Consider the following 57,671-nt stretch of genomic DNA (forward strand, 5'->3'; position numbering starts at 1 on the left):
TTCTCCACCCAGGCTGCGTTGGCGGAAATTCACCGCGTGCTCAAGCCCGACGGGCGTCTGGGGCTGGTGTGGAATGTGCGGGATGAATCGGTGGACTGGGTGGCAGCGATCACCGCGATCATCACGCCTTACGAGGGCGATACGCCGCGCTTTCACAGCGGAAAATGGCGCGAGGCGTTCACCGGCGAGTATTTTTCCGCCCCCGAGATGACCTGTTTTCCCTACAACCACGTCGGCAGTCCGCAGGAAGTGATCATGGATCGCTTCCTCTCCGTCAGCTTTATCGCGGCACTGCCCGCCGCTGAAAAAGCCGAGGTCACCGCGCAATTACGCAACCTGATCGCCACTCACCCGGCGTTGAAAGGCCGCGATACCGTGGCCTTTCCCTATCAGACCCAGGCCTACGTTTGCCAACGACTGACGTAAAAGGCATAAAGTCAGATCATATTGATATAAGTGGTTATAAGAAAAATCGCTATCCTGCGGCCAGAATTTTACAAGGCCGCAGGTAGCTGTGATGGATGTGGGTAACGTTGGTTTCGTAGTTGCAGGCCTGATCGTTGGTTTTATCGTCGGCATGACCGGTGTCGGCGGGGGCTCCTTGATGACCCCGATCCTGCTGTGGTTCGGCATTAACCCGGCCACCGCCGTGGGCACCGACTTGTTGTACGCCGCCATCACCAAGTCCGGTGGGGTGCTGGTGCATGGCAAAAACAAGAATATCGACTGGACCATCACCGGCTGGCTCACCTTGGGCAGCGTGCCCGCGGTGCTGCTGACCCTGTGGTTTCTCGCCAGCCTGCACACCGACCCCAGCGCGATGAACGCGGTGATCAAACAGGCGCTCGGCGTGGTGTTGCTGCTGACCGCCCTGGCGATTCTGTTCAAGCATCGCCTGTTGGCCTTCGCCCAGCGCCATGCCGGCGACGATTACCACATGCACCCGCGCAACCTGAACGCGCTGACGGTGGTCACGGGGGCGGTCCTCGGCACCATGGTGGCACTGACCTCCATCGGCGCCGGAGCCCTCGGCACCGTGGCGCTGTTTATCCTTTACCCATTCCTCGCCACGCGGCGCCTGGTCGGCACCGAGATCGCCCACGCCGTACCCCTGACGCTGGTAGCGGGCCTGGGCCACGCCGGCATGGGCAATATGGATTGGCACCTGCTGGGCTTTTTGCTGATGGGGTCGCTGCCGGGTATCTACATCGGTAGCCACATGGCCGGTAAAGTCCCGGACGGCGTGCTGCGCCCGTGTCTGGCGATCATGTTGATGAGCATCGGTTATAAGCTGGCTTTCTAAGGTACGCGGTCGCGTATTGCCGCTGCTCACCGCCTCGATCAAGCCGGTGGCTTGAACAGCACCACCGCCGCGCGCAATTTGTTGTTGCCGAACCGGCACATGCGCTCGAACTCCGCGTGGCTGACCGGCAGGTGCTGGCAGTCCAGGGGCTGGCGGTGCTGGCTGTGGTCCACATCCGGGTCGTGCAAGTAGACGAAGTCGTCGTCGCAGTCGGTGACCATCACCCAGTGCGGCGACTTGGAGCGGGTCAGCCGATAGCTGCTGATCAGCACCAACGGCTGCCCGCCGTCGCGCAGTACCCTGGGCAGATCCAGCGCGCCGCCGAGCACTTGCTCGACCGTGCTGGTGGCCAACTCTTCCTCGAAGGCGTCATGCACTAAACGCATGACGTCCTTTTTATGTTGATCGCGCACGCCGTCGAGAAACAACGGCCCGCGTACATTCACCTGCATCCGCACACGAAAGCCCCGACGCCAGGCGGCCAGCGCCAGGCCTTGAGGGCTGCAACCGCCATGGCCGGCGGTCATGAACACGGTGGTCGCTTCACGCCAGATTTGCAGTTCTTCGCGGCGTGTGGCGACGCGCTCCGGCACCAACGCGCCCATGGCCATCAGCAGGCAGGCGGCGCCACAGGTGAAGTCGGTGGTTTGCGGGTAATACGGCACACGCTCCACGCGCGCGTCCTGGTGCTGGACGATGCGTTTTTCCAGGCGCAGGGCGGGAGCGTGGTCTTCGTAGTAATCGTTGATCAGCGCAAAGCGCCGGTAGCCGTTGCGTTCATACAGGGCGAGGGCGCCGGGGTTGTCGCTGCGCACTTCGAGGCGCAGGTACGCACAGTCGTGCTCCACCGCGCAGGCCTCGATGCGACTCAGCAACTGCTTGCCCAGGCCGAGGCCGCGCGCGTGTTCGGCGATGGCAATCGAGTACAGCCGCGCCAGGGACGTGCCGCGATGGAACAACACCAGCGCATACCCGAGCAATTGGCCGTCCTGTTCAGCCACCAGCAACTCGCCATGGGCGCGGCTGATCATCCAGTGGAAGCTGCGCGGCGACAGTCGATCGGTGGTGAAACAGTGCTGTTCCAGTGCCACCAATGTCGGCACATCGCTGGGGGTTGCAACGCGAAAGAAAAGAGCCATATGACCGCCGTAAAAGTTGCGTAATGAAACGGGACTTCTCTAAAAGATCGTGCTTAATAGAAAAGGTCGAGTTCTCTAAAGCGGATCAAATATTATGTCGGCGGTACAAAGTCATTGGCGTGAAGTATCCGAGCAAACAGTCGCGGCGACAATAACTTCCAAAGGTTATTTTTCTGCTCCGCCCAGAGGCACGAGCCAAGTGGTGATCATTGTCGAACGCAAGGAAGACTGGGCCTCCTACTTCCCCAGCGAAGACATCGTCACGGCCCAGGAATATCTCGAACAAACCCGTGAAAGCGAGACCGGCAAGCGTGTGCAGGTGATCAACCTGTGTCGCGGCTACAAGTACCTGGGGCACGGTTACTACTGCTCACTGTTGGCCGAGGCTCGCGGGCACAAGGTGATTCCATCGGTGCGGACCATCAGTGAACTGACCAAGAAGTCACTGTACGGGCTGGCCCTGGACGACCTGGATAAAACCCTCGATAAAGCCTTGAGTCATCATCTTTACAGCAATACCGAAGGCTTTACGCTGACACTTTATTTTGGCCGAACCAATATAGAGCCGTTGCAGGAGTTGGCCCGCCAACTGTTTGAAGCGTTCCCGTGCCCGATCTTGTTAGTTGAGTTCAAAAAGAATAACGGCTGGCATATCGAAGGGGTCAAGTCTGGCATCTTGCACAAGTTGCGCGATGACCAGGAAGACCAATTCGCCCACGCCCTCGACAACTTCAGCCGCAAGATCTGGCGTCAGCCGCGCTCACGCCGATTGGCCCGCTATGACCTGGCGATCCTGCATGATCCCCAGGAGCAATTGCCGCCGTCCAACGCCAGGGCCCTGGAAAATTTCATCAGGGTCGGCAAGGGTTTGGGTATCGATGTGGAGCTGATCGAGCGCAAGGACTACGCGCGCCTGGCCGAATACGACGCCTTGTTGATCCGCGAGACCACCAGCGTCGACAACCATACCTACCGTTTCGCCAAGAAAGCCGAAAGCGAAGGCCTGGTGGTGATGGACGACCCCGCGTCGATCCTGCGCTGTACCAACAAGGTCTACCTCACCGACCTGCTCAACAGCCATCAACTGGGCATGCCGGCCACCGAGATTCTCTACAAGGAACGACCGGAAGACTTCGAACGGGTCGGCGAACGCCTCGGCTTCCCCCTGGTGCTGAAAATCCCCGACGGCTGTTTCTCCCGCGGGGTGATCAAGGTCGAAAGCCAGGAAGCGTTGCTCAAGGCCACCGCCGAACTGTTCGAGCATTCGGTGCTGCTGTTGGCCCAGGAGTTTTTCTACACCGAGTACGACTGGCGCATTGGCGTACTCAACCGCAAGCCGATCTTTGCCTGCCAATACTTCATGTCCAAGGGCCATTGGCAGATCTACAACCACAAGGCCATCGGCGCGGACATCAACGGCGAATGCCGCACCCTGGCGGTCCACGAGGCGCCCAAGGCCGTGGTGGAGCTGGCGGTGAAGACCGCCAACCTGATCGGCGACGGCCTCTACGGCGTGGACCTCAAGCAATCGGGGGACAAAGTGGTGGTGATCGAGGTCAACGACAACCCCAACCTGGATGCCGGTATCGAAGATGCCTACTTGCAGGACGACCTGTATGGCCTGGTGCTGGAGGAATTCGTCCGACGCCTGGAGTTGAAGCGTCAGGGCCAGGTCTGGTGAGTCGCGATGATCCAGCGCTTTGAATTGATCGATGGAAAGTTGCGCAGCGGGGACAGTGACGAGGCCCCGATCATGTTGTTCAGCAACCCTGACCATGCCGAGCGCAACTGGCTGCTTGAGCACCACAAACTGGACGAGCATGCCCTGGCCTCGGCGCTCGACCCGGATGAAGTCTCGCGCATCGAATTTCACCCCGACAATCTGTTTCTGATCTGGAAGCGCCCGGAGAACTACTCCGGCGGGGGCACCCTGGTGTTTGAGGTGTCGTCCTGCGGCCTGCTGTTTTCACCTGGCCGGCTGTTGGTGATCGCCACCGATGAAACCCCGCTGTCCGGGCTCGGCGCCCGTCGCCCATTGCACACACCGCTGGATGTGCTGCTCGACCTGCTGCTCAACAACATTCACCACTACCTCGGCCACCTCAAAGTGATCAAGCTGGTCGCGCGGGAGCTGCAGCAACAGTTCAACGCGTCCATGAGCAACCATCATCTGATGCAGATGTTCAACCTCAGCGAAAGCCTGATCTATTACATCAACGCGCTGCACAGCAATGGCGCCGTGCTGTCGCGGCTGCGCAACCACGGCGAGAAGGAGCATTTCAGCGCCGAGATTCTCGGCCTGATCGACGACCTGATCATCGAGAACCACCAGTGCTACAAACAGGCCGAGATCTATTCCAACGTGTTCTCCGGGCTGATCGACGCGCGCGGCAACCTGATGAACAACAGCATGAACAACCTGTTGCGCAAGCTGACGTTGATCAACGTGGTGTTTCTGCCGCTCAACCTGATCGCCAGCATTGGCGGCATGTCGGAGTTCAGCATGATGACGGCGGGTACGCCGTGGTGGGTGTCGTACCCGCTGTTTTTGTTGGCGATGGGCTTGGGCGCGGGGTTGATGGTGCTGGGGCTCAAGCGGATTGCAGGCGGCGCGAATGGGAGGTGACCCCCCATCCCTGGGGGGGCCGGCTCAGGACGTGGCTTGCAGGGTCAGCACCTCGAACCCGTCCGCCGTCACCGCCACGGTGTGTTCCCACTGGGCCGACAGGCTGTTGTCCTTGGTCACCACCGTCCAGCCGTCCTTCAGGCTGCGCACCTTGGCGCTGCCCTGGTTCAGCATTGGCTCGACGGTAAACACCATGCCTTCGCGCAGCTCCAGCCCGGTGCCGGGGCGACCGAAGTGCAGGATCTGGGGGTCTTCATGCATCTGCCGGCCGATGCCGTGGCCGCAGTATTCACGTACCACGCTGTAACCATTGGCCTGCGCATGATGCTGGATCGCATGGCCGATGTCGCCCAGGCGGGCGCCGGGCTTGACCTGGCGGATACCGGCCCACATCGCCTCGAAGGTCATCTCCACCAGGCGGCGTGCCTTCGGCGAGACGGTACCGATCATGTACATCTTGCTGGAGTCGGCGATAAAGCCGCCTTTTTCCAGGGTGATGTCGATGTTGACGATGTCGCCGTCCTTGAGGACTTGCGTGGCGCTGGGCATGCCGTGGCACACCACTTCGTTGACCGAGGTGTTGATGGAGAAGGGGTAGTCGTATTGCCCGAGGCTCGCCGGGCGGGCTTTGAGCTCGTGGCGGATGAAGGCTTCGACGGCGCTGTCCAGCTCCAGGGTGGAGCGTCCGGCGGCGACAAAACCGTCGAGCATGCTGAACACCTGGGCCAGCAGGCGCCCGGATTCGCGCATCACGGCGAGTTGTGCGGCGGTTTTGATCATCAGCTGCGCCCCCGGATCAGGTCCGGCTTGTCCAGCAACAGCTTGTTGATCAGCTCGTTGTAGGGCAAATGCGGGTTGAGTTCGGCGAGCAGGCCGATCTTGATCCAGAACTCGGCCTGGGCGTTGATGGAACGGTCCATGGCCGCACTGGCCAGGCGTAGTTGTTCATGCAGTTGGTCGGTGATCTTGACGATGCCCATGTGCTTCACTGTGTCAGATGAATACACGGATCGTATACGTTTCGTATATCCATCGTAAAGCCCCGTCAGCGAAATGGCCCCTTGCCATTGACTTGACCGGCCACCGCCGGGTAATTTCGTGACATGACATTTCAAACCCTGCGTTGCCAGCCAATTATTATTACCGCCATTCCTCATTTGGCGGGATAGCGCTCGGCTGCACCCAAACCCGCCCTAGAGGCGGGTTTTGTTTTTCCGTCTCCAGGTGCCCTTACCCAAGCCAGGAGACTCCCATGAGCACTTGCCCCGTCCCATCTACCGCTGTCTCGGGACTGCTTGAGCACTACGTCAAAAAGATCCTCGCCGCGCCGGTCTACGATTTGGCCGTGCGAACCCCCTTGCAGGTCGCCCCGGCGCTGTCGCTGTTGCTCGACAACCAGGTGTTGCTCAAGCGCGAAGATCTGCAACCGACCTTTTCCTTCAAGATCCGTGGCGCCTACAACAAGCTGATGCAACTCAGCGCCGAGCAGAAGGCCTGCGGCGTGATCACCGCATCGGCCGGCAACCATGCGCAAGGCGTAGCGCTGGCGGCGCGGGAATTGGGGATCAAGGCCACGATCGTCATGCCGTGCAGCACGCCGGAGTTGAAGGTGCTGGGTGTGCGCTCGCGAGGGGCGCAAGCGGTGCTGCACGGTGAGAGCTTTCCGTTTGCCCTGGCCCACGCGTTGCAACTGGCCGAAGCCTGCGGTTGTACGTTTGTCTCGCCGTTCGACGATCCGGACGTGATCGCCGGCCAAGGCACGGTGGGCATGGAAATCCTGCGCCAGCAGCAGGGCGCGCTGGACGCGATCTTCGTGCCGGTGGGCGGTGGCGGCCTGATCGGCGGGATCGCCGCCTACGTCAAATACTTGCGGCCCGAGGTACGCATCGTCGGCGTCGAAGCCGAAGGCTCGAGTTGCCTGTTGGCAGCCTTGCGCGCCGGTGAACGCGTGGTGCTGCCCAGTGTGGACGGGTTTGCTGATGGCACGGCGGTGGCACAGATCGGCGCCTATGGCTTTGAGATCTGCCGGGATTGGGTGGATGACGTCATCACGGTCAGCAACGATGAACTGTGCAGCGCCATCAAGCTGATCTACGACGATACGCGTTCCATCGTCGAGCCGTCCGGCGCCTTGGCTGTGGCGGGCATTCGCCGTTATGTGGGGCAACACCGCGTGCGCGGGCAGACGCTGGTGGCGGTCAACTCAGGGGCCAATATCAACTTTGATAGTTTGCGACATGTTGCTGAAAGAGCCGCAGCACACAGTGCCGGTTAACGCAAAGCCCAGGGTTAAACGTTTAATCGAAGCTGTTCGGCGATGATGTTCGTCGAGTGAATTTGAGTTGAACAAAGTTATACAAGACTGGGTACTGCTTATGAGGAAAGGTTACAACGAGAACGGATTTTGCCGAGTAGGCTTATTGATTGTAAACGTCTTCCAGGGTTGGCAGGACGTGGCGGGCGAGTGCCTGCAAGACTTATAACAATCGATTGGCCGTCTCAAGAAAGGAGAGGTTGACCATGCTTTCGGAATTAGAACTTCGCAGTATCATTGAAGGCAGTTTCCTGCCTAAACGGTGTGAATGCACCAAAGCTGAAGATGCCTCGTTGACGATCAAGGTCTATGACGATCGCGACCGTGACCGGGTGGATCTGGAAGTCAAAGGCATCAATGCTGACAAACTCGACAGCAGTCGAGCCATTTGCAACCTGATCACCGGGTTGCGCGAAGACCTCAAGCAATCGCAGGGGCCTGCACTGCAAAGAGCAGCAGGGCGCGGCCACTACTAGATAGCGAGCGTTGCTTTCACCGATCTGCGGGCCTGGTAAATACCAGGCCCGATGCTGTTGCTACCCGTCAATCCGTGCTGAACGCCGCAGCCTGTGATCGTTTGTTCACCCCAACTGTTGCCGATAGGGCAGGTCCGGGCCCGTTTTGCCGCAGGTCATGGCGGCCGCACGGATCGCAAAGCCCAGCATCGCGTCGATCTGGGCGCGGGTCAGTTGCTGCAGGCCCTCGACCGAATCCAGTTGCTGCTCGGTCAGCCAGGCAATCAACGCCGCCTGGAAGGTATCCCCGGCACCCACGGTATCGGCCATCACCACCTTCACCGCCGGTTGCGACCAGTGCCCGTGCTGGCGGCTGAACACGCTGGCGCCGTTACCGCCGCGAGTGAGGAAGACCAACTGGCAGCGGTGTTGCAACCAGCCCTCAAGCACGCTTTCCGGCGATTGGTCGGGGTAGAGCAGGTGCAGGTCTTCGTCGCTGACCTTGATCAGGTCGGCGTACTTGACCAGTTCGGCCACGCGCTCGCGCCACAGCTGGATATCCGGTTGCGGGTTGAGCCGCACGTTGGGGTCGAGGCTGATCAAGCGCTTGCCGCTTTCGCGCTGGACCAGGGCCAGCAGGGTGTCGCCAATCGGTTGCACCACCAGGGAGAACGAACCTACATGCAGCCCGCGAACCTCATCGCCCAGGGTTGGCAGGTGTGCGCGCGTCAATTGGCGGTCGGCGCAGCCTTCGCCGCGAAAGCTGTATTGCGGCGAGCCATCGGCGCCCACGGCGACCATCGCCAGGGTGGTCGGCGCGGCGAATTCCACCAGGAACTGCGGGTTGACGCCTTCGTCCCTGAGCACCTGCAACAAGCGCTGCCCGAGGAAGTCGGTGGACACGCCGCCGAACAGCGCGGCCTCGATGCCGAGCCGGCGTAAACCGACAGCGACGTTGAACGGCGAACCACCGGCAATCGCCTTGTAATTGAGTTTGGAGGCTTGCCCGCTGGGATCGTCCTCGCTGAAAAAATCAAACAGCGCTTCACCGCACACCAGATACATAGTCGTTCGCTCTTAAAGGGTTGCCACGTGCTGCTGATAGCGCTCGTAGGCGTGTTGATAGGCGCTGACATTGTCGGCCACCGGCAGGGTCCGGCTGGCCGGGTCGACGCTCACGCATTTTTCGCACAGGCTGGCCAGGGACTCGCCGGACTGGCTCCACGCCGCCTGGATCGCCGCGCCCAGGGCCGCCGCTTCGCTTTGTTCGGTGCAGATCACTTCGGTGTGCATGATATCGGCAACCATCTGCCGCCACACCGGGCTTTTCGAGCCGCCGCCGATCAGGCGGATGCTCTGGCTGTGCAGGCCGGTCTGGCGCAACAGATCAAGGCCGTAACGCAAGCCGAAGGTGGTGCCCTCGACCACCGCGCGACACAGGTTGGCGCGGGTCAGGTTGGTCATGGTCAAGCCATGCAGGCTGCCGGTGGCGTGGGGCAGGGCGGGCACGCGTTCGCCATTGAGGAACGGCAGCATGCTCACGCCGTCGGCACCGATCGGCGCCTGCTCGACCAGGGCGTTGAAGGCGTCGAGGTCGAGGTCGAACAGTTCGCGAATCACCCCGGTCGCGTTGGTCAGGTTCATCGTGCAGATCAACGGCAACCAGCCGCCGCTGGAGGAACAGAAGGTCGCGACCGACGCCTGGGGGCTGACGTTGGGCTGGTCGGCGAAGGCATACACGGTGCCCGATGAACCCAGGCTCATGGTGATCACGCCGGGGGCGATATTGCCGGTGCCGATGGCGCCCATCATGTTGTCGCCGCCGCCGCTGGACACGATGGCGTCGGGGTTGATGCCCAGGCGTTCGGCGATGGCCGGCAGGATCGTGCCGACGGCTTGGTCGGCTTCGATCAGCGTCGGCAAGGCTGCCTGCAGGCGGCCGCTGGGGTCGATGTGCTGGAGCAGCGCCACGTCCCAGGTACGGCTGCGCACGTTGAAGTAGCCGGTGCCCGAGGCATCGCCGTATTCCGCGACGGCGCGGCCGGTGAGCCAGTAGTTGAGGTAGTCGTGGGGCAGCAGGATATGCGCGATGCGCGCGAACACCTCGGGGTGCTGCTCGCGGGTCCACAGCAGTTTGGACACGGTGTAACCCGGCGCGATCGCGACGCCGAGACGCTCCAGCGAAGCGCTTTCGCCCCCCAGGTATTGCAACAGGCGCTCGTTTTCGGCGGCGGTTTCGGTGTCGCACCACAGCTTGGCCGGGCGCAGCACCTGGCCGCTGTCATCGAGCAACACCAGGCCGTGTTGCTGGCCGGACACGCCGATGCCGAGGATATCCTGGCCGTCCACGCCGGCCTGTTGCAGGGCGCGGTGGGTGGCTTCGGTAAAGGCGTCCAGCCACTCCTGGGTGTGCTGCTCGCGCCGGCCGTTGGCGCCGCTGATCAGTGTGTGTGCCGCGGCGCCCAGGCCCAGCACCTTGCCGCTGGAGGCGTCGAGGACGATGGCTTTGGTGCCTTGGGTGCCGCAGTCGATGCCGAGGAACAGGTTTTGCTGGGTCATGAGGGTTTGCTCAGCATTGTTGTTGGATTGTAAATGCGCTTCAAATGTGGGAGGGGGCTTGCCCCTGATGGCGGTGTTTCAGTGTAAATGTTCTTTACTGACCCACCGCTATCGGGGGCAAGCCCCCTCCCACAGGTTTAAACCGGTTTCTTCAGGAGTTGCTGCAGTGTTTTTGTGACGCCGTTGTCGCGCAGGCTCGCATAGCACCGCTCGAACGCTGCCACAAACTCAGCCGACTTGGGAATAGCTGTGCCGAAAATCTCCTCCACGCCGAGCAGGCGCTGACTGATCCGCGCATCGTCACTCACCAGGCCCTGGCAAAACTCGGCACGCGGGTCGGGAATTTTGTAGACCGCGCCAGTCTCGTCGACACCCTTGAGGTACAACGCCCACGCGGCCACCACCAACGCTGCGCGCTCGGTCTCGCGCCCATCGGCTATCAGGCGGTTGATCGTTGGCACGGTGAACTTGGGAAACTTCGACGAGCCATCGGAACACACGCGCTCCAACTGGTCGGCAATCGCCTGGTTGGAGAAGCGATCGACCAGGGTCTGCTTGTACTGCGTGAGGTCGATGCCCGGCACCGGCGCCAGGTTCGGCGTGACGTCCAGGTCCATGTAGGCGCGCATGTACGCGACGAACAACGGGTCATTCATGGTCTCGTGAACGAACCGATACCCCTTGAGAAACCCCAGGTAAGTCAGGGCCAGGTGGCTGCCGTTGAGCAGGCCGATCTTCATTTCTTCATAGGGCGTGACGTCATCGGTGAACTGCACGCCGACTTTTTCCCAGGCCGGGCGGCCGTTGACGAAGCGGTCTTCCAGCACCCATTGCACAAACGGCTCGCACACCACCGGCCAGGCATCGTCGATGCCGTGCTCATCGTGCAATTGCAGGCGATGCGCGGTACTGGTCATCGGCGTGATGCGGTCGACCATGGCGTTGGGGAACGTCACGTTGGCCTGGATCCAGTCATGCAGTTCGGCGTCGTGCAGGGCGGCGAAGGCCAGCAGGGCCTTGCGCGTGACGGCGCCGTTGTGCGGCAGGTTATCGCAGGACATCACGGTAAACGCCGGGGTGCCGGCGGCGCGACGTTGGGTCAGTGCGGCGCAGATAAAGCCGAACACGGTTTTCGGTGCCTGCGGGTGTGCCAGGTCGTGCTGGATCTGCGGCAGGTGGGCCATGAACTCGCCATTGCTGTCGTCGATGCAGTAGCCGCCTTCGGTGATGGTCAGCGAGACGATGCGGATGTGCGGGCTGGCCAGTTTGTCGATCAGCCCCTGGGCGCCGTCCTCGGCCAGCAGCATGTCGCTGATCGAGCCGATCACGCGCACTTCGGTGTCGTCGCTGTCGCCCAGTTCATACAGGGTGAACAGGTAGTCCTGGCCGGCCAGGTCGTCGCGGGCCTTGCGGTCCTCGCTGCGCAGGCCGATGCCGCAAATGCTCCAGTCCAGGCCCTCGCCGGTATTCATCAGCGCATCGGTGTAATACGCCTGGTGCGCGCGGTGGAAACCGCCGACGCCGATATGGGCGATGCCCTGGCGGGTATCGGCAATGGCGTAGGTCGGGATTTTCACTTCCGGCGCCAATTGGGTGAGGTTGTGTTTATTCAGTTTCATCATAACTCTCGCGGAATCAGGCGGCGGCGCGCAGTGGTCGGGTGACGGCCACGCCGTCGGTGTCGAACAGATGGCAGTGCGCCGGGTCCAGGTGCAGGTGCAGCGTCTCGCCATACTGGCTGGCCATGTCGCCGCGAATCCGCATGGTCAGCGGCTCGCCGTTGGCGGTGATGACGTGGCAGAAGGTGTCGCTGCCCAGGCGCTCGCCGACGTCGGCGGTGACGGTCAGGCCGGCCTGGCCCGGTGCGGCGATCTCCAGGTGTTCCGGGCGAATGCCCAGGGTCACCGCGCTGCCCACGCTCAAGGTGGCGCCGCTCAGCGGCAGGCTGATCAGGCTGCCGGCGTCCAGTTGCACGTCGCAGCCCTGGCCCTCGACCCGCGTGACCTTGCCCTTGAGGAAGCCCATTTTCGGCGTGCCGAGAAAGCCCGCGACAAACAGGTTGGCCGGCTGGTGATACAGCTCCAGTGGCGAGCCGACCTGCTCGATGCGGCCGCTGTTGAGCACCACCACTTTGTCGGCCAGGGTCATGGCTTCGACCTGATCGTGGGTCACATAGATCATGGTCGCTTGCAGTTCTTTATGCAGGCGCGCCAGTTCCAGGCGCATCTGCACGCGCAGCGCGGCGTCGAGGTTGGACAGCGGTTCGTCGAACAGGAAGATCTTCGGGTTGCGCACAATCGCCCGGCCGATCGCCACGCGCTGGCGTTGGCCGCCGGACAGCTGCTTGGGCTTGCGCTCCAGCAGTGGGCCCAGTTCGAGGATGCGCGCCGCTTCGCTGACTTTGCTCTCTACCAGCTTTTTGTCGACGCCGGCCAGGTCGAGGGCAAACGACATGTTCTTGCGCACGCTCATGTGCGGGTACAGCGCGTAGGTCTGGAACACCATCGCCAGGTCGCGCTTGGCCGGGGTGACTTCGGTGATGTCGCGGCCATCGAGCTCAATGGTGCCTTCGCTGACTTCTTCCAGGCCGGCGATCAGCCGCAGCAGCGTGGATTTACCGCAACCCGACGGGCCGACGAAGACCACGAACTCCTTGTCGTTCACTTCCAGGTCGATGCCCTTGATGATGGAAAAGCCTTCGAAGCCTTTTTGCAGATTCTTGATTTTCAGGTTGGCCATGGGATGGGCCTCCGCTTCTGAATTCGTTTTTGTTAGAGAGAAGCCGTTATTTCACGGCGCCGAAGGACAACCCGCGCACCAGCTGTTTCTGGCTGATCCAGCCAAAAATCAGGATCGGCGCGCAGGCCAGGGTCGACACGGCCGACAATTTGGCCCAGAACAAGCCTTCGGGGCTGGAGTAGGAGGCGATCAGCGCGGTCAGCGGCGCGGCAGTCGACGAGGTCAGGTTCAGCGACCAGAACGCCTCGTTCCAGCACAGGATCAGCGACAGCAGCACCGTGGACGCCAGCCCGCCCTTGGCGATCGGCAGCAGCACGCGGACCATCTCCTGCCACAGGGTGGCGCCGTCCAGGCGGGCGGCTTCGAGGATGTCTTTGGGGATGTCCTTGAAGTAGGTGTAAACCATCCACACCACGATCGGCAGGTTGATCAGGGTGTAGATGATGATCAGCGCGATACGCGTATCCAGCAGGCCAAAGCTCTTGGCCAGTAGGTAGATCGGCATCAGCACGCCCACCGGTGGCAGCATCTTGGTCGACAGCATCCACAGCAGGGTGCCCTTGGTGCGTTGGGTCTCGTAGAACGCCATGGAGTAGGCCGCCGGCACCGAGATCAGCAGGCACAAGGCGGTGGCGCTGAACGAAATCAGCACCGAGTTCCACGCGTAGCTGAAGTAGTTGCTGCGTTCGTTGATGTGCAGGTAGTTCTCCAGCGTCGGCGTGAAGATGAACTGCGGCGGCGTGGCGAACGCGTCGATCTCGGTCTTGAAGCTGGTCAGCACCATCCAGAAGATCGGGAAGAAGATCAGGATCGCGATGGCCCAGGCCAGGGTGCCGAGCAGCAGGCTTTGCAGGCGGCGGGATTGTTGAAGCGTCATGGCGCGGCCCTCAAGGCTTGTCAGTCAGGTTTTTGCCGATCATCCGCACCAGGATGATCGCCGCGATGTTGGCGATGACCACGGCAATCAAGCCGCCGGCCGAGGCCATGCCCACGTCGAACTGCACCAGCGCCTGGTTGTAGATCAGGTAGGCGAGGTTGGTCGAGGCGTAGCCGGGGCCGCCGTTGGTGGTGGTGAAGATTTCGGCGAACACCGAGAGCAGGAAGATCGTTTCGATCATCACCACCACGGCAATCGGCCGCGCCAGGTGCGGTAGGGTCAGGTGCCAGAAGATCGCGATGGCGCCGGCGCCGTCCAGGCGTGCGGCTTCCTTTTGTTCCTGGTCGAGGGACTGCATGGCGGTCATCAGCAGCAGGATCGCGAAGGGCAGCCATTGCCACGAGACGATGATGATGATCGACAGCAGTGGGTAATGCGCCAGCCAATCCACCGGCTGCGCGCCGAACAGCTTCCACACGGCGGCGAGAATCCCCGACACCGGGTGGAAAATCAGGTTCTTCCAGATCAGCGCACCGACGGTGGGCATGATGAAGAACGGCGAGATCAACAACACCCGCACCAGGCCGCGGCCGAAGAACTCACTGGCCTCCAGCAGGGCGCTGATCAATACGCCGAACACCACGCTGATCAGCAGCACGCTGCCCACCAGCAACAGGGTATTGGTGGCGCCGGGCAGGAAGCCCGAATCGGTGATGAAGTAGGTGAAGTTCTCCAGCCCCACGAACTGGTTTTCGCCGGGGTAGAGCAGGTTGTAGCGGATCAGCGAAAAGTACAGGGTCATGCCCAGCGGCACGATCATCCACAGTAGCAACAAGGCTACCGAGGGGCTGACGAGAAACCAGCCGGGGTTGGCCAGGCGGCTTTTGCGTGTTGTATTCATGGTGATCAAGACCGATTAGAGGCAGGTGCGCAAAACTCCTGTAGGAGCGAGCTTGCTCGCGAAAAAGGTACATCCGACGCCGACATGCGCCTGAAATACCTTCGCGAGCAAGCTCGCTCCTACAGAATCGGGGGTTACTTGGGATAACCGGCCCGCTTCATTTCACGCTCGGTGGTGGTCTGCGCGGCGCTCAAGGCTTGATCCACGGTTTGCTGACCGGTCAGCGCACCCGAGAAGAACTTGCCGACCTGGGTACCGATCGCCTGGAACTCAGGAATGGTCACCAGTTGGATACCGATATACGGCACCGGCTTGAGCGTCGGTTGGGTCGGGTCGGCGACTTTCAGCGATTCTAGGGTGACCTTGGCGAACGGCGCGGCCTGCATGTACGCGTCGCTGTAGGTCGACTTGCGCGTCCCTGGTGGGACGTTGGCGATGCCGTCGGTCTTGGCAACCAGGGCGCCGTATTCCTTGGAAGTCGCCCAACTGGTGAACAGCTTGGCGGCGTCCTTGGCTTTGGAGCTGGTCGGGATCGCCAGGCTCCAGGAGTACAGCCACGAGGTGCCTTTGTCGGTCTTCTCGTGGGGGGCGAAGGTGAAGCCGACATGGTCCGCCACCTTGCTTTGGGTCTTGTCGGTGACGAACGAGCCGGCCACGCTGGCGTCGACCCAGATCGCGCACTTGCCGCTGTTGAACAGGGCGAGGTTTTCGTTGAAACCGTTGCTCGAAGCGCCCGGCGGGCCGGATTTCTTCATGTTGTCGACGTAGAAGTTCAGCGCGTCCTTCCATTCGGGGCCATTGAATTCAGGCTGCCATTTTTCGTCGAACCAGCGCGCGCCATAGCCGTTGGCCAGGGTGGTGATCAGCGCCATGTTTTCACCCCAACCGGCTTTGCCACGCAGGCACAGGCCGTATTGTTCTTTGGTTTTGTCGGTGAGCTTTGCCGCGTATTCACCGATCTGCGTCCAGGTCGGATGCTCGGGCATGCTCAGCCCCGCGTCCTTGAACAGGTCGGTGCGGTAATAGGTGATCGAACTTTCGGCATAGAACGGTAGGGCGTACAGCGAACCCTTGACGGACAAACCGTCACGCACGGAAGGGAACACATCGTCGAGGTCGTAGGACGCCGGTAGGTCCTTCATCGGTTCCAGCCAGCCCTTGGCGCCCCAGAGTGCGGCTTCGTACATGCCGATGGTCAACACGTCGAACTGCCCGCCCTGGGTGGCGATGTCGGTGGTCAAGCGTTGGCGCAGGACGTTTTCTTCGAGCACCACCCAATTCAACTTGATGTCCGGGTGCTCGGCCTCGAAGGTCTTCGAGAGCTTTTGCATGCGGATCATGTCGCTGTTGTTGACGGTGGCAATGGTCAGGGTTTGCGCGCCAAGGCTGACGGCGCTGAGGGTCATGCATGCCGTCATGCAAGAACAGGCAAGCAGTGTTTTTGCTGTGAACTTCATCGCGCACTCCTTTTCTGCGCCCAGGGGCTGCAGAAGGACAGTTATTGTTGTTGTGTCTTCCCACGCGGAGCCAGGAAGAGTGTGCGTTGATTACAGCCCTCAAATGGGGGGTGTGACAAATCCTTGGGCGCACTGGGACTGATACTTTTTTGTACTCGCTCACCAAAAGCCGAAACGATTAAGCCAGGTTCTGTTCGGTGAGCCGCTGCACCGCCAGGCGCCGGTAGTGGGAAGGCGTCATGCCTTTAAGTTGCTGGAAGCGGCGATTGAAGTTGGAAATGTTGTTGAACCCCGACTCGAAGCACACATCGGTGACGGCCTTGTCGCCATCGGCCAGCAGTTCGCAGGACTTGCTGATGCGCAGGCGATTGACGAATTCGATAAACGTGCGCCCGGTGGCCTGCTTGAACACCCGCGAGAAATACGTCGGTTTCATCCCCAGGTAGTCGGCCACTTCCTCCAGTGACAACTCCCGTGCGTAATGCGCAAAGATGTAGTCCACCGCCCGGTTGGTGCGGTCGATGCTGTGTTCGTCGGCCAGTTGCGGCGTGGTCACGCCGGACAGCAGTTGGTAATCCTCACACGCGCTCAACACGTCCAGCAGGATAAAGAAGTGCCCCAGGCGCGCCATGCCCTGGGCGTCCTCGATGCGTTGCATGAGCGTCATGGCCTGGGCGATGGTCTTCTTGCAGCGAAACTCGATGCCGGACTGCGCCCGCTCCAGTAGCGGCGCGAGGGTCTTGAGCTCAGTAAAAATGTGACTGCCGTTCTCAAGCAGCTCATCGGTGAAATTCACCAGCATGTCGCGCTTGGGCACCACTTCGTCTTCCTCGACCTGGCTGATCCAGTTGTGAGGCAGGTTGGGGCCGGTAAGGAACAGGCTTTCCGGGTAGAAGTTGCCGATGTAGTCGCCGATGAACACCTTGCCGGAACTGGCGACGATCAGGTGCAACTCGTATTCCTTATGGAAATGCCAGCGCACCAACGGGCAAGGGAAACCGTGCTGGCGATAGATGATGGACAGACCGTTGTGATCGTCCATCAGCTCGTAGGAAGGGTCGGTGATTCGCGTTGCTCGGGTCATGCTGCCGTCGCTTTATTGTGGTTGTGCTTCGCAATAATGCCCCCTTGTGTGCTGTCGCTGCCAGCGGCAAGTTGGTTGGAGCATCCCTGAAGGCCGTTTTGGGTTATCGGCGACTTAATATATTTCACTGGCCTGTGCTATTAACAAAAGCGTTTACGAGCAGGCGTCGTGCTAATCGAGAGGGCATGGTCGCTAGGAGCAAAGAAGCGTTTTATCTGAAACAGAACACGAACAAGGAGTTGGTTATGATTCGTGATGCACTGCCCAAGGACGCGAAGAGCATTGCTGATGTTCATGTCAGTAGCTGGCAACACGCTTATGCGAATCTGATGCCGGCTGATTTTTTGGCCTCGCTGACTGCGACATTGCCAAAAAGGGAGGCTTATTGGGCTCAGGCAATCGAAAGCAAAGACTCTGACGTTTTAGTTTCAGAGGTGGATGGAAACGTTGTCGGTTGGATTTCAGTGGGCCGTTGCCGTGATGAAGACAAGCCCGCAGCGGAGTCGGGAGAGGTCATGGCTATCTATATTTTGGCAGAGTATTGGGGTAAAGGAATCGGTGCCAAATTGTGGGAGTCAGGTTTAAACCGTTTGTTTGATCAAGGTTATAAAAATATTACCTTATGGGTTTTATCTGCAAACGAAAGAGCTGTTCGCTTTTATCAGGGGCTCGGCGGAAGAGAAGAGCCTGGCAGCCGTCGCACGCTGGTCCGTGGTGGCGTGTCGCTGGATGAGGTGAGGTATGTTTGGGGCCGTTAAGGTTTAGGGCTGCCCCGAGTGGCGTGCCGCGCAGCGGCGGCACGTCGAAGTTACGATATTCACGCTTCCTGATGCACTAAAGGTTACGGTTTTTTGCCTCGATCCACTGCGACATGTATTGCGTACTTTTGTGGGCATGGTGGCGCAGCATGCCGCCGGTGAAATTATTTCGGCGGTGGGCGGCGAGGTCGTTGCGGCACTGCTCCAGGCATTCCACCAACGCGGGGCCGTGGATGTTTTGGTCATACCGGCGGGCCAGGAGTTGGCGCCCGTGCTCCTGGGCCTGGGTCCAGCGTTCGCGGTCTTGGTAAAGGCTCACGGCGGCATCGGCCAACGCCATGGCGCTGTGGGCGATTGCCCCCGGCCACGGTTGCTCGTCGCCCATGGCTTCGGCGCCGACCGGTGTGGTGATATTCGGCGTGCCGCAGAGCATGGCATCCACCAGCTTGCCCTTGATCCCCGCACCGAAGCGCAACGGGGCCAGGCAGATGCGCGCCGCTGTCATCACTTGCAGGGCATCCTCGGCCCAGTTCATCACATGAAACCCCTGGGCCGCGTTGTGTAGGGCCGTCGCCTTGGGCGGGGTGTAGGCACCATAGATATGCAACTGGGCACCTGGTAGTTGCTGGCGGATCAACGGCCACACACTGTTCTTCATCCAGAGCACGGCATCCCAGTTCGGCGCGTGACGGAAGTTGCCGATGCTGAGGAAGTGCGCGCGCTCGTCGAAGGGGGCGAATGCTTCGGTTGGCGGCTCGAGCATCAATGGGCACCAGTGGAGCAGGGCGGCGGGCACCTTGAAGTGCTCGGTGAGCAGGCGGATTTCCACGTCGGAGATCATCAGGCTGATGTCGCAGCGATAGATGGCCGCGATCTCGCGCTTGGTCAGGTCGGTGTCGGCCATGCGCTGGAACTCGTCTTCCAGGCCCGGTGCGAACAAGGCGCTGAAGTCATCGTTGCCCGGTTGCGCCTTGAGGTCGTCCTTGAGCCGCTGCTGGCGTGCGTCGCGCAGGCTTTGCAGGTCGGAGGTTTCCAGCACCCGCAACGCTGCGGGGCAGTGCTTCTCGACGCGCCAGCCGAACTGTTCTTCCATCATGAAGCGGTCGAACAGCACGATGTCCGGGGCCAGTTCGCGGATAAAGTCGTCGAAACTGCTGTTATTGAGTTCGATGGCGCACTCGGTGATACCGAGTGCCGGCAGGTCGGCTTTGTGCTCGCCGATGGTCGCTGGGCTGCTGAAGGTAATATCCCAACCTTGTGTAAGAAAAGTTTCGAGAATCTGCATCATATGCCCGCCGGCAGCCGAGGAGCGCGGTTCCGGCCAGACATAACCAATGACCAGGACTTTGGTGGCGGGCTGATTCATCAACAACAGATTCCTTGAGCGGGGACGAAAACCGCGCAATTAAACCACAACCGCCCGCGTGCCCGGCGAGACATGACAATTTGTGTCTGGCGGTAGGTCGCCACGGCACTTTGTGGTTAACTTCCGCCTCTCGAATTCGTTTAACCAAACCCAGCATAAGGATTCCGTTCATGGCTCAAGTCACCCTTCGTGGTAACCCCGTCCAAGTTGAAGGCGAACTGCCGCAAACCGGCTCCAAGGCGCCAGACTTCACCCTGACCGCCGGCGATCTGTCGGACGTGACCCTGGCCACCTTCGCCGGCAAGCGCAAAGTGCTGAACATCTTCCCAAGCGTCGACACCCCGACCTGTGCCACGTCGGTACGCACGTTCAACGCCCAGGCCGACAAAGTGGCCAACACCGTGGTGCTGTGCATCTCCTCTGACCTGCCGTTTGCCCAGAAGCGTTTTTGCGGCACCGAAGGCCTGGACAACGTGCAGAGCCTGTCGGACTTCCGCAACGCTGATTTCGCCGTTGACTACGGCGTTTCGATTGCTGACGGCCCGCTCCGGGCTCTGACCGCCCGTGCCGTCGTTGTGCTGGATGAAAACGACAATGTGCTGCACAGCGAACTGGTCCCTGAAATCGGCCAAGAGCCAAACTACGAAGCAGCCCTGGCTGTTTTGAAGTAACTGTTTCTGCGCATTACTGTCGTTATGCAGTAACACTGCGCGGTACATAATTGCGGCCTGGCCTAGTCCAGGCCGTTTTTATTTGCTGGTCAGATGTTTAGCGAAATAGCCGGTGGACTAAGCTCAAAAGTTAAAAGTTGTAAGCCCAAGGTAAATAGCCGGTAAAGGCGCTTTTCTTAACGCGCCCCAGTGCTTATCTTTCAGCCTCCCAAAGAAGAAGCCCTCGCGCCCAATGGTTGATCACTCCATGCAATCCTCCCCCCGCAACTCCCGTCGCTGGCTGTTCGGCCTGCTCGTGCTGCTGGTTATCGCCGGCCTGTGCTGGAAATTCTGGCCCACCGGCGCGCCCCATCCAGAAGCGCCAGCCGGCCGCACCGGTAAAACGGGCATGGCGCGCCCTGGTTTCGGCGGCTCCACCGGCCCGGTGCCGGTGCGCGTGGCGCCGGCGGTGCTGGGGGAGTTCCCGGTGTACTACAAGGCATTGGGGACGGTCACCGCGCTCAACACTATTAATGTACGCAGCCGGGTGGGCGGCGAGTTGGTGAAGATCGCCTTTGAAGAAGGGCAGATGGTCAAGGCCGGCGACCTGCTGGCGGAAATCGACCCGCGCAGTTACCAGAACGCCTTGCTCCAGGCCCAGGGCACGCTGATGCAGAACCAGGCCCAGTTGAAAAACGCCCAGGTCGATGTCGAGCGTTATCGCGGCTTGTATGCCCAGGACAGTATCGCCAAGCAAACCCTGGACACCGCCGAAGCGCTGGTCCTGCAATACCAGGGCACGGTCAAGACCAACCAGGGCGCGGTCGACGACGCCAAGCTCAACCTCGAATTCACCAAGATCCGCGCGCCGATCACCGGGCGCGTCGGCCTGCGTCAGCTCGACGTCGGTAACCTGGTGGCCGCCAACGACACCACGGCGCTGGCGGTGATCACTCAGACCCAGCCGATCAGCGTGGCCTTCACTCTGCCGGAGAACAGCCTGGAAACCGTGCTCGCCCGTTACCACGCCGGCAACAAGCTGCCGGTGGAAGCCTGGGACCGCGGCGACGCCAAGCGCCAAGCCACCGGCGTGCTGCAGAGCCTGGATAACCAGATCGACGTCACCACCGGCACCTTGAAGTTCAAGGCGCGCTTCGATAACAAAGACCAGGCGCTGTTCCCCAATCAGTTCGTCAACGTGCATCTGCTCGCCGACACCCTGCACAACGTCGTACTGGCACCGTCCGCCGCCATCCAGTTCGGCAACGCCGGCACCTTTGTCTACAAGCTCGACGGCGACAAGAAGGTCAAGGTCCAGCCCCTGGTGGTCGGCGATAGCGACGGCGACAATACCGTGATCAAGCAAGGCCTGGTCGCCGGCGATCGCGTGGTGCTGGAAGGCACCGACCGCCTGAAGGACGGCAGTGAAGTCGAAGTGGTCAACGACAGCAGCCAAGTCCCGACCACGCCGACCGAGCACCTGCAAGGCAAGCCCGCGGCCAAAGGGGAGACCGGCGCTGACGCCGGCAAGGCGCAAAAGGTCGCTTCATGAACCTGTCGCGGCTGTTTATCCTTCGCCCGGTCGCTACCACGCTGAGCATGCTGGCGATTGTCCTGGCAGGGATCATCTCGTACCGCTTGTTGCCGGTCTCGGCCTTGCCCCAGGTGGACTACCCGACCATCCGGGTGATGACCCTGTACCCTGGCGCCAGCCCGGATGTGATGACCAGCGCAGTCACCGCGCCCCTGGAGCGCCAGTTCGGGCAAATGCCCGGCTTGACCCAGATGGCCTCCACCAGCTCCGGCGGGGCCTCGGTGCTGACCCTGCGCTTCAACCTCGACATCAATATGGATGTCGCCGAGCAACAGGTGCAGGCCGCGATCAACGCCGCGACCAACCTGCTGCCCAAGGACTTGCCGGCGCCGCCGGTGTACAACAAGGTCAACCCGGCGGATACCCCGGTGCTGACCCTGGCGATTACCTCCAAGACCATGCTGCTGCCCAAGCTCAATGACCTGGTCGACACGCGCATGGCGCAAAAGATCGCGCAGATCAGCGGCGTCGGCATGGTCAGCATTGCCGGTGGCCAGCGCCAGGCCGTGCGTATCAAGGTCAACCCCGAGGCCCTGGCGGCCAACGGCTTGAACCTGTCGGATGTACGCACGCTGATTACCGCGTCCAACGTCAACCAGCCCAAGGGCAACTTCGACGGGCCGACCCGCGTGTCGATGCTCGACGCCAACGACCAACTGGTGTCGCCGCAGCAATACGCCGAACTGATCCTGGCCTACAAAAATGGCGCGCCGCTGCGTCTGAAGGACGTCGCGCAGATCGTCGACGGCGCCGAAAACGAACGCCTCGCCGCCTGGGCCAACGAAAACCAGGCCGTGCTGCTGAATATCCAGCGCCAGCCCGGTGCCAACGTGATCGAGGTAGTCGACCGTATCAAGGCCCTGCTGCCGAGCATCACCGATAACCTGCCGGCCGGCCTGGATGTGACGGTGCTGACCGACCGTACCCAGACCATCCGCGCCTCGGTCACCGACGTGCAGCACGAATTGCTGATCGCGATTGCCCTGGTGGTGATGGTGACCTTCCTGTTCCTGCGCCGCGTCAGCGCGACGATCATCCCGTCGATCGCCGTGCCACTGTCACTGGTGGGCACCTTTGGCGTGATGTACCTGGCGGGTTTCTCGATCAACAACCTGACGCTGATGGCCCTGACCATCGCCACTGGCTTCGTGGTCGACGATGCGATCGTGATGCTGGAGAACATCTCGCGTTATATCGAGGAAGGTGAAACCCCGCTGGCCGCCGCGCTCAAGGGCGCCAAACAGATCGGCTTCACCCTGATTTCCCTGACCCTGTCGCTGATCGCCGTATTGATTCCGTTGCTGTTCATGGGCGATGTGGTCGGGCGCCTGTTCCGCGAGTTCGCCATCACCCTGGCGGTGGCGATCCTGATTTCCCTGGTGGTGTCCCTGACCCTGACGCCGATGATGTGCGCGCGCCTGCTCAAGCGTGAGCCCGAGGAAGCAGAACAGAGCCGTTTCTACAAGGCCAGCGGCGCCTGGATCGATTGGTTGATCGCGGCCTACGGGCGCAAGTTGCAGTGGGTGCTCAAGCACCAGCCGCTGACGTTGCTGGTGGCCATCGCCACCCTGGGCCTCACCGTGGTGCTGTACCTGGTGGTGCCCAAGGGCTTTTTCCCGGTGCAGGACACCGGGGTGATCCAGGGCATTTCCGAGGCGCCGCAGTCGATTTCCTTCGCGGCCATGAGCCAGCGCCAGCAGGAGCTGGCGAAGATCATCCTGGCCGACCCGGCGGTGGAAAGCCTGTCGTCCTACATCGGTGTGGATGGCGACAACGCCACCCTCAACAGCGGTCGCTTGCTGATCAACCTCAAGGCCCATGGGCAGCGGAACTTGAGCGCGGCCCAGGTGATCACCCGCCTGCAGCCTGAAATCGACAAACTGGTGGGCATCCGCCTGTACATGCAGCCGGTGCAGGATCTGACCATCGAAGACCGCGTCAGCCGCACCCAGTACCAGTTCAGCATGTCGTCACCCGATGCCGAACTGCTGGCGTTGTGGAGCGAAAAGCTGGTCCATGCCTTGAGCCAGTTGCCGCAGCTCACCGACGTCGCCAGCGACCTGCAGGACAAGGGCCTGCAGGTGTACCTGGTGATCGACCGCGATGCGGCCTCGCGCCTGGGCGTCAACGTGTCGACCATCACCGATGCGCTGTACGACGCCTTCGGTCAGCGGCAGATTTCCACCATCTACACCCAGGCCAGCCAATATCGCGTGGTGTTGCAGGCCCAGTCGGGCGAGACCCTGGGGCCGGATGCGCTGAACCAGATCCACGTCAAGACCACCGACGGCGGCCAGGTGCGGCTGTCGAGCCTGGCCCATGTGGAACAGCGCCAGGCGCAGTTGGCGATTGCGCATATCGGCCAGTTCCCGGCGGTGATGATGTCGTTCAACCTGGCCCCTGGCGTCGCGCTGGGCAAGGGCGTGGAGTTGATCAACCAGACCCAGAAAGACATCGGCATGCCGGTCGGCGTGCAGACCCAGTTCCAGGGCGCGGCCCAGGCGTTCGAAGCCTCGCTGTCGAGCACCTTGCTGCTGATCCTGGCGGCGGTGGTCACCATGTACATCGTGCTCGGCGTGCTCTACGAGAGCTACATCCACCCGGTCACCATCCTCTCGACCCTGCCTTCGGCGGCGGTGGGGGCGTTGCTGGCGTTGCTGCTCAGCGGCAATGACCTGGGCATGATCGCGATCATCGGCATCATTTTGCTGATCGGTATCGTCAAGAAGAACGCGATCATGATGATCGACTTCGCCCTCGACGCCGAACGCAACCAGGGCCTTGACCCGCAGACCGCGATCTACCAGGCGGCGCTGTTGCGCTTCCGGCCGATCCTGATGACCACCCTGGCCGCGCTGTTCGGCGCGGTGCCGTTGATGCTGGCCACCGGTTCCGGTGCTGAGCTGCGTCAACCGCTGGGCCTGGTGATGGTCGGCGGTTTGCTGGTGAGCCAGGTATTGACCCTGTTCACCACGCCGGTGATCTACCTGTACTTCGATCGCCTGGGGCGGCGCTGGCGCAAAGAGCCGCAACGCCTGGAGCCGGTTGAGTCATGAACCTGTCCGGACCTTTCATTCGCCGCCCGGTCGCGACCATGCTGTTGAGCCTGGCGATCATGTTGCTGGGCGGTGTCAGCTTCAATCTGCTGCCGGTGTCGCCGCTGCCGCAGATCGACTTCCCGGTGATCGTGGTGTCGGCCAGCCTGCCCGGCGCCAGCCCCGAGGTGATGGCGTCCACTGTGGCCACGCCGCTGGAGCGCTCGTTCGGCGCGATTGCCGGTATTACCACCATGAGCAGTTCGTCGAGCCAGGGTTCGACGCGGGTGATCCTGGCGTTCGATTCCGACCGTGATATCAACGGCGCGGCGCGGGAAGTGCAGGCGGCGATCAACGCTTCGCGCAACCTGCTGCCCAGCGGTATGCGCAGCATGCCGACCTACAAGAAGATCAACCCGTCGCAGGCGCCGATCATGGTGCTGTCGCTGACCTCGGACGTATTGCAGAAGGGCCAGCTGTACGACCTGGCGTCGACCATCCTGTCGCAAAGCCTGTCCCAGGTGCCGGGCGTGGGTGAAGTGCAGATCGGCGGCAGTTCCCTGCCGGCGGTGCGGATCGAACTCGAACCCAAGGCCCTCGACCAGTACGGCGTGGCCCTCGACGATGTGCGCAACACCATCGCCAACGCCAACCAGCGTCGGCCCAAGGGTTCCCTGGAAGACGCCGAGCGCAACTGGCAGATCCAGGCCAACGACCAGCTGGAAAAAGCCAAGGACTATGAACCGCTGCTGATCCGCTACCAGAACGGCGCGGCCCTGCGCCTGGGCGATGTGGCGAAGATCAGCGACGGTGTGGAAGACCGCTACAACAGCGGCTTCTTCAACAACGATTCGGCGGTGCTGCTGGTGATCAACCGCCAGTCCGGAGCCAACATCATCGAGACCGTCCGGCAGATCAAGGCGCAGTTGCCGGCATTGCAGGCGGTGCTGCCGTCCAGCGTCAAGCTGAGCCTGGCGATGGATCGCTCGCCGGTGATCACCGCCACCCTGCACGAGGCCGAGATGACCTTGCTGATTGCCGTAGGGCTGGTGATCCTGGTGGTCTACCTGTTCCTCGGTAACTTCCGTGCGTCGCTGATTCCAACCCTGGCGGTGCCGGTGTCGCTGGTCGGCACCTTCGCGGTGATGTATCTGTTCGGTTTCTCGCTGAACAACTTCTCGCTGATGGCGCTGATCCTCGCCACCGGCCTGGTGGTGGACGATGCCATCGTGGTGCTGGAGAACATTTCCCGGCATATCGACGAGGGCGTGCCGCCGATGAAGGCGGCGTACCTGGGCGCCAAGGAAGTTGGCTTTACCTTGCTGTCGATGAACGTGTCGCTGGTGGCGGTGTTCCTGTCCATCCTGTTCATGGGCGGGATCGTCACCAGCCTGTTCCGTGAGTTTTCCATCACCTTGTCGGCGGCGATCATCGTGTCGCTGGTGGTCTCGCTGACCCTCACGCCGATGCTCTGCGCGCGTTGGCTCAAGCCTCATATCAAAGGCCAACTGACCGGTTTGCAGCGTTGGAGCCAGAAGGTCAACGACCGCATGGTCTCGGCCTACGCCACCAGCCTGGACTGGGTGCTGCGCCATCGGCGCCTGACCTTGCTCAGCCTGCTGATCACGGTGGGGGTGAATATCGCGCTGTATGTGGTGGTGCCGAAAACCTTCATGCCCCAGCAGGACACCGGGCAATTGATCGGCTTTGTGCGCGGCGACGACGGGCTGTCGTTCAGCGTGATGCAGCCGAAGATGGAAATTTTCCGCAAGGCCGTGTTGCAAGACCCGGCGGTGCTCAGCGTGGCCGGTTTCATCGGCGGCAACAGCGGCACCAACAACGCGGTGATGCTGGTTCGACTCAAACCCATCAGCGAGCGCAAGGTCTCCGCCCAGGCGGTGATCGAGCGTCTGCGCAAGAACGTGCCCCTGGTGCCGGGCGGGCGGCTGTTCCTGATGGCTGACCAGGACCTGCAATTCGGTGGCGGGCGTGACCAGACCAGTGCGCAGTATTCCTACATCCTGCAAAGCGGTGATCTGTCTGCACTGCGCCTGTGGTACCCGAAGGTCGTGGCCGCACTGCGTGCGTTGCCCGAACTCACCGCCATCGACGCCCGCGAAGGCCGGGGCGCGGCCCAGGTGACGCTGGTCGTCGACCGCGACCAGGCCAAGCGCCTGGGTATCGACATGAACATGGTCACCGCGGTGCTGAACAACGCCTACAGCCAGCGGCAGATCTCCACGATCTATGACAGCCTCAACCAGTATCAGGTGGTGATGGAGGTCAACCCGAAATACGCCCAGGACCCGATCACCCTGAACCAGATGCAGGTGATCACCTCCACGGGCGCGCGGGTGCCGTTGTCGACCATTGCCCATTATGAGAACAGCCTGGCGGACGACCGGGTCAGTCACGAAGGCCAGTTCGCCTCGGAAAACATCGCCTTCGACATAGCGCCCGGCGTGACGGTGGAGCAGGGCACTGCGGCCATCGAGCGGGCGATTGCCAAGGTGGGCTTGCCGGAGGACGTCATCGCCAAGATGGCCGGCACCGCCGATGCCTTTGCGGCGACCCAGAAGGGCCAGCCGTTCATGATTCTCGGCGCGCTGGTGGCGGTGTACCTGGTGTTGGGTATTCTGTATGAAAGTTATATCCACCCGCTGACGATCCTCTCGACCTTGCCGTCGGCCGGCGTCGGAGCCTTGCTCTCCATTTACCTGCTGGGCGGCGAGTTCAGCCTGATCTCCTTGCTCGGCTTGTTCCTGTTGATCGGGGTGGTGAAGAAAAACGCGATCCTGATGATCGACCTGGCGCTGCAACTGGAGCGCAATGATGGCCTGAGCCCGCTGGATTCGATTCGCAGCGCCTGCCTGTTGCGTCTGCGGCCGATCCTGATGACCACGCTGGCGGCGATCCTCGGTGCCTTGCCGTTGTTGCTCGGCAGGGCCGAAGGTGCGGAAATGCGCCAGCCCCTGGGCCTGACCATTATCGGCGGGCTGGTCTTCAGCCAGATCCTGACCCTTTACACCACCCCGGTGGTTTACCTTTATCTCGACCGCGCGCGCCATCGTTTCAATGCTTGGCGCGGCGTGCGTACCGATGCTGCCCTGGACACTGCGCTATGACCGATTCAATTTTCGCCACATTGGCCATGCCCCGTGGTTCCCGCGTCGCCAGCCTGGTGCTCTGCGGGGTGTTGCTCAGCGCTTGCGCCGTCGGCCCCGACTACACGCGCCCGGAGGTCATCGAGCCGGCGCAGTTCAAGCAAGCCCAGGGCTGGCGCCAGGCCACGCCGAGCGATGCGCTGGCCCGTGGCGCCTGGTGGGAGCTGTACGGCGACCGTCAGCTCAATGACCTCGTGGTCCGGCTGAACAACGCCAACCAGACCGTCGCCCAGGCCGAAGCGCGCTTCCGCCAGGCCCAGGCGCTGGTGCGCAGTTCCCGTGGGGCGTTTTACCCGACGGTGGACCTGAGCGTCGGGAAAACCCGCGCCAGCCAGGGCACCGGCAGCAGCAACGCCAGCCTCAGCAGTTCCAGCAGCGGCATCCGCGACACCCTCAACGCGCAGTTGGGCGTGAGCTGGGAAGCCGATGTCTGGGGCAAGTTGCGCCGGGGCCTGGAAGCCAAAGAGGCCAGCGCCGAAGCCAGCTCGGCGGACCTGGCCGCTATGCGCTTGAGCCAGCAGTCGGAGTTGGTGCAAAGCTACCTGCAACTGCGCGTCATGGATGAGCAGACCCGGTTGCTGCAAGCCACGCTGGACACCTACCAGCGCTCCCTGCAAATGACCGAAAACCAATACCGCGCCGGCGTCTCCGGCAAGGAAGCCGTGGCCCAGGCGCAAACCCAGCTCAAGTCCACCCAGGCCAGCCTGATCGACCTGATCTGGCAGCGTGCCCAGCTGGAAAACGCCATCGCCGTGTTGATCGGCGAGGCGCCGGCCAACTTCAACCTGGCCGTGAGCAAGGACATCCCGGCCTTGCCGCAGATTCCGGTGAGCCTGCCGTCGCAATTGCTCGAACGGCGCCCGGACATCGCCTCGGCCGAACGCTCGGTGATCGCCGCCAACGCCAATATCGGCGTGGCCAAGGCCGCCTATTACCCGGACCTGAGCCTGAGCCTGGCTGGCGGTTATTCCAGCAGCACCTATTCAGACTGGATCAGCCTGCCGAACCGCTTCTGGTCGGTCGGGCCGAAACTGGCGATGACCCTGTTCGACGGCGGCCAGCGCTCGGCGGAAGTCGACCGCACCGTGGCCAGTTACGATGAAACCGTGGCCAAGTACCGCCAGACCGTGCTGGATGGTTTTCGCGAAGTGGAAAACTACATGGTCCAGCTCAAGGTGCTGGAAGACGAAGCCGTGGTCAGCAACGAAGCCCTGGAGGCCGCTCGCGAATCGCTGCGCTTGACCCAGAACCAATACAAAGCGGGGCTGATCGCTTACCTGGATGTGGTCACCGTGCAGGCGACGGCGCTGAGTAACGAACGCACTGTGCTGACCTTGCTGCAGACGCGATTGGTGGCCAGTGTGCAACTGATCGCCGCGTTGGGCGGTGGTTGGGATGGGCAGACTCAAGTGGCGGAAAAGGAGTGAAGTCCGGGCCTTTTTGAATGGGCAGATTGACCTCAAAATGCCGGTGCTGGTCCTATTATAATTAATCGCCTGTTCAATAATTATTCTCGCTACAATCCGCGGCTTTGCCACCCGGGGCGGGTGTTTACAACCCGTCGCTCTCGAGAAGTTCCATGCTCATCGGTAGTTATTCTCCCTCTCTGGTCGTGATCTCCCTGTTCGTCGCGGTGCTTGCTTCCTACACCGCGCTCGACCTCTCCGGTCGCATCGCCACGGCCAAGGGTCGCGCCATCTACTTGTGGATGCTGGGCGGGGCATTGGCCATGGGCGTGGGCGTGTGGTCCATGCACTTTATCGGCATGTTGGCGCTCAGGCTGCCGTTCGCCCTGGGTTTTGACCTGGACATTACCGCGTTGTCGCTGTTGATCGCGGTGTTGTCCTGCGGTTTTGCCTTGTGGCTGGTCAGCCAGCAGCGCCTGCCTATGTGGCAACTGGGGTTTGGCGCGCTGATCATGGGCGCCGGCATCAGCAGCATGCATTACACCGGCATGGCCGCGATGCGGATGCTGCCGGGCATCGATTACGACCCCGCGTTGTTTGGCGCCTCGTTGCTGATCGCGGTGGCGGCGTCTGGCGCGGCACTGTGGATCGCCTTCAATCTGCGGCGCAACACGCCTTATGTGCGTCTGGCGCGCGGTGGCGCCGCCGTGGTGATGGGCGTGGCCATCGTCGGCATGCACTACACCGGCATGGCGGCGGCGCGTTTTGCCGACGACAGTTTCTGCGGCGCCGCGCTGACCGGCTTGAGCGGCAAGGGCCTGGATAACCTGGTGTTGGTCACCAGCCTGGCCGTGCTGGTTATCGCGCTGCTCACGTCGTTGCTCGACGCGCGCCTGGAGGCGCGTACCGCGGTGCTGGCCGACTCGCTGACGTTGGCCAATCAGGAACTGACCCACCTGGCCCTGCACGACACCCTGACCGGCCTGCCCAATCGCACCCTGCTCGCCGACCGGATTCAGCAAGCCATGCAGGCGGTGAAAGAGCAGGGCGGTTGCCTGGCCCTGATGTTTATCGACCTGGACGGCTTCAAGCCGGTCAACGATGCCTTCGGCCATCACATGGGCGACCAGTTGTTGCGCGAAGTCAGCCAGCGCCTGCGTGAAGATCTGCGCAGCCAGGACACCCTGGCGCGCATCGGCGGAGATGAGTTTGTGCTGCTGGTGCAACTGACGCAGCCCAATGATGCCCTGGGCCTTGCTGAGCGCCAGGTGGTGCTGATCAATCGCGCGTTCCAGGTGGCCGAACACGTGCTGAAAATTTCAGCCAGTGTCGGTATCGCGATGTTCCCGGGCAACGGCAGTACGCCCCAGGAACTGCTGATGAACGCCGACGCCGCGATGTACCACGCCAAGGGCATGGGCAAGAATGGCTACAGCTTCTTCGATGTGTCGATGAACTCTAACGCGCGCAAGCAACTGCAGTTGTTGCAGGACTTGCGCAACGCAGTCGAGCAGCAGCAGTTCCGCTTGTACTACCAGCCCAAGTTCGACGCCGTCAGCGGTGCCCCGATAGGCGCCGAAGCCTTGCTGCGCTGGGAGCATCCGCAAGAGGGCTTGTTGCTGCCGGCGGCCTTTATCGAGCTGGCGGAAAAGACCGGGCTGATCATTCCGATTGGCGAGTGGGTGCTCGACGAAGCCTGCCGTCAGATGCGCGTGTGGTACGCCCAGGGTTATGAAGACTGGCGAATCGCGGTGAACCTGTCGGCGTTGCAGTTTTGCCACGCCGGCCTGGTCAAGAGTGTCGCCGCCGCGTTGGATCGCCACCAGTTGCCGGCCAACAGCCTGACGCTGGAGATTACCGAAACCACCGCCATGAGCGATGCCGATGCGAGCATGACGGTGTTGCAGCAGCTGTCGGAAATGGGGGTCGATCTGTCCATTGATGACTTCGGCACCGGCTATTCCAGCCTGATGTACCTCAAGCGCCTGCCGGCCAACGAACTGAAGATCGACCGTGGCTTTGTGCGAGACCTGGAACACGACGGCGACGACGCCGCCATCGTCTCGGCCATCGTCGCCCTGGGCCAGGCCCTTGGGCTGCGGATTGTCGCTGAAGGGGTGGAAACCGATGTCCAGCAGAGCTTCCTCACTCGCCTGGGGTGCAACGCGTTGCAGGGCTATTTGCTCGGGCATCCGTTACCGGCGGATGGCTTCATGGCCGACATCCTGCGGGCACAAGCAGCGCTGGCGCCTGACAAGCAGCGTGCTTGACGGGTATTCTTGGGGCCAACTCTAAACATTTGGTTGATTCAGGAGAGCGTAGGCATGGACAAAGTCCTCATCATCACCGGGGGCGGTCGTGGGATTGGCGCCGCGACGGCATTGCTGGCGGCTCGCCAGGGCTATCGCATTTGCATCAACTTCCAGTCGGACGAAGAGGCCGCTCATCGCGTGCTCGACCAGGTCCGTGCGCTGGGCGCCCAGGCCATTGCGGTGCGCGCCGATGTGAGCATCGAGGATGAGGTGATCGCGCTGTTCCATCGTGTTGACAACGAGTTGGGGCGGGTGACGGCACTGGTCAACAATGCCGGCACCGTGGGGCATAAATCCCGTGTTGATGAAATGTCCGAGTTCCGCATCCTGAAGATCATGAAGACCAACGTGCTCGGCCCTATTCTGTGCGCCAAGCACGCGGTGCTGCGTATGTCGCCCCGGCATGGTGGGCAGGGCGGCAGCATCGTCAATGTGTCGTCGGTGGCGGCGCGCCTCGGTTCGCCGGGTGAATATGTCGACTACGCCGCCTCCAAGGGCGCGCTGGACAGCTTTACCATCGGGCTGTCGAAGGAAGTGGCGGGCGAGGGCATTCGTGTCAACGCGGTGCGCCCCGGCTATATCTACACCGACTTCCATGCCCTGAGCGGTGATCCGGACCGGGTCAGCAAGCTGGAGTCCGGGATTCCCATGGCCCGTGGCGGCCGGCCGGACGAGGTGGCGGAGGCGATTGTCTGGTTGTTGTCGGACAAGGCGTCCTATGCCACCGGGACGTTCGTCGACCTGGGCGGCGGTCGTTGAGGCCCTCGGCCTTCAGCTCGGCAGATGGCGCAGCACTTCATAGCCTTTAAAGGAAAACGCCTTGAGCCGGCTGGCTTCGGAGTTATCCAGGGTGCTGTAGCCGTCGTTGAAGAACCCATCGATACGCCCGTTGCGGGCATGGCTGCCATTCAAGGTGCGGTCGTCAAGGTTGTCGAGAAACTGCAGCACTTTTTCCAGGTTGTAAGCCGCGTCAGCACGCGCATCCGGGTCTGCGTTGGATGGGGTCCAGTCACCGACCTGCTGCTTAAGATCATCAGCGATCGCGTAACTGTCGCGGCCTTGCAGGAAGTGCGTCATGACCGGGCTCTGGTCGATGATCTGCTGTGCCGAGCGCAGGTCGCCGGCCGGTCGGTCCAGCGGAGCATACATCTCGCGAACCTGCTTTTGTTCGACGGCACGCATGTAGTTGGGCGGGATGGGCAGGGGTGCAGGCCTTGGGGGGACAGAAACGCTCATAGGAAACCTCTGGTTCGAACCAGGAATAGTGAGTGTCCTGTGTGGTACGTGCGTCGATCTGGTTCCGCGTCAAAACGAGCGCACAATGCGTCCCAACGTCTCCATCGCTTTTTCCGATGCTTCCGACCACGGGCTGCCGTAGTTCAAGCGGATACAGTTCCTGAAACGCTGGGTCGCCGAAAAAATCGGCCCCGGCGCGATACTGATGCCCTGGGCCAAGGCCATCTGGAATAACTTCAATGAATCCGTCTGCTCCGGCAATTCCAGCCAGAGGAAATACCCGCCGGCCGGCTGGCTGACCCGCGTCTGCGCCGGAAAATACCGGGCAATGGCCGCAAGCATGGCGCTTTGCTGTTCTTCCAGGGCGTAGCGCAATTTGCGCAAGTGCCGGTCATAGCCGCCATGTTGCAGGTAGTCGGCAATCGCCGCCTGGGCGGGCATCGACGGGCACAACGAGGTCATCAGCTTCAAACGCTCGACCTTCTGCGCATAGCGCCCGGCCGCCACCCAGCCAATGCGATAACCCGGTGCGAGGCTCTTGGCGAAGGAGCCGCAGTGCATCACCAGGCCCTCGGTGTCGAAGGCCTTGGCGGGTTTCGGTGCCTGTTGTCCGTAGTACAACTCTGCGTAGACGTCGTCCTCGATCAACGGCACCTGATGGCGGCGCAGCAGCTCCACCAATTCCTGTTTCTTCGCTTCCGGCAGCGTGGCGCCCATGGGGTTCTGGAAACTGGTCATGGTCCAACAGGCTTTGATCGGGTAGCGCTCCAGGCTTTGCGCCAGGGCGTTGAGGTCGATGCCGTCACGCGGATGCACGGGGATTTCCACCGCTTTGAGTTTCAGGCGTTCGAGCACTTGCAGGCAGGCATAAAACGCCGGCGCTTCAATGGCCACCAGATCGCCCGGCTCGGTGACGGCCTGCAGGCACAGGTTCAGGGCTTCGAGGGCGCCGTTGGTGATCAGCAGCTCTTCCATCGGCAACATCAGGCCGCCGACCATATAACGCAGGGCAATCTGCCGGCGCAGTTGCGGGTTGCCCGGCGACATGTCGGTGACCACCAGGCGCGGGTCCATCTCACGGGCGGCGCTGGCCAGGGAGCGGGCCAGGCGGGGCAGCGGGAACAGCATCGGGCTGGGGAAGGCCGAGCCGAACGGCACGGTATTCGGGTCTTTGATGGACTCGAGCACCGAGAACACCAATTCGCTCACATCGACTTCGGTGGACTCATGCACGTGTTCACTCACCACCGGTTCGGAGAACGGGCTGGGTGCATGGGTGTTGACGAAGTAGCCGGAACGCGGTCGTGCCCGGATCAGGCCGCGGCGTTCCAGCAGGTAGTACGCCTGGAACACCGTGGACGGGCTGACGCCGTAGGTCTGGCTGGCATAGCGCACCGAAGGCACTCGCTGGCCAGGGCCGAGCACGCCGGAGCGGATCAGTTCTGCGATGTCGTCGGCGAATTTTTCGTAGCGTTTCATGGTAGCCAAATTAATCTTCTCAAGATGTACGCAGGGCGAAATGTGGCCGCCGGCTTAGCGGCTGCCACATTTGATCTCTTATGCCGGCCAACCCTCAGCGGTTCAACGGTGCCACGAAACGGCTGTCGGCAGCGCTGTAGACCCATGGTTCGTCGACGTCGGTGACCTTGAAGCGCAGGATCTGCGAACTGCTCGCCGGCTTGTCCGCCAGCAACGCCACCGACACCGGCACGTCGCTGATTTCCCCCGGGGCCAGGCTGATCTGGGTCTTGCCTTGCAGCTGGAAGCCTTCGCCATCTACCAGTTCCAGGCGGTAGTCCTGGGGTTGCTGGGTCTTGTTGATGACCTTGAGGCTGTAGATGTTTTCGATCAGGCCCTGGCTGTTTTCGCGGAACATGCCGCGGTCCTTGGTCACGTCCAGCGACACCATCGGCCGCTGCACCAGTGCCACGACCAACGCCGCGATCATCACCAGCAGCACCGCACTGTAGCCGATCAGGCGTGGCCTGAGCAGGTGGGTCTTGCCGCCTTGCAGTTGATGTTCGCTGGTGTAGCTCACCAGGCCGCGGGCGTAACCCATTTTGTCCATGATCGAGTCACAGGCATCGATGCACGCCGCGCAGCCGATGCATTCCATTTGCAGGCCGTCGCGGATATCGATGCCGGTGGGGCACACTTGCACGCACAATTGGCAATCGATGCAGTCGCCGAGGCCGACGTCCGCCGGTTTGGCTTCACGCTTGCGCGGGCCGCGGTGTTCGCCACGGGCCGCATCGTAGGAGATGGTCAGCGTGTCTTTGTCGAACATCACGCTCTGGAACCGCGCATATGGGCACATGTGCATGCATACCGCTTCGCGCAGCCAGCCGGCGTTGAGGTAAGTGGCGGCGGTGAAAAACACCACCCAGAACAGGCTCACGCCGCCCATCTGCCAGGTCAGCAGTTCGCTGGCCAGCGGGCGAATGGGTGTGAAGTAACCGACAAAGGTCAACCCGGTCAGCACGCTGATACTCAGCCACAGCGTATGTTTGGCCGAGCGCCGTGCCAGTTTGTTCAGGCTCCAGGGTGCCGCTTGCAGCTTGATACGCTGGTTGCGCTCGCCTTCGGTGACTTTTTCGCACCACATGAACAGCCAGGTGAACGAGCTTTGCGGGCAGGTGTAGCCGCACCACACCCGGCCGGCGAACACGGTGATCGCAAACAGGCCGAAGGCGCAGATGATCAACAGCGCCGACAGCAGGATGAAGTCCTGCGGCCAGAACGTGGCGCCGAATATGTGGAACTTGCTTTCGGCCAGGTCCCACAGTACGGCCTGGCGACCGCCCCAGTTCAGCCACACCGTGCCGAAAAACGCCAGGAACAGAAAGCCTGCACCAGCCACGCGCAAGGTGCGGTACAGGCCGGTGAAGCTACGGGTATGGATCTGGTTATCGCTGGATTTGGCCGTCACCTTCTTCGGGTGCGCAGGCTCGTGGATTTCCACGGTTCGGACGGGGATCATTTCGCTCATGGTCGTTTGCTCATCAGCCTCCATCAGGCCGGTGAACTATGCTCGTCGTGCTGTTTGCATAACAGACTCAGGTGTGGCGATAAAAAGCGGATCAGATGCGCTGCAAAGGCCCTGCTGCGACAATGTGCTGCACCCCGTGGCGCCTGGGGCGCAGCTCGATTCAGCGTGTGCTGATACAGATCAATCAAATCACCGAATCACTGTCGCTGGCCTTCAGGTGTTTGCGCCCATCCTGGGCGCCGGCGACGGTCAGCGCGTCGGCCTCGACCTCGGTGATGTAGATCCGGTCGTCGTTCAGCGCCACAAAAGACATGGATTTTTCGCTGTCGGTACTGACGGTGACCTGGGACGCCGGCAGGCTTTGTTCCTGGCCGTTGTCATCGACCGTGAAGTAGCAGATCTGGTTTTCGATACGTACAGGCATGGTGAACTCCTTGTCATCGTCTGGTGATGGTGAGGGGATAGCATTGGGCTGAGGGTTCCTCCACCCGCACGGGCGGGTCTTGCGGCGGTTCCTCCTCAGGAGGCGCAGCCGGTTCGGTGGGCGGCAGGGTCGGCTTGTCGATATTCGGATCGGGCGTTTGCGCGGGAATCGGGATATTCATCGGTGTGGCCTCCTTTGTGCTTTGCTCTATCGGTGGACAGCCGCCCGGGGGAATTGATTCCCCCCGTCGATGGCGGCACATCCACCTGAACTTTTCACCCGGCCCCGGGCTCGGACCTTATGTGGCCCTGCTCAGGGAGAGCGGTGCCGTATCAGAATTCGGATCAAGCAAAGAGCGTCCACAGGGCGTAAGGGGAAGATGCTCGATGACTGCTGAAACACTGACTCCAGACGATTGTGTATTGCCGCTGTCCCAGGCGTTATTGCTGCCTCGCATAGCGATTGAAAGCACCATGCCGGTGATCGACGGCGGCGAATTTGCGGTCAAGGCCGTGGTGGGCCAACGCATCAATGTCACCAGCAAGGTGTTCGCCGACGGCCACGACACGCTTGCGGTGCTGATCCGCTGGCGCGCCTTGCACGATGAAAGCTGGCACAGCGAGGTCATGGCCGATATCGGCAACGACGGTTGGGAGGGCGCGTTTACCGTCACCGCCCAAGGGCCCCATGAATATTGCATCGAAGCCTGGATCGATACCTTTGCCAGCTTCTGCTACGAACTGCGCAAGAAACATGAGGCTGGCGTGCCGGTCAGCCTTGAGTTGCAGGAAGGCCGCAGCCTGGTGCTGCTGGCCGCCGAGCGCAGTGACAGTGAGCTGCGCGAGCGCCTGATGCGCTTGCACCACGAGCTCTCCGGCCTGCTGGAAACCGAGCAGGTTGCGCTGTTCCTGCACGAAGACAGTGCGTACCTGATGACCCGGGCCGATCACCGCGCCTATTTGAGCATCAGTCCCGCGTACCCGCTCGACGTGGAGCGCGAGCGTGCGCAGTTTGCCAGTTGGTATGAGCTGTTTCCGCGCTCTATCACCGACCATCCAGCGCGTCACGGTACGTTCCTCGACGTGCATTCGCGGCTGTCGATGATCCATGACATGGGGTTCGACGTGCTGTACTTCCCGCCGATCCACCCCATCGGCCGCAGCCACCGTAAAGGCAAAAACAATGCCTTGAGGGCCGAGCAGCACGATCCGGGCAGCCCCTACGCGATCGGCAGCGAGGAGGGCGGCCACGACGCGATTCATCCGCAACTGGGCAGCCGCGACGATTTTCGGCGCCTGGTCAAGGCCGCCGCCGACCATGGCCTGGAAGTCGCCCTGGACTTCGCCATTCAGTGCTCCCAGGACCACCCTTGGCTCAAGCAGCACCCGGGCTGGTTCAACTGGCGCCCGGACGGCACGATCAAATACGCGGAAAACCCGCCGAAAAAGTACCAGGACATCGTCAACGTCGATTTCTACGCCGCCGATGCGATCCCCAGCCTGTGGATCGAACTGCGTGACATCGTGCTCGCTTGGGTCGAGGAGGGCGTGAAGACATTCCGCGTCGATAACCCTCACACCAAGCCGCTGCCATTCTGGCAATGGCTGATCAGCGATGTGCGGTCCAAGTACCCGGAGGTGATCTTCCTCGCCGAAGCATTCACCACACCGGCGATGATGGCGCGCCTGGGCAAGGTCGGTTACTCCCAGAGCTACACCTATTTCACCTGGCGCAACACCAAGGCCGAGCTGAGCGAGTACCTGGCGCAATTGAACGAGTCGCCCTGGCGCGAGTGCTACCGGCCGAACTTCTTCGTCAACACCCCGGACATCAACCCCGCGTTCCTGCATGAGTCCGGGCGCCCGGGTTTCTTGATCCGCGCCGCGCTGGCGAGCATGGGCTCGGGGTTGTGGGGCATGTATTCCGGCTTCGAACTGTGCGAAGCCGCGCCGGTACCGGGCAAGGAAGAGTACCAGGACTCGGAAAAATACGAGATCCGCCCGCGGGACTTCACCGCACCCGGCAACATCATCGCCGAGATCGCCCAACTCAACCGCATCCGCCGGCAAAACCCGGCATTGCACACGCATCTGGGGCTGACGCTCTACAACGCCTGGAACGAGAACATCCTGTACTTCGGCAAGCGCAGCGAAGACGGCAGCAATTTCATCCTGGTGGCGGTCAACCTCGACCCATTCAATGCCCAGGAAGCGCAATTCGAATTGCCGCTGTGGGAGCTGGGCCTGCCGGACGACGCCCACACCCAGGGCGAAGATTTGATGAACGGCCATCGCTGGACGTGGTACGGCAAGACCCAATGGATGCGGCTGGAGCCGCAGATGCCGTTCGGGATCTGGCGCATTACCACGTACTAAGGATCGACATGTGGGCGGGGGCTTGCTCCCGAAAGCGCTATGCCAGCCTATGGATCAAGTGACTGTCCTGCCGCTATCGGGCGCAAGCCCCCGCACATCGACCCGCTTCAGTCCGCAAGAATCCTCGAGTTTTCAGGAGTTTCCAATGGCGAAGAAACCCAAGGCTGCCACCTTTATCAAAGACCCGCTGTGGTACAAGGACGCGGTGATCTATCAGGTTCACGTCAAATCCTATTTCGACTCCAATAACGACGGCATCGGTGACTTTCCCGGGCTGATCGCCAAACTCGACTACATCGCCGACCTCGGTGTGAACACCATCTGGCTCCTGCCGTTCTACCCCTCGCCACGTCGCGACGACGGTTATGACATCGCCGAGTACCGCGGCGTGCACAGCGACTACGGGACCATGGCCGACGCCCGGCGCTTTATCGCCGAAGCCCACCAGCGCGGGCTGCGGGTGATCACCGAACTGGTGATCAACCACACCTCCGACCAGCACCCGTGGTTTCAGCGCGCACGCAAGGCCAAGCCCGGTTCGGCGGCGCGGGACTTCTACGTGTGGTCCGACGACGATCAGAAGTACGACGGTACGCGCGTCATCTTCCTCGATACCGAGAAGTCCAACTGGACCTGGGACCCGGTGGCCGGCCAGTACTTCTGGCACCGTTTCTATTCGCACCAGCCCGACCTCAACTTCGACAATCCGCAAGTGATGAAAGCCGTGCTGTCGGTGATGCGCTTCTGGCTCGACATGGGCATCGACGGCCTGCGCCTGGACGCGATCCCGTACCTGATCGAGCGCGACGGCACCAACAACGAAAACCTGCCGGAGACCCACGACGTCCTCAAGCAGATCCGCGCCGAGATCGACGCTCATTACCCCGACCGCATGCTGCTGGCCGAAGCCAACCAGTGGCCGGAAGACACGCAGATGTACTTCGGTGACAAAAAGGGCGACGACGGCGATGAATGCCACATGGCCTTTCACTTTCCGCTGATGCCGCGCATGTACATGGCGTTGGCCCAGGAGGACCGTTTCCCGATCACCGACATCCTGCGCCAGACCCCGGAAATCCCGGCCAATTGCCAATGGGCGATCTTCCTGCGCAACCACGATGAACTGACCCTGGAAATGGTCACCGACAAAGAACGCGACTACCTGTGGAACTACTACGCCGCCGACCGTCGCGCGCGGATCAACCTGGGCATTCGCCGGCGCCTGGCGCCGCTGATGGAGCGTGACCGGCGTCGCGTCGAACTGCTCAACAGCCTGTTGCTGTCGATGCCCGGCACGCCAACCCTGTATTACGGCGATGAAATCGGCATGGGCGACAACATCTACCTGGGCGACCGCGACGGCGTGCGAACGCCGATGCAGTGGTCCATCGACCGCAACGGCGGCTTTTCCCGCGCCGACCCGGCCAGCCTGGTGCTGCCGCCGATCATGGACGCGCAATACGGCTATCAGTCGGTCAACGTCGAAACCCAGGCCCAGGACCCGCATTCGCTGCTCAACTGGACCCGCCGCATGCTCGCGGTGCGCAAGCAGTCCAAGGCTTTCGGCCGGGGCAGCTTGAAGATGCTCTCGCCGAGCAACCGGCGCATCCTCGCGTATACCCGTGAATTCACCGGGGACGACGGCCGCACCGAGATCATCCTGTGCGTGGCCAACGTCTCGCGCAGCGCCCAGGCGGCCGAGTTGGACCTCTCGGCCTTCGCCGGCATGGTGCCGGTGGAGATGCTCGGCGGTAATGCGTTCCCGCCCATCGGCCAGTTGAATTTCCTGCTGACCCTGGCGCCGTATGGCTTCTATTGGTTCGTGCTGGCGGCGGAAAACCAGATGCCCAGCTGGCATGTGGAACCGGTGCAAAGCATGCCGGACTTCACCACCCTGGTTCTGAAAAAACGCATGGAGGAGCTGCTCGACGCACCGTGTCGCGCCGTCCTGGAGCACACCTCGCTGCCGGCCTGGCTGCCCAAGCGCCGCTGGTTCGCCGGCAAGGACACGGCCATCGACAGCGTGCATATCGCTTACGGCGTGCGGTTCGGCGACCTGCAGCACCCGGTGCTGCTCAGCGAAATCGAGGTGAGTGCCGGGGGGCAGGTCAGCCGTTACCAGTTGCCGTTCGGCTTTCTCGGCGAAGACCAGTTCACCAGCGCCTTGCCGCAACAACTGGCCCTGGCCCGTGTGCGGCGCGTGCGTCAGGTGGGGTTGGTGACCGATGCGTTCAGCCTGGAACACTTTATCCGCGCGGTGATCCAGGCCTTGCAGGCCGGCACCGTGTTGAACAGCAGCGAGGGCGAGCTGCGCTTTGAAGCCACGCCGCAGCTGGCCAGGCTGCCGCTGACCGATGAGTCGCCTGTGCGCTACCTGGCTGCCGAGCAGTCCAACAGCTCGGTGGTGGTGGGCGAGAGCCTGGTGCTCAAGTTGATCCGCAAGGTCAGCGCCGGGGTCCATCCGGAGCTGGAGATGAGCGCCTACCTGACCGCAGCCGGTTACCCGAACATTTCGCCGTTGCTCGGTTCGATGATTCGGCGTGACGGCCAAGGCCAGGACAACCTGTTGATGATTGCCCAGGGCTACCTGAGCAACCAGGGCGACGCCTGGGGCTGGACCCAGAACAACCTGGAGCGCGCGATCCGCGACGAACAGGCCGAAGCGATGTCCGAACAGGAGCAGCATTACAACGCCTTGGGCGAGCTGGCCGACTTTGCCGCTTTGCTCGGGCAGCGCCTGGGTGAAATGCACGGCGTGCTGGCGGCGCCGACGGCCAACCCAGACTTCCAAGCCGAAGTCACCACCGCCAAGGATGCCGAGGCCTGGGCCAAGGACATCGCGGCGCAGATCGAGCGCGCCCTGCAATTGCTCAAACTGCATCAAAACCAATTGAACCCGGCCGATCAGGCGCGGGTCAGTGAATTGTTGGAGCAGAAAAAAGCCATCGGCGCTCAGGTCCGGGCGTTGGCGCAGGCCACGTTGGGCGGCTTGCGCATTCGCGTCCACGGTGACTTGCACCTGGGCCAGGTGCTGGTAGTGAAAGGCGACGCTTACCTGATCGACTTTGAAGGGGAACCGGCGCGGCCGCTGCACGAACGGCGCGGCAAGCACAGCCCGTATAAAGACGTCAGCGGCGTGCTGCGTTCGTTTGATTACGCGGCGGCCATGGCCCTGAATGTGCAAGGTGTGGACCACTCACCCGCAGCGGACGCGGCGCGCCAGCGTGTGACCGAGCGCTACCTGATTGAGGCGCGTCTGGCATTTATCAAGGCTTATCACGCGGCGACGGCTACACTGGCGCATGACTGGCAGGATGCCAAAGGCCAGGACGCAGCGCTGACCTTGTTCAGCCTGGAAAAGGCCGCGTATGAAGTGGCTTATGAAGCGGAAAACCGCCCGACCTGGCTGCCGGTGCCCTTGCAGGGTTTGCACGGTTTGCTCAGCGGGCTCATACCTGGATCGAAATCTGTACGCGGTGGGGAGACGTCATGAGTTTTACGAATAAAGAACCGCTGCAGCCGAAACTGACAGCAATGCCGGCGTCCAACGACGTCGAAGCGCTGGTGCGCGCCGAACACCATGATCCGTTCTCGATTCTCGGGCCCCATGATGACGAGCAGGGCGGCCAGTTTGTCCGTGCGTTCCTGCCCGAGGCCTTGAGTGTCCAGCTGCTGAGTCGCGACACTGGCGAGCCGATCGGCAGCCTCGACGCGACCCAGGTGCCGGGTCTGTTTATCGGGCATTTCAGCAGTCGCCAGGCCTACCTGTTGAAGATCCAATGGGCCGGTGGCGAACAGATCACCGAAGACCCTTACAGTTTCCAGCAACTGCTGCTGGGGGAAATGGACCTGTACCTGTTTGCCGAAGGCAATCACCGTGACCTCAGCAGTTGCCTGGGCGCCCAGTTGACCACGGTCGATGGCGTGCAGGGCGTGCGGTTTGCCGTGTGGGCACCGAACGCCCGGCGCGTGTCGGTGGTCGGTGACTTCAATATCTGGGACGGCCGCCGCCACCCGATGCGCCTGCGCCATCCGGCTGGTGTGTGGGAGATCTTTATCCCACGCTTGCAAGCGGGCGCGGCCTACAAATACGAGATTCTCGGGGCCCACGGCATTTTGCCGCTCAAGGCCGACCCGATGGCCCTGGCCACCCAGATGCCGCCCGACACGGCATCGAAAGTCGCGTCGCCGTTGCAGGTCGACTGGCAGGATCACACGTGGATGCAGGCGCGTGCGCAAAAGCAGAAGCCCACGGCGCCGCTGTCGATTTATGAGTTGCACCTGGGCTCCTGGCAGTGCGAACTGGACGAGGCCGGTGAGGTTTCGCGCCAGTACGGCTGGGGTGAACTGGCCGAGCGGCTGATTCCGTATGTGCAACAGCTGGGCTTTACCCATATCGAGCTGATGCCGATCATGGAACACCCGTTCGGCGGCTCCTGGGGCTATCAAGCGTTGTCCCAGTTCGCGCCGACTGCGCGCTTCGGTTCGCCGCAAGCATTCGCCGAGTTCGTCAATGCCTGTCACCAGGCCGACATCGGCGTGATCCTCGACTGGGTGCCGGCGCATTTTCCCACCGATGCCCACGGCCTCGCGCAATTCGATGGCACGGCGCTGTACGAATACGCCAACCCGCTGGAAGGCTTCCACCAGGATTGGGACACACTGATCTACAACCTGGGTCGCACCGAAGTACATGGCTTTATGCTGGCCTCGGCGCTGCATTGGCTCAAACACTTCCACGTCGATGGCCTGCGCGTCGATGCCGTGGCCTCGATGCTGTATCGCGACTATTCGCGCAAGGCCGGCGAATGGGTGCCCAACCGCCATGGCGGCCGCGAGAACCTCGAAGCCATCGACTTCCTGCGGCACTTGAACGACGTGGTCGCCCTCGAAGCCCCCGGCGCGCTGGTGATCGCCGAAGAATCCACGGCCTGGCCGGGCGTCAGCCAGCCAACCCAACAGGGCGGCCTGGGCTTCAACTACAAGTGGAACATGGGCTGGATGAACGATTCCCTGCATTACATCCAGCAAGACCCGGTGTACCGCGCCCACCATCACAATGAACTGAGTTTTGGCCTGGTGTATGCCTGGTCCGAGCGTTTCATCCTGCCGATCTCCCACGATGAAGTGGTCCACGGCAAGCACTCGCTGATCGACAAGATGCCCGGCGACCGCTGGCAGAAATTCGCCAACCTGCGCGCCTACCTGAGTTTCATGTGGACGCACCCGGGCAAGAAGCTGCTGTTCATGGGCTGCGAGTTCGGCCAATGGCGCGAGTGGAACCACGACCAGCAACTGGACTGGTACCTGCTGCAATACCCCGAACACCGTGGGGTGCAGAAGCTGGTGAGTGACTTGAATCGCCTGTACCGCGAGGAACCGGCCCTGTATGAACAGGACGACGCGCCCCAGGGCTTCCAGTGGCTGATCGGCGACGATGCGATCAACAGCGTCTACGCCTGGCTGCGCTGGAGCAAGGACGGCAGGCCGGTGCTGGTGGTGGCCAACTTCACCCCGGTGCCCCGTGAAGCCTACAAGGTCGGCGTGCCGTTCGCCGGGCGTTGGAGCGAGGTGATCAACAGCGATGCGGACACGTATGCCGGTTCGAATTATGGCAATGGCGGGGGGGTATTCACCGAAGATGAACCGCATCATGGTCAACCGGTGTCGCTGTCGTTGAATCTGCCGCCATTGGGCGTGCTGATTTTGCGTCCGCAAGACAGTTAACGGCGCCAAGGTGCTGGCGTCTATTGTCCGCGCTAGTGGCAGGGTGCCACAATGGCACCTTTGTCGCGGCAGTTGAATCAGGCGGTTTTCATGAATGGCCTTGGGCATGAGCAAGACCAGGATTGCGTTATTGAGGGGCAGGTGCGAACCGACCGTTTGCATCAGCTGTTTCGTCAGTCATTTGCCGCCATTTTCGGCAGTTATTTCGCGGCGGCGATGCTTTGCTGGCTGTGTTGGGACCGTTTTGACCACCAGGTCATGCAGGTATGGCTGGCGGTGCTGGCGGCGTCATCGCTGCTGCGGGTGAAAATGTTCCTCGAGTGGTTTCGCAGCCCCCACAGCGAGCGCACGCCGGAACGCTGGGAGCGCCGTTACTGGCTCACCTTGATACTGTCCGCGAGCATCTGGGGCGCCGGCGCCTTTGCGGTAATGCCCAGCGACGACCGGATGTCCCAAGTACTGGTGATGTTGTTTACCGTGGGCATGTCCGTCAGCGCTGTCTCGTGCTATTCGGCCTATCGCTACATGACCATGGTGTCCATGGGCCTGGTGTTGCTGCCGTGTACGCTGTGGCTGCTGTTTCAGCCGTCATCGATGCAGGTCGGCGTGGCGATTGCGGTGCTGGTGTTTTCCTCGTTTGTGGTCAGTGCCACGCGCAAGTTGTCCGGCGCCCTGGAAAAAGCCTTCCGCCTGACCAGGCAGATGGAACGCGCCCACACTATTTCCGCGCGCGCCGCACAGACCGATGAACTCACCGGGCTGATGAACCGTCGCGCGTTTTTCGAACATGCACAATTGCTGTACGCGCAGTGCCGCCTCAACCGGCAGCCGCTGTGTGCGTTGATGATCGACATGGACCACTTCAAGGAAATCAACGATACCTACGGCCATCAGGCCGGCGACCAGGTATTGCGGCAGATCGGCGGAGTGATCACCGCGTCGTTTCGCCAGGCCGATGTGTACGGCCGCCTGGGGGGCGAGGAGTTTGCGGTGTTGCTGCCCAATACCTCGCTGGAAACCGCCCGGGGTATCGCTGAGCAGTTGATCAAGGCCATCTCCTGCATGGCTTCCGAACCTGTGCAGGGCATGACCGCCAGTCTCGGCGTGGCGTCGACCTGCACCTTGGATGGCGACCTGCACGCGTTGATGAACACCGCCGACAAGGCGCTGTACCGCGCCAAGGCCCTCGGCCGCAATCAAGTGGTCGTGGCGGAGTAGGGCTCAGTCCTTGAACATGGCCTTGGCCAGCACCCGCGCCACCTGGTCGGCGGAGTAGGGCTTGGCGAGAAACTCGAACCCTTCGTAGCCGCTTTCCGCGAGTTCTTCGCTGTAGCCGGAGGTGAGCACCACCGGCAGGTCGGCGCGACGTTGGCGCAGGAGCTTGGCCATCGCCACGCCGGTCATGCCCGGCATCACCACGTCGGAGAAAATCGCGTCGAAAGCCGCAGCATCCGGACCGGCCAGCGCCAGCGCCTGTTCGGCATCGGTCGCCCAAGTGGTCTGGTAACCGAGGTCCTGGAGGATCTGGTTGGCGAAACGGCCTACGTCCAGGTTGTCTTCCACGATCAGGATATTGCGCAGGCTCGTGTCGTGGGGCGGTGCCGGGTCACTAGGGGAGGGCTCGTGGCGGGCGTCCTCCGGCTCGACCTCGGGCAGGTACAGGGTAAACACCGTGCCCTGGCCAAGACGGCTGGCCACGTCGACATTGCCACCGGACTGCTTGGCGAAGCCGAACACCTGTGACAACCCCAGGCCCGTGCCTTTGCCCACGGCCTTGGTGGTAAAGAACGGCTCGAAAATGCGCTCGAACGTTTCCCCCGGAATGCCGCTGCCGGTGTCGGCCAGGGCCACCGTGACAAACGGCTGGCAGGCTTGGGCATCGCCCCGGATGCGCGGCATCGCGTCCACCGTGCCCACGCGCAGGGTCAGGGTGCCCTGGCCGTCCATGGCATCGCGGGCGTTGAGTGCGATATTGATCAGCGCGGTTTCGAACTGGCTCGAGTCGACCCGGACATGGCACGGCCGCTCGGGCAATTGAACCTGCACATGAATGCGCGCACCGGTGACACTCTCGAGCATCTCGCCAATGTCCTTGACCCGCTGCGCTACATCGAAGACTTCCGGGTTCAGCGGTTGGCGGCGCGCGAACGCAAGCAACTGGCTGGTCAACTTGCTGGCGCGCTCGACGGTGTCCGACACTGCGCGCATGTAGCGTTGGCGCCGTTCTTCGGGCAGCCCGGGCTGACGCAAAAAGTCCACCGACGAACGAATGATGGTCAGCAGGTTGTTGAAGTCATGGGCCACGCCGCCGGTCAATTGGCCGATGGCTTCGAGTTTCTGCGATTGACGCAACGCCGCTTCGGCCTGGGCCAGCGCAGCGGTGCGTTCTTCCACGCGCTGCTCGAGGGTGGCGTTCAATTCGGTAAAGGCCGCCAACCCTTCGCGCACGGCGGCATCGGCGCGCACCCGTTCGATGTGCGCCCAGGACCGTTCGGTGACTTCGGCCAACAGCGCCAGGTCATACGGCGACCAGGTCCGCTCTGCTGTGCTGTGAACCGCCATCAAGGCCGTAAGGCGACCGTGTTTGATCAGTGGTATGCAGATCGTGGCGGTGATGCCCAGGGCCTGGAACGCCGCGGCTTCCTGTGCGGGCAGTTCAAGCCGGTTGTTGCCGATCACCAGCGGCTCACCGGCCCGCAGGCACTTGACCGCGGTCTGCCCGAAGGCCTGCAGGCGGTAGTGGCCGACGATGCTGGGCGAGCCGGGAGCCGTCCAGTTGTCACGGATGGTGAAGCCGTCTTCATCGGCGTCCATATCGGCGTAGGCGCAGATGGACACTTGCAGGTGCTGCGCCAGCAGGTGCGTGGTGGCGGTCATGATGGCTTCGGCATCGGTGGCATTGGCGACCGTGCTGCCGATGGTATCCAGCACCGCAAGGCGGCGCGAAAGGAACACCGTGGCGGTGGTTTCGGTCACGGTGTCGAGCATGCCGACGACGTGGCCCCGCGGGTCGCGGATCGGGCTATAGCAGAACGTGAAGTACGCTTGTTCCGGCGCCGCGCCGCGTTCGATCACCAGCGGGAAGTTTTCGATATAGGTCGCATGGCCTTGGAAAGCCGCGTCGGCGATGGGGCTGATGTCGTCCCAGACCTCGCTCCAGATCTCGCTGAACGGACGCCCCAGGGCATAGGGTTTATTGCCCAGTATCGGAATGAACGCGTCGTTATAGAGGGTCGTCAATTGAGGCCCCCACACGATGGCTTGGGGGAAACTTGAAGCAAAGCAAAGCGCCACGGTGGTCTTGAGCACATCCGGCCAGTGTTCCAGCGGACCCAGGGGCGTACTGGCCCAGTCGTGCTGGCGTACCCGCTCGGCCATGTCGCTGCTGCTTTGCAGCCAATTCATCATCGGGTGAACACCTTGTTTGCCACGGTCTGTTTGGATGCCTGATGCGTCAGGCCAATAAGCAACAGACAGAAATGATTGCTGCCGGTTCAGCGCAATTATCCATGAGATGGCACTTTGATGCTTCACCCGCTGGGATAGATCTCATCGCGGGTGTTCACTTACTGTTGTGTTCCGAACACCGCTGTCCAATAAATGCCTGCATCGCTCTTCGGGTCCATGGCGTAGGCGGCGCCCAATTCACGGAATTGCGGGTTCATCAGGTTGGCGCAATGGCCGGGGCTGGCGAGCCAGCCGTCCACCACTTTGCGCGGGGTGTCGAGGCCGGCCGCGATGTTTTCGCCGATGTTCTTCGCGCTGTACCCGGCCAGCTCGGCACGGTCGCCCGGGGTGCGGCCGTCGTGGTCCAGATGGTCGAAGAAATTGCCGTTGGCCATGTTGCGTGTGTGGCTGTTGGCGGCACTGGCCAAGGTGTCGTTCCACGACAGTGGCGTGGTCGCGGTGAACGCCTGGGGACCGCATTGGCGCGGTTGTGTGCGGGCGGCGTTGATCAGGTTCAGCAATTGCCTGCCTTCGGTCTGCCAATCGCCCAGGCCGCTGGACAGCAGCGGGCGGGCGAGCACGATGCGCCAGTCCTGGCCGCTGTTGCTCACGCCGATGTCGACGAATTGCGGGTCCAGCACCACGCGGCAGAAACTCTCGCGCACGGCTTTCATGGCCGCCTGGGCATCCTTGGGCCCGGACAGGCTGATTGCCTGCACGTTGACCATCGGGTACGCCGCGCGGGCCAGGGCCTGCTGCAAGTCGCCGACATTACTGGCCGGCAGCACCAGGCGCGTATCGCTGGCCAGCGGTGGCAGTTCCTGGGAACCTTGGTCGCCGCAGCGTTGCACCTGGCTGCGGTAAGCGTTGATCTGTTGCACCAACTGACTTTCTTCATTCGCCATCGCGCTGGCGCAGAACACCAGGCTGGCGGCCAGCGTCGTCAGACCCATCATCAATGACAGCACGCGCATGGACGTTACCCTTGAACTTGAAAGTGCCCATGATGCGCGATGTAGGGGCGTCCATGCACCCGTTGGTCCGAACTTTTTTCCTCGGGTTTTGAATGCCGGATGTTCACGGCCTTGGTCATACAAGGCAAACGCCACCACCCGCCGCGCCGGCATGGCGAGGCTGATTCACCCTTCATGAGCGAGGATATTCGGCTCACGCCAACTGACGCGCGGGTTGTCGCCGCCATGCCATGGCGCTGGCGAGCAGGATCAATGCGAATGCCGCGGTAAAGGTTGCGTGCAGACCGTCAGCCACGGATTGTGGCGTGGCGTGGGTGACATCGGGAGTGGTCCAGGCAAACATCGCGCCCAATGCCGACGCACCGAAAATCAGCCCCAGGTTGCGTGACAGGTTCAGCAGGCCTGAGATCGTGCCTCGGCGTGCCGCATCGGCTTCGCTCATCACCGCAGTGTTGTTGGCGGCCTGGAACAGGCTGTAGCCCGCCGTCAGCGTAATCAGTGAGGCAAGATAAGTGACCAGCCCGGACGCCAGGCACAGCGACAGGGCGCCACTGCCGCAGACAGCCAGCCCCACGAGTGTCATGACGTGGCTGCCAAAGCGTTCGCTCAGACGACCGGCCGGAATGCCGGTGAGCGCCGCGACACCAGGGCCGACGGCCATTGCCAGGCCCATCCCGGCCGGATCGAGCCCAAGCCCTCGGGACAAGTAGAACGGCCCGACGACAAAGGTGGCCATGATCACCGCCGACACCAACGCACTCATCACCAGGCCGGCGCGCAACGAGGTCGACTGCAATGAGCGCCAAATGCCGGTGCCGCTGGCCAGCGGCGCGGGCGGCTGATCCACCGGCAAGTAGCGCCAGGCGAGGGCGGCCGCGAGCAAGCCCAGCGGCATCCCCACCAGAAACAGCGCGCGCCACCCCCACACACTGAGCAACAGGCCGCCCACGCCGGGGCCCATGGCGGTACCGACGGCTGACATCGTGCCGAGCAAGCCCATGACACGCGCAATGCGCGCTTGGGGGACGGTGTCGCCGACCATCGCTAACGTCATCGCCATCATGATCGCCGCGCCCAAACCTTGCAGGCTGCGCGCCGCAATCAGCCACCGCAGGCCAGGCGCGACACCGCATAACCCGCCGGCCAAGGCGAACAGCAGCAAGCCAGCGATCAACAGCCGCCGTCGCCCCAGCCGATCGCCCAGGCGCCCGGCATTGACGATGACTGCCGTGATCGCCAGCAGGTAGGTGAGCACCACCCATTGCGTCGCGTGAAAGGATGCATTGAAGGCCTGCGCGAGGCTGGGCAGGCCGACATTGGCGATGCTGGTGCCAAGGGCGGCCAGCAACATGGACAGGCACAGGCTGACAAGACCGCCACGGGAAGAGGTATGCATGGAAGATTCCTTGAATGAACGCAACTGTCGCAAATCTACGGCGTGGCCTAACATGGCGGAAGACGCATGAGTTGCACTAAATACCTGCATATAACGCCTGCCATGGAGCGCTGATGCCCGATCTCAATTTGCTGATCACCCTGGATGTATTGCTCGCCGAAGGCAGTGTCGCCCGTGCGGCCAAGCGCCTGCGGTTGAGCCCTTCGGCCATGAGCCGGGCGTTGGCGCGCTTGCGTGCGACCACCGGCGACCCGTTGCTGGTCCGCGCTGGCCGCGGCCTGGTGCCGACGCCCCGGGCGTTGGCACTGCGCGAACAGGTCAGCCAACTGGTGCAGGGCGCCCAGGCGGTGTTGCGCCCGGCACAGGCGCTGGAGATGGCCCACGTGGTCCGCACCTTCACCCTGCGAACCAGCGAGGAGTTTGTCGAAGGCTTCGGTTCGGCGTTGCTCGCCCGCCTCGCCGAGGACGCCCCCGGCGTGCGCCTGCGCTTCGTCAGCAAGACCGACAAGGACACTGCGCAACTGCGCGAAGGCAGCGTCGACCTGGACATCGGCGTGGTCGACCCCACGGCCAGCCCTGAAGTGCTGACCCAGGCGCTGTTTCGCGATCGCCTGATCGGCGTGGTGCGCAGCGGCCATCCCCTGAGCCAAGGCGAGATCAGCGCTGCACGGTTTGCCGAGGGCCGACACCTTTACGTATCGCGGCGCGGCCAGGACCGCGGCCAGATCGACGACGTCCTCGAAGCCCAGGGCCTGACGCGGCAGATCGGCAGCATCGTCGCGAGTTTTTCCAGCGCCATCGCCCTGGCACGCAACACCGACCTGATTGCCTCGGTGCCCGAGCGCTATACCCCAGACCGGCGCGACCTGTTCTGTTTTGCGCTGCCGGTGGCGTTACCCGCGTTTACCGTGGCAATGCTCTGGCACCCACGGTTGGACGCCGATCTGGCCCATCGTTGGTTGCGCGGGTGTTTGCGCGAGGTGTGCGGACGATGACAGTGCGGCCCGTCCCCGGGGCGATGTGCATGCGAGCCGCCAGGCGTGCAGAGCATGGCGGGTATGCCTATCGATCCCGAACCTGCTGCAACAGGTACAATCCCATCTGCCTTGACGCGAAACCCCAGGAATTTGCATGTTCAGCCTTACCCGCTACACCACGCCGTGCCCCGAACCGATCAACAGCCAGATCCTGCAGATGGTGGTCGACAACCTCACCGACATCAGCAGCGTCGCGCTGCCGCCGAGTAACCTGCTCTACAACATTTACCAATATGCCATCGGCTTTGAGGTGCATTTGTACCTGCAGGCGCTGGACGGGTCGAAGGGGATCGCGGTCGAACTGATCGTCGCGACGTCTGCGCAAGACCCGGAAAAAGTCATTGGGTTTTTGCTGTACTTGCCGGTCAAGGACGACCCAGAAGCCTGCGGTGTGGCGTTCATGGCCGTACAGGCAGGCAGCCGACGCCAGGGCGTGGCGCGGGGCATGATGCAAGAGGTGCTGGCACGTTACCCTCACGCCGAACTGGCCTGCGCCGTGGACAAAGTGCCGGCCTTCGCGGCGATGGGCTTTCAGGTGCGCGGCGCGCGCGGCACGCAGGTGCTGATGAACACCCGCGCCTACGCCACCGATGGCTTGATGGGCGTGCTGGATGTGGCCGCTATCTATAGCTCATTGGAAGTGCGGCAGATTCATACCTACCTGCTGCAAAAACATGGCAAGCGCGCCATGGTAGATGCCGAGAAGCAACGCGACCGGCACCTGGATCAACTGGCGCACAAGGTCCGCTTGTTTGTGCAGGAGCGAGGCTGAAAAACGCCTCTCAACGGGCGCTGCGCGCCCCGCGATTGACCATTGCCAGAATGGTCGCCAGCAACTCCTGTTGCGCCTCTTCACGGCTGAGCTCACCGCTGGCCGCCGCATGAGACAAGGCCTCCGCCGCCCCGAGCATGGCCCGCAGCCCCGCCTGGGACACGCTGCCGCCCGGCGCGAAGGGGGCCATGACGTCGCGGCACTTATCGAGAAAGAGTGCTTCGTACTTGCGCTTGAGGCTTTCCAACTCCGGTGAGCTGCTCAGCGCCGCGATCACCCCCGGAATTTCCCGGCCCTGCAACAACACGCAGTCGACATAGGATGAGGCGATCACCCACGCGCGATCTTCCAGGGTCGGGCTGCTGGCTTCGAGAGCGTCGGCGAGCACCTGATTCTGGCGCCCATCGAAATCCTCATACAACGCCGCCAGCAACCCCGCGCGGGTAACGAAATGGTCATAGACCACCGGCTTGGTCACGCCCGCTCGTTCCGCCAGGTGGCCGAGGGTCAGGGCTTCGGTGCCTTCTTCACGCACCAGTTGCCAGGCCACGTCCAACAATTGGCGCAGACGATCTTCACGCGACAGGCGACGACGCGGGGCAGGGGTACCACTGCTTGACATGCTTATATACCAAAAGTAACTTACCAAAGGTAACTTAAGCCCAGCATAAACCCAATGGGAGTCACTGTCATGCACGCACTGATCGTTGTAGCTCATCACGACCCGCAATCCCTCACCCACAGCCTCGCCGCGCAAGTCGCCGCCGGGCTGAGCGCGTCTGGCCATACGTTCGAAATCGCCGACCTTGCCGCCGAAGGCTTCGACCCGCGCTACAACGCTGCCGACCAGCGCGTACATCGCACCCGCGCCGAACCGCCGGCTGACGTCGCCGCCGAACAAGCCCGCATCGACCGCGCCGACGCCCTGGTCTTGGTGTTCCCCATTTACTGGTGGTCGCTGCCAGGCCTGCTCAAGGGGTGGATCGACCGCGTGTTCGTCAACGGCTGGGCGATCGACTACGGCCCCGACACTCCGGTGGTGAAGAAACTGCGGCACTTGCAGGTTCACCTGCTGGCACTCGGTGCTGCCGATCAAAGCGCGTTTGAGCGCCATGGTTATGCCAAGGCCATGCACACGCAGATCGATTACGGGATCTTCGATTACTGTGGCGCGCAGGTGCTGACGTCAGCGTTGTTGCTGGAGTCGGAAAGCGGCCAGGTGCAGGTGCATCTGGATCACGCCAAGGCAGTGGGCCAGGGTCTGTTCGAAACCGAGACGGTCGCCGGATAATTTCGTTGCGAGCAGGGAACCAGAAACCGTTCGACGACCAATCAAGGCGTTCACAATCACTGGAGAGTTGATAATGACTTCAATTTCTGCTGTATCTGGATCCGCGCCGATTGCTCCTCCCATTGACACATCCCAGGGAAAACCCACGCAAGATCAAGTGAGACAAGAGCAGGAAAACAATGCGAACCAAGACAGTCCGTATCCAAATCTATCAAATGGCGACCTGCAAAACTTGACCTTTGACCAACACAATACGCTCGATAAATATCCCAATATGAACTTTCAGCAAGTGGTGGATGCACATGGGAAAGAGTTTCCAAATATATCGCCTAAAGAAGTTCAAGATTTGAACTCCGAGCAAGTGGACAGGCTTATCAAGTATCCCACTATGACTTACCGGGACGTGCTTAATGGGCATGGCATGAAAGGCGGCGATAATTTCATCTGGTAACTACGTTAGTTGCGGCACGCCTCAGGCCTGGAGCAGCAGCTTGGTGGCGATGCACTGAAAGGACCGACTAGAGTCCAAGCAGGTCATGTGCATCCAGCAGCCGGTAGGCAATCTCCGGTCGTTTCTCCAGGCCTCGGCGAATCGCCGCCGGGATCGATTGCCGGGTCTTGCGGCACAGGCCGGGTAGTTCGTCGATGACGATCTGAATCCCGCGCATGCTCTTGACCTCGGTGTGCCCCGGCGCGACCTGCACGCGGATACCCAATAGCGCGTACATGCGCTGCTGCATGTGTTCGAGGTCTTGCAGGCTTTGCAGGTCTTCCAGGCGTTCGATCAGGCGTTTTTCTTCCTGGCGCGTCAGGTTGAGGATGCGCAGGTCGGCGCCTGGGGTTTGCAGCAGCTGTTCGCGGTCACAGACACAGGCGCCGGGCGGGCAGGGTTGGCGAATGTTCATGATCAAGCCCTCCCCATCTCGACGCCGCGGACTCAGTAGCGCAGGGCGACACCCAGGCTGCCCAGTGCCTTCCAGTAGTCAGGATAGGTCTTGGCCACGCAGTCCGGGTCCTGAATACGAATACCCGAGACCTTCAGCCCGGCCAGGGCGAAACACATGGCGATGCGGTGATCGGCGTGGGTGTCGATCAGTGCAGTGCAGGCCGTGCCTGCCAGTGCCGGATCGCTGGCCACCAGCAGGTCATCGCCTTCGATGCGGGCCAGGCCTGGGCGGATCTGGTTGAGGCCGTCGTGCAGCGCCTGCACGCGGTCACATTCCTTGACCCGCAGGTTGGCCAGTTCGGTGAAGCGCACCGGGCTGTTGTTGAATGCGGCCAGTACGGCAAGCGTCGGGATCGCGTCCTGCATCTGCGAACCCACCACTGTGGCCTGCATGTTCGGGAACTGCGCGATCAGCGCCTGGGCCTTGGCGTCCGGCTGGGTGAAGTCGTGTGCGGCGACACCGATATCGATGTGCCCGCCGGTCAGCACTTCAGCCGCCCACAGGTAGGTGGCGGCGGAGGCGTCCGGTTCGATCAGGTAGTCATGGGCGGTGTAGCCGCTGGGAGCGACGCGCCAGGTGGTGTCGTCGACCACCTCGACCTGCGCGCCGAATGCACGCATGCAGTCGAGGGTCAGGTCCACATAGCCGCGGGCGCCGATGTCCTTGCCGGTCAGCGCCACTTCAATCGGCGCTGCGCCGCAGGCCGCGAGCATCAGCAAGGCCGATACGTATTGGCTGGACAGACCGCCGTCGATCTCAAAGCGCGTGGCCTGGACCTTGCCCACGCCATGCACGGTAACCGGCGGGCAACCGGTCGGGCTGTCGACCTGGATGCCGTTCTGACCGAGGGTGGCGAGCAGCGGGCCGATCGGGCGTTTGCGCATGTAGTCGTCGCCGTCCAGCACCACGGTGCCTTGCACGGTGGCGACGGCGGCGGTGAGAAAACGCATCGCGGTACCGGCATTGCCGAGGAACAGCGGCTGCGCAGGCAATTGCAGCTGGCCTTGGCCCGTGACCACGAAGGTGGTGTCGTCCGGCTCGTCGATGATCACGCCCATCTGGCGCAGGGCCACCGACATGTGCCGGGTGTCATCGCTCTTCAATGCGCCGCTGAGGCGGCTGGTGCCCTTGGCCAGGGCGGCGAGCAACAGCGCGCGGTTGGTAATGGATTTGGAGCCGGGGGGCGCGACCTTGCCATTGAGGGGGAAAGTGGGCGGTGTAACGGTCACGGTTTTCTGCGAACTCAAGGTACAAGGCTCCTGATTCAAGGCAAGGTGGCACGGAGTGGCCGACGGGCGGACCCGAATAATCGGGCATAGACGTCACGCTTGTCGAGGCTTAGCGCTGGGCGAGCGAGTAATCATGCAGCGCCCGCGCCGCCGGTTCGATCTCGCTGACGCGCTGCTGATGCGCCTGTACATCGAGGTCCGCCGGCAGTTCGAAGTTGTCCTGTTCGGCGCACCAGGAGATTTTCTCCAGCAGTGCGGCCTGTTCGGCGGGCAGTTCAGGCCAGTTGCCGATAGCGGCGCCACGGATATAGCCAAAGCACCATTCTTCGGCGAGGGTCAGGGTCTGGCCCTGATGCTCCGTGTCGTCGAAGCGCGCCCGGAAACCTTTGGCGTCGGTGGCCAGTTGGGCGGCGCGGGCGTTCATGTGGCGAACGCACAGTTCGAGGAACTGCTTGGCTTCTTCGGCACTTTCCCACTGCGGGTTCTGCCCGCCCCAGATCGCCGGGAACCACTCGGCGATATCCACCGGTGCCGGGCTGGACACCAGTGCGCAGAAGTAACCATCGAGTTCGGCGAGGTTCAGCACCGAGTGGTCGTCACCGTACTTGAGCAGGGTTTCTTCGATCAGGTCGAAATCGGCGGGGGCCAGAGGTTGGGTGAGCATGGGGCGTATCCTTTAAACGTCGAGCGCCGCTGCGGCAGCGGCTTAAAGCGCGAAGGATGGCGCCTGAGGCGGTTTTTATCCAGCCTTTTCCAAGGCCGACGGCCCGTCCCGGATGAATTTTAGCAGTCCCGTTTTTGGCTGATGCGCCGTGGCTCACCCTTGTTATAGTTCGGCTCTTATTACTCGCCAGTCAGGGATCACTGCCATGTCCGAATACCAAGCCTTCGTCGTCGAGCTCATTGGCAGCGTTGCCCATGTGCAGATCAACCGCCCGGAAAAGATCAACGCCATGAACGCGGCGTTCTGGACCGAGATCATCGATATCTTCCGCTGGGTCGACGACACCGACGCCGTGCGCGCCGTGGTGCTCAGCGGTGCCGGCAAACATTTCTCGTCCGGCATCGACCTGATGATGCTGGCCTCGGTGGCCAATGATTTTGGCAAGGACGTGGGCCGTAATGCACGCCTGTTGCGGCGCAAGATCCTCGAACTGCAAGCCTCGTTCAACGCCGTCGACACCTGCCGCAAGCCGGTGTTGGCCGCGATCCAGGGCTACTGCATCGGCGGTGCCATCGACCTGATCAGCGCCTGCGACATGCGTTACGCCGCCGAGGATGCGCAGTTTTCCATCAAGGAAATCGACATCGGCATGGCGGCCGACGTCGGCACCCTGCAGCGCCTGCCGCGCATCATCGGCGATGGCATGCTGCGCGAGCTGGCCTACACCGGTCGCCAGTTCGGCGCCGAGGAAGCGCGCAGCATCGGCCTGGTCAATCGCGTGTATCCCGATCAGGAAAGCCTGTTGGCCGGCGTACTGGACATCGCCCGGGAAATCGCCGCCAAATCGCCGATTGCCGTGACCGGCACCAAGGCCATGATCAGCTACATGCGTGACCATACAGTCAATGACGGTCTGGAATACGTTGCCACCTGGAACGCGGCTATGTTGCAATCCAACGACTTGCGCGTGGCCATCGCGGCCCATATGAGCAAGCAGAAACCCGAATTCGTGGATTGACTGATATGACCCCAGGCTGGATTACCACCACACTGCTGGACAACCAAACCCCCGGCGGCTGGGCCGTCGCGCGCAGCCGCGAGGGTTTTTTACACGACACCAATGGCGCGCTGTTCCCGCGGGAATGGCTCAAGCGCCAGGACCTGGCGGTGTTCGCCGAACACGGTATCGGCCATCTTGACGGCGAGCCGGTGTACCTGCTCGAACTCAATGCCGCCAGCGACGTACCTGGATGCAGTTGGCAAGGCCTGCGCGGCTTCATGCTGCAAGGCGATCACCGGCTGTACAAAGTGCTGGCCTATGCCGCGCAGATCGGCACCTGGGCGCGGGAACACCGTTTTTGTGGCAGTTGCGGCCAGGCCATGGTCCAGGTGCCTCGGGAGCGGGCGATGTTCTGCGAGGCTTG

General features: G+C 62.2%; 48 protein-coding genes (2 of these 48 running past the window's edge). 24 read left to right on the forward strand and 24 right to left on the reverse strand.

What is annotated here, in order from left to right; translation table 11 throughout:
• Together NR164_RS20770 and NR164_RS20775 are read left to right on the forward strand one after the other, a co-directional pair.
• Positions 1-426, forward strand: the 3' portion of a protein-coding gene (locus tag NR164_RS20770; protein ID WP_017848417.1) for a class I SAM-dependent methyltransferase. It extends 345 nt beyond the left edge of the window; the window shows 426 of its 771 coding nt (coding positions 346-771); its start codon lies off the left edge, out of view; its stop codon occupies positions 424-426.
• Positions 427-517: 91 nt separating this feature from the next.
• Complete coding sequence (locus NR164_RS20775; protein WP_046383183.1) at positions 518-1,303, forward strand: sulfite exporter TauE/SafE family protein; 786 nt, start codon at positions 518-520, stop codon at positions 1,301-1,303.
• Between the two features lie 38 nt (positions 1,304-1,341).
• Here the strand turns inward: NR164_RS20775 and NR164_RS20780 are convergent, their stop codons facing one another.
• A complete protein-coding gene (locus NR164_RS20780; protein WP_046383184.1) occupies positions 1,342-2,442 on the reverse strand; it encodes a GNAT family N-acetyltransferase/peptidase C39 family protein in 1,101 nt (366 codons plus the stop codon).
• A gap of 94 nt (positions 2,443-2,536) precedes the next feature.
• Between NR164_RS20780 and NR164_RS20785 the strand changes: the two genes are divergently transcribed.
• Positions 2,537-4,123 carry a RimK family protein gene (locus tag NR164_RS20785; protein ID WP_108526598.1) on the forward strand — a complete coding sequence of 529 codons (1,587 nt, stop codon included), beginning with the start codon at positions 2,537-2,539 and terminating at the stop codon, positions 4,121-4,123.
• 6 nt (positions 4,124-4,129) lie between these two features.
• Positions 4,130-5,068, forward strand: coding sequence for a magnesium transporter CorA family protein (locus NR164_RS20790; protein ID WP_046383186.1), 939 nt, complete (start codon positions 4,130-4,132; stop codon positions 5,066-5,068).
• Positions 5,069-5,092: 24 nt separating this feature from the next.
• Here the strand turns inward: NR164_RS20790 and map are convergent, their stop codons facing one another.
• Entirely contained in the window at positions 5,093-5,848 is a 756-nt protein-coding gene (gene map, locus NR164_RS20795) for a type I methionyl aminopeptidase (RefSeq protein ID WP_256823211.1), read from the reverse strand.
• Positions 5,848-6,048, reverse strand: a complete 201-nt coding sequence (locus NR164_RS20800) for a ParD-like family protein (RefSeq protein WP_003190946.1) — start codon at positions 6,046-6,048, stop codon at positions 5,848-5,850. Before NR164_RS20800 ends, map begins: the two co-directional genes overlap by 1 nt.
• A 272-nt stretch (positions 6,049-6,320) precedes the next feature.
• On the opposite strand from NR164_RS20800, the gene ilvA reads away from it, so the two are divergent.
• Together ilvA and NR164_RS20810 are read left to right on the forward strand one after the other, a co-directional pair.
• Positions 6,321-7,343, forward strand: a complete 1,023-nt coding sequence (gene ilvA, locus NR164_RS20805; protein ID WP_079443655.1) for a threonine ammonia-lyase, biosynthetic — start codon at positions 6,321-6,323, stop codon at positions 7,341-7,343.
• Between the two features lie 245 nt (positions 7,344-7,588).
• Positions 7,589-7,858, forward strand: coding sequence for a DUF1652 domain-containing protein (locus NR164_RS20810; protein ID WP_017848424.1), 270 nt, complete (start codon positions 7,589-7,591; stop codon positions 7,856-7,858).
• Positions 7,859-7,963: 105 nt separating this feature from the next.
• Here NR164_RS20810 and NR164_RS20815 read toward each other — a convergent pair whose 3' ends face one another.
• The 8 genes from NR164_RS20815 to NR164_RS20850 all read right to left on the reverse strand — a co-directional run bounded on the left by NR164_RS20815 (position 7,964) and on the right by NR164_RS20850 (position 17,454).
• On the reverse strand, positions 7,964-8,902 hold the full coding sequence (locus tag NR164_RS20815) for a carbohydrate kinase (protein WP_046383188.1): 939 nt from the start codon (positions 8,900-8,902) through the stop codon (positions 7,964-7,966).
• A gap of 12 nt (positions 8,903-8,914) precedes the next feature.
• Positions 8,915-10,396, reverse strand: a complete 1,482-nt coding sequence (xylB, locus tag NR164_RS20820; protein ID WP_046383189.1) for a xylulokinase — start codon at positions 10,394-10,396, stop codon at positions 8,915-8,917.
• Positions 10,397-10,533: 137 nt separating this feature from the next.
• On the reverse strand, positions 10,534-12,015 hold the full coding sequence (locus NR164_RS20825; protein ID WP_079443656.1) for a mannitol dehydrogenase family protein: 1,482 nt from the start codon (positions 12,013-12,015) through the stop codon (positions 10,534-10,536).
• 16 nt (positions 12,016-12,031) lie between these two features.
• Entirely contained in the window at positions 12,032-13,135 is a 1,104-nt protein-coding gene (locus NR164_RS20830) for an ABC transporter ATP-binding protein (RefSeq protein ID WP_046383191.1), read from the reverse strand.
• Between the two features lie 46 nt (positions 13,136-13,181).
• Positions 13,182-14,012, reverse strand: coding sequence for a carbohydrate ABC transporter permease (locus NR164_RS20835; RefSeq protein WP_012723930.1), 831 nt, complete (start codon positions 14,010-14,012; stop codon positions 13,182-13,184).
• 10 nt (positions 14,013-14,022) lie between these two features.
• Positions 14,023-14,913, reverse strand: coding sequence for a carbohydrate ABC transporter permease (locus NR164_RS20840; RefSeq protein WP_046385260.1), 891 nt, complete (start codon positions 14,911-14,913; stop codon positions 14,023-14,025).
• 134 nt (positions 14,914-15,047) lie between these two features.
• Positions 15,048-16,370: a sugar ABC transporter substrate-binding protein gene (locus NR164_RS20845; RefSeq protein ID WP_046383192.1), complete on the reverse strand. Its 1,323-nt coding sequence runs from the start codon at positions 16,368-16,370 to the stop codon at positions 15,048-15,050.
• Between the two features lie 178 nt (positions 16,371-16,548).
• Positions 16,549-17,454: an AraC family transcriptional regulator gene (locus NR164_RS20850; protein ID WP_017848432.1), complete on the reverse strand. Its 906-nt coding sequence runs from the start codon at positions 17,452-17,454 to the stop codon at positions 16,549-16,551.
• Between the two features lie 245 nt (positions 17,455-17,699).
• On the opposite strand from NR164_RS20850, the gene NR164_RS20855 reads away from it, so the two are divergent.
• Positions 17,700-18,212 (forward strand): GNAT family N-acetyltransferase, encoded by a 513-nt coding sequence (locus NR164_RS20855; protein ID WP_046385261.1) that lies wholly within the window; start codon positions 17,700-17,702, stop codon positions 18,210-18,212.
• Positions 18,213-18,288: 76 nt separating this feature from the next.
• Here NR164_RS20855 and NR164_RS20860 read toward each other — a convergent pair whose 3' ends face one another.
• The gene (locus NR164_RS20860; RefSeq protein ID WP_256823212.1) at positions 18,289-19,578 is read right to left on the reverse strand and encodes a glycosyltransferase; all 1,290 of its coding nucleotides are present in this window, start codon (positions 19,576-19,578) and stop codon (positions 18,289-18,291) included.
• A gap of 170 nt (positions 19,579-19,748) precedes the next feature.
• Here NR164_RS20860 and tpx point away from each other — a divergent pair, with 170 nt between their 5' ends.
• The 7 genes from tpx (at position 19,749) to NR164_RS20895 (ending at position 32,498) form a co-directional block, all read left to right on the forward strand.
• Complete coding sequence (gene tpx / locus NR164_RS20865; RefSeq protein ID WP_017848435.1) at positions 19,749-20,249, forward strand: thiol peroxidase; 501 nt, start codon at positions 19,749-19,751, stop codon at positions 20,247-20,249.
• 232 nt (positions 20,250-20,481) lie between these two features.
• Positions 20,482-21,780: an MdtA/MuxA family multidrug efflux RND transporter periplasmic adaptor subunit gene (locus NR164_RS20870; protein ID WP_169882006.1), complete on the forward strand. Its 1,299-nt coding sequence runs from the start codon at positions 20,482-20,484 to the stop codon at positions 21,778-21,780.
• Positions 21,777-24,878, forward strand: coding sequence for an MdtB/MuxB family multidrug efflux RND transporter permease subunit (locus tag NR164_RS20875; protein WP_046483653.1), 3,102 nt, complete (start codon positions 21,777-21,779; stop codon positions 24,876-24,878). The genes NR164_RS20870 and NR164_RS20875 overlap by 4 nt, the downstream gene beginning before the upstream one ends.
• On the forward strand, positions 24,875-27,982 hold the full coding sequence (locus NR164_RS20880; RefSeq protein ID WP_046383196.1) for an efflux RND transporter permease subunit: 3,108 nt from the start codon (positions 24,875-24,877) through the stop codon (positions 27,980-27,982). The genes NR164_RS20875 and NR164_RS20880 overlap by 4 nt, the downstream gene beginning before the upstream one ends.
• Positions 27,979-29,448, forward strand: a complete 1,470-nt coding sequence (locus tag NR164_RS20885; protein ID WP_017848439.1) for an efflux transporter outer membrane subunit — start codon at positions 27,979-27,981, stop codon at positions 29,446-29,448. Before NR164_RS20880 ends, NR164_RS20885 begins: the two co-directional genes overlap by 4 nt.
• Before the next feature lie 152 nt (positions 29,449-29,600).
• Complete coding sequence (locus NR164_RS20890) at positions 29,601-31,697, forward strand: bifunctional diguanylate cyclase/phosphodiesterase (protein ID WP_046383197.1); 2,097 nt, start codon at positions 29,601-29,603, stop codon at positions 31,695-31,697.
• A gap of 54 nt (positions 31,698-31,751) precedes the next feature.
• The gene (locus NR164_RS20895; RefSeq protein WP_046383198.1) at positions 31,752-32,498 is read left to right on the forward strand and encodes an SDR family oxidoreductase; all 747 of its coding nucleotides are present in this window, start codon (positions 31,752-31,754) and stop codon (positions 32,496-32,498) included.
• Between the two features lie 12 nt (positions 32,499-32,510).
• On the opposite strand, the gene NR164_RS20900 is transcribed toward NR164_RS20895, so the two are convergent.
• From NR164_RS20900 to NR164_RS20920, 5 genes are all read right to left on the reverse strand, one after another.
• Positions 32,511-32,975 carry a hypothetical protein gene (locus NR164_RS20900; protein ID WP_226940717.1) on the reverse strand — a complete coding sequence of 155 codons (465 nt, stop codon included), beginning with the start codon at positions 32,973-32,975 and terminating at the stop codon, positions 32,511-32,513.
• 69 nt (positions 32,976-33,044) lie between these two features.
• Positions 33,045-34,454 (reverse strand): GntR family transcriptional regulator MpaR, encoded by a 1,410-nt coding sequence (mapR, locus tag NR164_RS20905; RefSeq protein ID WP_017848443.1) that lies wholly within the window; start codon positions 34,452-34,454, stop codon positions 33,045-33,047.
• A 94-nt stretch (positions 34,455-34,548) separates the two neighbouring features.
• Complete coding sequence (gene ccoG / locus NR164_RS20910; protein ID WP_046383199.1) at positions 34,549-35,964, reverse strand: cytochrome c oxidase accessory protein CcoG; 1,416 nt, start codon at positions 35,962-35,964, stop codon at positions 34,549-34,551.
• A 184-nt stretch (positions 35,965-36,148) separates the two neighbouring features.
• Positions 36,149-36,388: a DUF3203 family protein gene (locus NR164_RS20915; protein WP_017848445.1), complete on the reverse strand. Its 240-nt coding sequence runs from the start codon at positions 36,386-36,388 to the stop codon at positions 36,149-36,151.
• A 13-nt stretch (positions 36,389-36,401) separates the two neighbouring features.
• Positions 36,402-36,569, reverse strand: a complete 168-nt coding sequence (locus NR164_RS20920) for a hypothetical protein (RefSeq protein WP_164887046.1) — start codon at positions 36,567-36,569, stop codon at positions 36,402-36,404.
• A gap of 205 nt (positions 36,570-36,774) precedes the next feature.
• Between NR164_RS20920 and NR164_RS20925 the strand changes: the two genes are divergently transcribed.
• The 4 genes from NR164_RS20925 (at position 36,775) to NR164_RS20940 (ending at position 45,708) form a co-directional block, all read left to right on the forward strand.
• Positions 36,775-38,763 (forward strand): alpha-1,4-glucan--maltose-1-phosphate maltosyltransferase, encoded by a 1,989-nt coding sequence (locus tag NR164_RS20925; protein WP_256823213.1) that lies wholly within the window; start codon positions 36,775-36,777, stop codon positions 38,761-38,763.
• Between the two features lie 145 nt (positions 38,764-38,908).
• Positions 38,909-42,256, forward strand: a complete 3,348-nt coding sequence (gene treS, locus NR164_RS20930; RefSeq protein WP_046383201.1) for a maltose alpha-D-glucosyltransferase — start codon at positions 38,909-38,911, stop codon at positions 42,254-42,256.
• Positions 42,253-44,490 (forward strand): 1,4-alpha-glucan branching protein GlgB, encoded by a 2,238-nt coding sequence (gene glgB, locus NR164_RS20935; RefSeq protein ID WP_046383202.1) that lies wholly within the window; start codon positions 42,253-42,255, stop codon positions 44,488-44,490. The genes treS and glgB overlap by 4 nt, the downstream gene beginning before the upstream one ends.
• Positions 44,491-44,541: 51 nt before the next feature.
• The gene (locus tag NR164_RS20940) at positions 44,542-45,708 is read left to right on the forward strand and encodes a diguanylate cyclase (RefSeq protein ID WP_079443659.1); all 1,167 of its coding nucleotides are present in this window, start codon (positions 44,542-44,544) and stop codon (positions 45,706-45,708) included.
• Positions 45,709-45,711: 3 nt separating this feature from the next.
• Here NR164_RS20940 and NR164_RS20945 read toward each other — a convergent pair whose 3' ends face one another.
• The 3 genes from NR164_RS20945 to NR164_RS20955 form a co-directional block, all read right to left on the reverse strand.
• Positions 45,712-47,898 (reverse strand): GAF domain-containing protein, encoded by a 2,187-nt coding sequence (locus tag NR164_RS20945; protein WP_256823214.1) that lies wholly within the window; start codon positions 47,896-47,898, stop codon positions 45,712-45,714.
• Between the two features lie 158 nt (positions 47,899-48,056).
• Positions 48,057-48,911 (reverse strand): CAP domain-containing protein, encoded by an 855-nt coding sequence (locus NR164_RS20950; RefSeq protein WP_104903071.1) that lies wholly within the window; start codon positions 48,909-48,911, stop codon positions 48,057-48,059.
• A gap of 193 nt (positions 48,912-49,104) precedes the next feature.
• On the reverse strand, positions 49,105-50,307 hold the full coding sequence (locus NR164_RS20955) for an MFS transporter (protein WP_256823215.1): 1,203 nt from the start codon (positions 50,305-50,307) through the stop codon (positions 49,105-49,107).
• 113 nt (positions 50,308-50,420) lie between these two features.
• Here NR164_RS20955 and NR164_RS20960 point away from each other — a divergent pair, with 113 nt between their 5' ends.
• On the forward strand, positions 50,421-51,302 hold the full coding sequence (locus NR164_RS20960; RefSeq protein ID WP_046383206.1) for a LysR family transcriptional regulator: 882 nt from the start codon (positions 50,421-50,423) through the stop codon (positions 51,300-51,302).
• Positions 51,303-51,438: 136 nt separating this feature from the next.
• Entirely contained in the window at positions 51,439-52,116 is a 678-nt protein-coding gene (locus NR164_RS20965) for a GNAT family N-acetyltransferase (protein ID WP_017848455.1), read from the forward strand.
• 10 nt (positions 52,117-52,126) lie between these two features.
• Here the strand turns inward: NR164_RS20965 and NR164_RS20970 are convergent, their stop codons facing one another.
• The gene (locus NR164_RS20970; protein WP_256823216.1) at positions 52,127-52,738 is read right to left on the reverse strand and encodes a TetR/AcrR family transcriptional regulator; all 612 of its coding nucleotides are present in this window, start codon (positions 52,736-52,738) and stop codon (positions 52,127-52,129) included.
• 69 nt (positions 52,739-52,807) lie between these two features.
• Here NR164_RS20970 and NR164_RS20975 point away from each other — a divergent pair, with 69 nt between their 5' ends.
• The gene (locus NR164_RS20975; RefSeq protein ID WP_017848457.1) at positions 52,808-53,407 is read left to right on the forward strand and encodes an NAD(P)H-dependent oxidoreductase; all 600 of its coding nucleotides are present in this window, start codon (positions 52,808-52,810) and stop codon (positions 53,405-53,407) included.
• A gap of 73 nt (positions 53,408-53,480) precedes the next feature.
• Complete coding sequence (locus NR164_RS20980) at positions 53,481-53,858, forward strand: hypothetical protein (protein ID WP_256823217.1); 378 nt, start codon at positions 53,481-53,483, stop codon at positions 53,856-53,858.
• Between the two features lie 67 nt (positions 53,859-53,925).
• Here the strand turns inward: NR164_RS20980 and NR164_RS20985 are convergent, their stop codons facing one another.
• The 3 genes from NR164_RS20985 to NR164_RS20995 form a co-directional block, all read right to left on the reverse strand.
• Positions 53,926-54,312, reverse strand: a complete 387-nt coding sequence (locus tag NR164_RS20985; protein WP_046383210.1) for a hypothetical protein — start codon at positions 54,310-54,312, stop codon at positions 53,926-53,928.
• Positions 54,313-54,344: 32 nt separating this feature from the next.
• Positions 54,345-55,601 carry a 3-phosphoshikimate 1-carboxyvinyltransferase gene (gene aroA / locus NR164_RS20990; RefSeq protein WP_177031503.1) on the reverse strand — a complete coding sequence of 419 codons (1,257 nt, stop codon included), beginning with the start codon at positions 55,599-55,601 and terminating at the stop codon, positions 54,345-54,347.
• A 91-nt stretch (positions 55,602-55,692) separates the two neighbouring features.
• A complete protein-coding gene (locus NR164_RS20995) occupies positions 55,693-56,247 on the reverse strand; it encodes a UPF0149 family protein (RefSeq protein WP_017848461.1) in 555 nt (184 codons plus the stop codon).
• A 205-nt stretch (positions 56,248-56,452) separates the two neighbouring features.
• Here NR164_RS20995 and NR164_RS21000 point away from each other — a divergent pair, with 205 nt between their 5' ends.
• A complete protein-coding gene (locus NR164_RS21000; RefSeq protein ID WP_017848462.1) occupies positions 56,453-57,265 on the forward strand; it encodes a crotonase/enoyl-CoA hydratase family protein in 813 nt (270 codons plus the stop codon).
• 5 nt (positions 57,266-57,270) lie between these two features.
• On the forward strand, positions 57,271-57,671 hold the 5' end (the start) of the coding sequence (gene nudC, locus NR164_RS21005; protein ID WP_017848463.1) for an NAD(+) diphosphatase. Its footprint extends 433 nt past the window's final position; 401 of the gene's 834 nt are visible here — the first part of the coding sequence; the start codon lies at positions 57,271-57,273; the stop codon falls past the right edge of the window.

The sequence above is a fragment of the Pseudomonas sp. Pse79 genome (genome assembly GCF_024519615.1).
Classification (GTDB): Bacteria; Pseudomonadota; Gammaproteobacteria; order Pseudomonadales; family Pseudomonadaceae; genus Aquipseudomonas; species Aquipseudomonas veronii.

Bases quoted from the DNA above. Each gene is read 5' to 3' on its own strand.
- NR164_RS20775 (WP_046383183.1), top strand. From the start codon at position 518: ATGGATGTGGGTAACGTTGGTTTCGTAGTTGCAGGCCTGATCGTTGGT.
- NR164_RS20780 (WP_046383184.1), bottom strand. From the start codon at position 2,442: ATGGCTCTTTTCTTTCGCGTTGCAACCCCCAGCGATGTGCCGACATTG.
- NR164_RS20785 (WP_108526598.1), top strand. From the start codon at position 2,537: ATGTCGGCGGTACAAAGTCATTGGCGTGAAGTATCCGAGCAAACAGTC.
- NR164_RS20790 (WP_046383186.1), top strand. From the start codon at position 4,130: ATGATCCAGCGCTTTGAATTGATCGATGGAAAGTTGCGCAGCGGGGAC.
- map (WP_256823211.1), bottom strand. From the start codon at position 5,848: ATGATCAAAACCGCCGCACAACTCGCCGTGATGCGCGAATCCGGGCGC.
- NR164_RS20800 (WP_003190946.1), bottom strand. From the start codon at position 6,048: ATGGGCATCGTCAAGATCACCGACCAACTGCATGAACAACTACGCCTG.
- ilvA (WP_079443655.1), top strand. From the start codon at position 6,321: ATGAGCACTTGCCCCGTCCCATCTACCGCTGTCTCGGGACTGCTTGAG.
- NR164_RS20810 (WP_017848424.1), top strand. From the start codon at position 7,589: ATGCTTTCGGAATTAGAACTTCGCAGTATCATTGAAGGCAGTTTCCTG.
- NR164_RS20815 (WP_046383188.1), bottom strand. From the start codon at position 8,902: ATGTATCTGGTGTGCGGTGAAGCGCTGTTTGATTTTTTCAGCGAGGAC.
- xylB (WP_046383189.1), bottom strand. From the start codon at position 10,396: ATGACCCAGCAAAACCTGTTCCTCGGCATCGACTGCGGCACCCAAGGC.
- NR164_RS20825 (WP_079443656.1), bottom strand. From the start codon at position 12,015: ATGAAACTGAATAAACACAACCTCACCCAATTGGCGCCGGAAGTGAAA.
- NR164_RS20830 (WP_046383191.1), bottom strand. From the start codon at position 13,135: ATGGCCAACCTGAAAATCAAGAATCTGCAAAAAGGCTTCGAAGGCTTT.
- NR164_RS20835 (WP_012723930.1), bottom strand. From the start codon at position 14,012: ATGACGCTTCAACAATCCCGCCGCCTGCAAAGCCTGCTGCTCGGCACC.
- NR164_RS20840 (WP_046385260.1), bottom strand. From the start codon at position 14,913: ATGAATACAACACGCAAAAGCCGCCTGGCCAACCCCGGCTGGTTTCTC.
- NR164_RS20845 (WP_046383192.1), bottom strand. From the start codon at position 16,370: ATGAAGTTCACAGCAAAAACACTGCTTGCCTGTTCTTGCATGACGGCA.
- NR164_RS20850 (WP_017848432.1), bottom strand. From the start codon at position 17,454: ATGACCCGAGCAACGCGAATCACCGACCCTTCCTACGAGCTGATGGAC.
- NR164_RS20855 (WP_046385261.1), top strand. From the start codon at position 17,700: ATGATTCGTGATGCACTGCCCAAGGACGCGAAGAGCATTGCTGATGTT.
- NR164_RS20860 (WP_256823212.1), bottom strand. From the start codon at position 19,578: ATGAATCAGCCCGCCACCAAAGTCCTGGTCATTGGTTATGTCTGGCCG.
- tpx (WP_017848435.1), top strand. From the start codon at position 19,749: ATGGCTCAAGTCACCCTTCGTGGTAACCCCGTCCAAGTTGAAGGCGAA.
- NR164_RS20870 (WP_169882006.1), top strand. From the start codon at position 20,482: ATGGTTGATCACTCCATGCAATCCTCCCCCCGCAACTCCCGTCGCTGG.
- NR164_RS20875 (WP_046483653.1), top strand. From the start codon at position 21,777: ATGAACCTGTCGCGGCTGTTTATCCTTCGCCCGGTCGCTACCACGCTG.
- NR164_RS20880 (WP_046383196.1), top strand. From the start codon at position 24,875: ATGAACCTGTCCGGACCTTTCATTCGCCGCCCGGTCGCGACCATGCTG.
- NR164_RS20885 (WP_017848439.1), top strand. From the start codon at position 27,979: ATGACCGATTCAATTTTCGCCACATTGGCCATGCCCCGTGGTTCCCGC.
- NR164_RS20890 (WP_046383197.1), top strand. From the start codon at position 29,601: ATGCTCATCGGTAGTTATTCTCCCTCTCTGGTCGTGATCTCCCTGTTC.
- NR164_RS20895 (WP_046383198.1), top strand. From the start codon at position 31,752: ATGGACAAAGTCCTCATCATCACCGGGGGCGGTCGTGGGATTGGCGCC.
- NR164_RS20900 (WP_226940717.1), bottom strand. From the start codon at position 32,975: ATGAGCGTTTCTGTCCCCCCAAGGCCTGCACCCCTGCCCATCCCGCCC.
- mapR (WP_017848443.1), bottom strand. From the start codon at position 34,454: ATGAAACGCTACGAAAAATTCGCCGACGACATCGCAGAACTGATCCGC.
- ccoG (WP_046383199.1), bottom strand. From the start codon at position 35,964: ATGAGCGAAATGATCCCCGTCCGAACCGTGGAAATCCACGAGCCTGCG.
- NR164_RS20915 (WP_017848445.1), bottom strand. From the start codon at position 36,388: ATGCCTGTACGTATCGAAAACCAGATCTGCTACTTCACGGTCGATGAC.
- NR164_RS20920 (WP_164887046.1), bottom strand. From the start codon at position 36,569: ATGAATATCCCGATTCCCGCGCAAACGCCCGATCCGAATATCGACAAG.
- NR164_RS20925 (WP_256823213.1), top strand. From the start codon at position 36,775: ATGACTGCTGAAACACTGACTCCAGACGATTGTGTATTGCCGCTGTCC.
- treS (WP_046383201.1), top strand. From the start codon at position 38,909: ATGGCGAAGAAACCCAAGGCTGCCACCTTTATCAAAGACCCGCTGTGG.
- glgB (WP_046383202.1), top strand. From the start codon at position 42,253: ATGAGTTTTACGAATAAAGAACCGCTGCAGCCGAAACTGACAGCAATG.
- NR164_RS20940 (WP_079443659.1), top strand. From the start codon at position 44,542: ATGGCACCTTTGTCGCGGCAGTTGAATCAGGCGGTTTTCATGAATGGC.
- NR164_RS20945 (WP_256823214.1), bottom strand. From the start codon at position 47,898: ATGATGAATTGGCTGCAAAGCAGCAGCGACATGGCCGAGCGGGTACGC.
- NR164_RS20950 (WP_104903071.1), bottom strand. From the start codon at position 48,911: ATGCGCGTGCTGTCATTGATGATGGGTCTGACGACGCTGGCCGCCAGC.
- NR164_RS20955 (WP_256823215.1), bottom strand. From the start codon at position 50,307: ATGCATACCTCTTCCCGTGGCGGTCTTGTCAGCCTGTGCCTGTCCATG.
- NR164_RS20960 (WP_046383206.1), top strand. From the start codon at position 50,421: ATGCCCGATCTCAATTTGCTGATCACCCTGGATGTATTGCTCGCCGAA.
- NR164_RS20965 (WP_017848455.1), top strand. From the start codon at position 51,439: ATGTTCAGCCTTACCCGCTACACCACGCCGTGCCCCGAACCGATCAAC.
- NR164_RS20970 (WP_256823216.1), bottom strand. From the start codon at position 52,738: ATGTCAAGCAGTGGTACCCCTGCCCCGCGTCGTCGCCTGTCGCGTGAA.
- NR164_RS20975 (WP_017848457.1), top strand. From the start codon at position 52,808: ATGCACGCACTGATCGTTGTAGCTCATCACGACCCGCAATCCCTCACC.
- NR164_RS20980 (WP_256823217.1), top strand. From the start codon at position 53,481: ATGACTTCAATTTCTGCTGTATCTGGATCCGCGCCGATTGCTCCTCCC.
- NR164_RS20985 (WP_046383210.1), bottom strand. From the start codon at position 54,312: ATGAACATTCGCCAACCCTGCCCGCCCGGCGCCTGTGTCTGTGACCGC.
- NR164_RS20995 (WP_017848461.1), bottom strand. From the start codon at position 56,247: ATGCTCACCCAACCTCTGGCCCCCGCCGATTTCGACCTGATCGAAGAA.
- NR164_RS21000 (WP_017848462.1), top strand. From the start codon at position 56,453: ATGTCCGAATACCAAGCCTTCGTCGTCGAGCTCATTGGCAGCGTTGCC.